We start from the raw sequence: 57,671 nt of genomic DNA, 5'->3' as shown, positions 1-57,671 counted from the left end.
GTGGCACCGATTTTGATCGCACTGCTGGGTGTGTTCTTTATCTAATAAATGTTTGTCATTTTCCCATGTATATGTTATAATGTAATGCATATTTCATTGCGTTTAATGCTTTAAATGAATGAAGACCTATACAGTGAGGAGACGAGAAAGTTTATGTCTGAGGAGAAGAAAACCTCCATAAAAGCCGAAGTGTTCAGCTGGGTCAAGGTGATTGTTTCAGCGATTATAATTGCTCTGCTTGTGGACTTTTTTATTATAGCGAATGCGGTTGTACCTACCGGATCGATGGAAACAACGATCCCTGCCGGATCCAGGATCATGGGACTTCGATTGTATTACGATTTTAATGAACCGGAGAGAGGCGATATCGTTATTTTCAAATACCCGGATGATGAGAGTGTTGATTATCTGAAGCGTATTATCGGCCTGCCGGGAGAAACAGTAGAAATAATCAGTGGTAAGGTCTATATTAATGGTGAATTGCTGGATGAGCCTTATCTGAGTGAGGAGCCGACAGGTGATTTCGGGCCTTATCAGGTGCCGGAGGACAGTTATTTCATGTTGGGAGATAATAGGGCTGTTTCGAAGGATTCCAGGTACTGGCACAATACCTATGTGAAGAAGGATAAGATCATAGCGAAGGCCTTTGTGATGTATTGGCCGTCATTGAAGTGGCTGGGTTAATTGAATATGTGATGAAAGAAGGGCTGCTTTTTGAAAAGCAGCCCTTCTTTCATAATATAAAAAATGCCCGAATCAACAATTCTGATGATCCGGGCATTGCATTCCTACGATAATAAAGATTAGTCTAATTTGATGCCTGCAAGTAAGGAAGCAAGGCTTGTTGCTGCCTGACCTTCTTCTTTGTAATTGAAAGCAGGTTCTCTGCTGTCGATTACTTCTGTGTCTGCATCCTGAGCGGCTTTCATGCTGAGGCTGATCTTGCCGTCTTTCTTGCCGATAACCTTCACTTTCACTTCATCGCCGACTTTGACAACTTCGTTTGGTGATTCAATGTGTTTGTTAGCCATCTGTGAGATATGAACAAGACCGGATAAATCATCAGCAAATCCTACGAAAGCACCGAAAGAAGTGATTCTTTCAACTTTACCATCGTAGATATCACCAACATTCACTGCATCAATCTTAGCAGCTCTTGCTTCTGCAGCTTTATCCTGTTCAACAGCTTTGCCTGAGAGAACAAGGCGTTTTTCTTCAGGTTCAACTGTGATGACCTTAACTTCGATAGATTTATCAACCCATTCGTTTAAGTCTTCTACGTAAGCGATGGATAATAAAGAAGCAGGAATAAATCCGCGAACACCCTTTACGTAGGAAATAACACCGGCGTTAACAGCAGCATTAATCTTAACTGTTAAAACTTCGCCGCTTTCCTGCATAGCCTTTAATTCTTCCCATACGGCCGGATCAACTGGTTTGCGGGGCTTTCTGGCTGGCTTCTTAGGCGCTTCTGTGGATGTTACTTCTAATTCTTTTTCTTCTGTACTCATGTTAAAATCTCCTTTAATTAAACTGCCAAAGACAGCAGTATTATTGATAGCTTGATCGCTTCTATTCTTCAGGATCAGCAGCTTCTTCAGCAGATGCTTCTTCTTCCTCAGCAGCTTCTTTGGCTTCTTCGGATGCATCCTCTGTATCAGCAGTATCCTCTGCCTTATTCAGATTCACATATTCACGGGAAGATTCAGCAGGTGTTTCCTCCTCATCATCAAAATCGTCAAAATCATCATCGAAATCATCGTCAAAGTCATCATCGAGATCTTCCTGATGCAGTTTATTCTTGATAAAGTAAACAACTGCGCCGATACCGGCTGCCAGAGCAGCGACAGCTGCCACTACCTTGAATGTCTTTTTTAACTTCATGAACAGTCATCCTTTCTAAAAAAAACAAGTAGACAATCGTCTAATCTGAGTATATGATTTATAATACCACAAATGTGTGAAAATAAAAATAAAATTTTTATATTTTTTATAAAAACAATGCTTGCATTTTGTGAAAAGTTGATGTAGTATACACTAGTGAAAGACAAATGTGTTTCCAATGCGGACATTTTTGAGAGAGAATGAATACGAATAGGAGTCAATTGTTATGAGTGAGAAGTTAAGAGTTGGAATTTTAGGTGCAACAGGTATGGTCGGACAGCGTTTTATCAGTCTACTGGAGAATCACCCATGGTTTGAGGTGACAGCAGTTGCTGCAAGTCCGCGTTCAGCAGGCAAGGCTTATGAAGATGCTGTTGGTGACAGATGGAAGATGGATACACCAATGCCGGAAACTGTTAAGAAGCTTGTTGTCAGAAATGTGTTGGAAGTTGAAGAAATGTGCAAGGATGTGGATTTTGTATTCAGTGCAGTTGATATGTCCAAGGATGAAATTAAGAAGATTGAAGAAGCCTATGCAAAATGTGAGACACCTGTTGTTTCCAACAACAGTGCCCATAGATGGACACCGGATGTACCGATGGTCGTTCCGGAGATCAATCCGGAGCATTTTGAAGTTATTAAGGATCAGAAGAAACGTCTTGGAACAACAAGAGGTTTTATTGCCGTTAAACCGAACTGTTCCATTCAGAGTTATGCACCTGTTTTGACAGCATGGAAAGAATTTGAACCGACAGAAGTTGTTGTTACAACCTATCAGGCTATTTCCGGTGCAGGTAAGACTTTCAAAGACTGGCCGGAGATGGTGGGCAACATTATTCCTTACATTGGCGGTGAAGAAGAGAAGTCCGAGATGGAGCCGTTAAGACTCTGGGGACATATTGAGAATGGTGAGATTGTGAAGGCAGAGAGTCCGATCATCACATCCCAGTGTATCCGTGTCCCTGTATTGAATGGTCATACAGCAGCTGTATTTGTGAAATTTGCCAAGAAGCCGACAAAGGAACAGCTGATCGAGAAACTTGTGAACTTCTCCGGTGAACCTCAGAAACTGGAACTTCCGAGTGCACCAAAGCAGTTCATCCAGTATCTTGAAGAAGATAATCGTCCTCAGGTTACATTGGATGTTGATTACGAACATGGCATGGGCATCTCTGTGGGTCGTCTTCGTGAAGACAAAGTTTACGATTATAAGTTTGTTGGTCTGTCTCATAATACAGTCCGAGGCGCCGCAGGCGGTGCGGTTCTGTGTGCTGAATACCTGACTGCAAAGGGATTTATTGCTGCAAAATAATATAAAACATTCACAACATATAAATATGTACTATCAAAAACAACGAAGGCTGCGGTATTTTTCGCGAGTCTTCGTTGTTTGGTTTTATGGGGAAGACAGTATCTGTTATATGGTTGTTTTGGCAATGAAATGTCATAGTTTCTTAATAAAAAGAATCTATACTTTTTTGAAATCTGTGATATGATAGTAATACTAAAAATGAATGTATCAAGCGGGGGATCTAACGATGAATAAGAAGAAAAGTTTAAAAGCAGCAGGGATCATCGCTGTGGTGATCATTGTGTTGGCAGCCGGATTCGGCGGTTGGTATTTTATGGCAGGAAGTAATGCTTATCAGGATGTTTTTTATCCGGGAACGACGTTGAATAAGATGGATATTGAAGGGCTGACGGTTGATCAGGCGAGAGAGAAACTGGAAGATTCTGTGAAAGATTATTCCCTGACGATTTCTTTCAAGAATGCACAGTGCAGGATCAGCGGACAGGATATTCAGATGGCCTGCAATGACAAAGCCGATATTCAGGCATTGAAGGATCAGCAGAATAAGGTTAGATACAACAAGACAGACAAGGATGCACTGGCACTGACGGTGAAGGATCTTTTTACATATGATAGTGAGGCATTGACGAATCAATTGAAACAATGTGATGCGCTGGATGAAGAGAAGATGATTGAGCCGGAGAATGCGATGCTTGTTTATGATAAAGAGAAGAACAGCTTTTCATTGAGAAATGGAGAGCAGGGAACGAAGATGATTTTTTCTGAAGTTCTGGCAGCAGCAGAGGAAGCTCTGGAAGAGAATCTTTCGGAACTTGATGCAGAGGATGCCGGACTTTATCAGACGGCGGCACTGACGGAGGAATCACCGAAGGCGGCAGATGTATTGAAAGAGGCCGATGATTATCTGAAACTTCATCTGGAATATACTTTTTCAAAGGATGGTAAGGATAAGAAGGAAATCATTGACAGCAAGCTGGTCAGTGAATGGCTTTATGTGGATGATAATGGAGATGTTCAGACAGACCATGATCAGATCCAGGCATGGGTGAATGACATGGCAGATGAATATAATTCAGATAAAGTAAGCATGCAGTTTACAACTACCTCAGGAAGTGAGATATCCCTGAAGGTACCTGTGGGTGGTGAAGCTATTGATACCTCTGCATTATTTAAAGATGTGGTGAAATGCCTGGAGGATAAAGTTTCAGGGGATAGAAAGGTTCCTCATACAGAGAAAGCTTCCGGCATCAGCCAAAATTTCGGCGGCAATTATGTAGAAGTCAATCTGACTGATCAGAAACTGTATCTGTACAAAAAAGGTGAGCTGATCATGTCCTCCAATATTGTATCAGGCAGTGTCAGCAAGTCACATATGACGCCGACAGGGGTTTATCAGGTATACAGCATGGAGAAGAATACCGTGCTCAGAGGAGCGGATTATGCCTCACCGGTATCTTTCTGGATGCCTTTTAATGGTGGTGTCGGTTTCCATGATGCCACATGGAGAAGCAGTTTCGGCGGCACTATTTATCAGTACAATGGTTCCCATGGCTGCATCAACATGCCGTATGATAAAGCAAAGACGCTTTATGAGAATATCAATACAGGTTATTATGTTGTTGTCTATGGCGGTGTCACTTATGTGCCGGGACAGACAACGGACAGAGGTTCATCTTCAGGCAGCAGCTCTTCGGGTCACAAGAAGAATGACAGAGACGACCGGAAGGATGACACGAAGAAGGAAACGAAGAAGGAAAGCGATAAAGAGACAAAGAAAGAGACGAAGGAAACAGAGAAACATACAGAGACAAAGAAACCGGAGACAACTGCGCCGGAGACGAAGAAACCTGAAACAAGTGCACCTGAAACTTCTCAGACAGAAACGAAGGCTCCTGAGACCAGTGCGCCGGATACAAAAGCACCTGAGACGAATCCGCCTGAAACAAGTGCACCGGAACCGCAACCAGAGCCGGAAGCCCCGGAGGAAGGGCTGGTGGATGCTCAGTCTGTATCCGGCATATAACAGATGAAAGATTTCTCCGGCTTCCGAAATAAAGTGCGGGAGTCCGGGATAAGAGAGGAAGAACATATATGGAGAATAATCAACCGGTACACAAAAGGCGGGTGCGCTATAAGGGCACACATCCGAGAAATTACAATGAAAAGTACAAGGAGCTGAATCCTGAGAAGTATGGTGAGACCATTGAGAGAGTGATCCAGAAGGGTGGTACGCCGGCGGGGATGCATATATCCATCATGGTGCAGGAAATTCTTGATTTCCTGCAGATCCAGCCGGGACAGAGAGGTCTGGATGCGACACTGGGCTATGGCGGACACACATCTGCCATGCTCAAATGCCTCAAGGGAGAAGGTCATCTGACGGCCCTGGATGTGGATGCCATTGAGATGGCCAAGACAGAGGAACGTCTGAGAAATCAAGGTTTCGGACCGGATATTCTCACGATCCGCCGGATTAATTTCGCCAATATTGATGAAGTGGCAGCACAGGATGGCAAGTTTGATTTTATTCTGGCTGATCTGGGTGTGTCTTCAATGCAGATTGACAATCCTGAAAGAGGGTTTTCCTACAAATATGACGGACCATTGGATCTCAGACTGGACCAGACAAAGGGAGAGCCGGCATCTGAAAGACTGAAACATGTTACAAAGGATGAGCTTGAAGGAATGCTGATCGAGAATTCAGACGAACCTTTTGCTGCTGAGATCGCAGCAGTGGTGATGCAGGAACTGAAGAAGGGACATTCGGTGGATACGACAGTCAGATTGCGTGAACTGATTGAAAAGGCATTGGTGAAGGTGCCGGCAGCGGAGCGCAAGGAAGCTGTGAAGAAATCCTGTGCCAGGACATTTCAGGCACTTAGGATTGATGTGAACAGTGAGTTTGAGGTTTTGGAAGCGTTTCTCCAGAAATTGCCGGATGTGCTGAATCCGGGAGGCAGAGCAGCTGTGCTGACCTTCCATTCCGGTGAGGATAGATTGGTGAAGAAATCTTTCAAAGAGAATGTAAGAGTCGGTATATACAGTGATGCGGCAAAGGATGTTATCCGTCCATCAGCAGAAGAGTGCAGACGCAACAGCCGTGCCCATTCCACGAAGCTGAGATGGGCTGTCAGAGGACTTTAAACCCGGAAAAGGCCGGCCGCCATAGAGCGGATGACCGAAGGATATTCGAATCCGGCGATTGGTCTCAGGTTAAAAAATAGAAAGAGAAGGCGAAGGGCAATGGGAAGATTCACAATGGAAAATGATCGTTTGGCGGTGACAATTGACGATCTGGGTGCAGAGCTTGTCAGCGTGTATGACAAAAAGTATAAGCGTGAGATCATCTGGCAGGGAGATCCGACCTGGTGGAAACGTCAGGCACCGATTCTTTTCCCCAATGTGGGTAAGTATTATGGCGGCGAGTACCTGTATCAGGGCAGACATTATGTTCAGGATCAGCATGGTTTTGCCAGAGATTATGAGCTGGAACGGATGGAAGAGAGTGGGAATTCTGTAACTCACCGTTTTGTATCAAATGAAGAAACAAGAAAAGGTTATCCTTTTGACTTTGAATTGCTGATCACACACCGGCTGACGGGAGCTGAGGTGGAGATCCAGTGGCAGATAAAAAATACCGGTGATCATGAAATGTACTTTACCATCGGTGGACATCCGGGATTTAATGTTCCGGTTCTTCCCGGAACAGCTTACAGTGATTATGCATTGAAATTTGCAGATGATCAGAATGAACTGAAATATATCCATATCGATATGGCGACAGGCACCGGACTTCCGGACAAGGTTTACACAATGCCGCTGACGGAGCACAAATATCCGTTGAGTAAGGCGTTATTTGATCTGGATGCACTTGTATTTGACGGCGGCCAGATCCAAAAAGCCGGTATTGAGATGCCTGATGGGACGGACTATGTCACTGTTTTGTGTGATGATTTTCCGAATTTCGGCATCTGGGCAGCACCGGGAGCACCTTTTGTGTGTCTGGAGCCATGGTGCGGACGATGTGATAATTTCGGGTATGAAGGTGAATTGAAAGATAAACCGGGAATCAATCATTTGAAAGAGGAAGAAGTCTTTAAAAAAGTGTATACAATTGCTATTGGTGGTTGAAAACTGATCTGAAAAAAAGAGAATCGGTGGATAACCTATGGAATCCATGAAAGAGATTAGTGAAAGAAAAGGGGCTGTTACTGAAGGTAACAGCCTCTTTTGTCAGCGGAGACGATGGGATTCGAACCCATGTGCCGGTTGCCCGACAACTTGATTTCGAGTCAAGCTCGTTATGGCCACTTCGATACGTCTCCAATGCCTATCTATTATACTATGCTTTTGATAGAATTTCAAACATTTTTTTGCCATTTTTGAAAGAAGTGAAAGAAAAGATTATGCAATTCTTCAGAAATTCTTTACAAATCCTTAAGGATACAATGCAATAATAGGTGTCGAGAAGAAAGAGAACTTCTCAAATATAAAGAAAAGGAGATTTTTGAGATGATGAATAAAGGAGCATTTAAAGGCATTTTAAGAAAGGGTCTTGCATTTGGTATGGTTGGCGCTATGGCATTAAGTATTGCAGCATGCGGCGGTAAGAGCGCAGCATCCTCAACAACACCTGCGACAGAAGCTCCTGCAGCAACAGAGGCTCCAGCAGCAACAGAGGCCCCAGCAGCAACAGAAGCAGCACCTGCAACTACAGAGAGCACTGCAGCCGGTACAGTAACAGAAAGTTCTGCAGCCGGTACAACAGCAACAGAAGCCCCTGCTGCAACAGAATCTGCAAAATAAAACGATACATATTCCAAGTGAATAGAACTAAAAAAATAGGCTGTGCCGGTTGTGCACAGCCTGTTTTATTGTTATCATAATATAGCAGATGTGCAGAAGAACAGTTAAAAGCATAGGATGAAAATCAAGAAAACGGCGGCTGGTGATGCACAATCAAGTTTTGAAAATCATAAAACAGGAAGGGGATTTCCAATGGAAAGTACCTTAAGCGATAAATCATTAAAAAAACATATAACACTCGGCATTCTGGCCCATGTGGATGCAGGCAAAACGACACTGTCAGAGAGTATTCTTTATCTGACGGGCAGCATCAGAAAGCTCGGCAGAGTGGACAACAAAGATGCGTTTCTGGATACATATAGTCTTGAGCGGGAGAGAGGCATTACTATTTTTTCCAAGCAGGCAGAACTTGAGATGAAGGACGGAAAGTATACACTTCTTGATACGCCGGGACATGTAGATTTTTCGGCGGAGATGGAACGAACACTGCAGGTGCTTGATTATGCTGTGCTTGTTATCAGCGGGGCGGATGGTGTACAGGGCCATACCCAGACTTTATGGCCTCTCCTGTCACGATATAAAGTGCCGACATTTATTTTTATTAACAAGATGGATCAGAATGGAACGGATCAAGAGGCGCTGATGGCTGAAATCCATCAGCGTCTGGGAGATAATTGTATTGATTTTTCAGAAGAATCAGATAAACGCAATGAGAACCTGGCTATGTGTGATGAAACGGTGTTGGAATCCTATCTGGAGAAAGGAACAGTGACGGATGAACAAATACGAAAAATGATCTCAGAACGAAAAGTTTTTCCGTGCTTTTTTGGTTCAGCACTGAAACTGACCGGTGTTCAGGAACTGCTGGATGGAATTGAAAAGTGGACTGTCAATTCACAATATCCGGATAACTTTGGTGCCCGCGTCTTTAAGATTGCAAGAGATGCTCAAGGCGGCCGATTGACTTATATGAAAATAACGGGCGGAAGTCTGAAAGTGAAGGCATTGCTGAAGGGACAGATGCACAGAACCCAGGAGGATGAAAGTGAATCGGGAAATACTGCCGCATATGGAAGCAATGACGCATCATCAGACAGCTGGGAAGAAAAAGTGAATCAAATCCGTATTTATAACGGTACAAAATATGAAACTGTGGATGAGGCGCCTGCGGGAACCATCTGTGCAGTGACAGGTTTGACGAAGACAAGAGCAGGGGATGGACTTGGTGCTGAAGCAGAACAGATGTTGCCGCTTTTGGAGCCGGTACTGACCTATCGGATCGAGCTGCCGGAGGGCAGTGATTTGCATAAAGTACTGAATCAGCTCAGACAGCTGGAAGAAGAAGAGCCGGAATTGCATATTGTCTGGGATGATATTTCAGGGCAGATCCTTGTGCAACTCATGGGTGAGATACAGACAGAGATTTTGCAGCAGCTGATCCGGGAACGGTTTAACCTGGAGGTGAAATTTGGTGCAGGCCGAATTGTATACAAAGAGACAATTGCAGCACCGGTGGAGGGAGTAGGGCATTTTGAACCTCTCAGACATTATGCAGAGGTACATCTTCTGATGGAGCCTTTGGAACCGGGCAGCGGTCTTATATTTGATACAGTCTGCAGTGAAAATATGCTGGATCGCAACTGGCAGCGGCTGATTTTGACACATCTGGAAGAAAAAGTTCACAGAGGTGTGCTGACAGGGTCACCGATCACGGATATGAGGATTACGCTGATCGCAGGCAGGGCACATCAAAAACATACAGAGGGCGGAGATTTCAGGCAGGCAACCTACAGAGCAGTGCGTCAGGGACTTCAGAAAGCAGAAAGCGTTCTTCTGGAGCCTTATTACCGCTTCAGGCTGGAACTGCCCCAGCGTCTGGTGGGACATGCCATGACAGATATTGAGAAAATGAGCGGAAAGTTTGAGCTGGGTGAAAACGAAGGCGACACGGCAGTGCTGACCGGTATGGCACCGGTTTCTGAGATGCGTGAATATCAGAAAGATGTCGCTGCTTACACCGGCGGTACCGGACGCCTCTTCTGCACAATGGCGGGTTACTTTCCGTGTCATAATACAGAGGAAGTACTGGAAGAAACATTTTATGATCCGGAGCGGGATCTGACCAATCCAACGGGTTCAGTTTTCTGTGCACATGGGGCAGGCTTTGTGGTGCCATGGTACGAGGTAGAGGAATATATGCATCTGGAGGGGGCTGGTCTGGATGGAGAGCATTCAGGCACTGAGGATAAGGATGCAGTGCTGGCAGCAGAGGCACAGGTACCCGGAAGCCGCAGCATAGCACCCTCACTTGCTGATGACAAGGAACTTGAGGCTATTTTTGTTCGGACTTACGGTGAAATTAAACGAAGAAAACCGCAGAAAGAGCGGACATTCAGAGGTTCGGATGAAATTAATCCGGGAACAGCAGGTTCGGCTGCGGGAATGAATAGCACATTGTCGGATACAGCCGGGAAAGGCAGCTGGCGCGGTGAAAAGCGACAGAAGGAGAACCGACGCCAGGAGACTGCTCAGGAAAGTTACCTGTTAGTGGATGGGTATAATATTATCTTTGCATGGGAAGATCTTCATGAATTATCTGAACACAGTATGGATGCGGCACGCAATAAATTGATGGAGACATTATCCAACTATCAGGGCTATACAAGTCAGAGAGTGATCCTTGTTTTTGATGCCTATAAAGTGGAAGGTTTTTCGGGAGAAGTCACCAGATGGCATAATATTGATGTGGTTTTTACAAAAGAAGCGGAAACGGCCGATCAGTATATAGAAAAGACGGCCCATGCCATCGGCAGAAAGTATAAAGTCACCGTGGCAACTTCAGATGGCCTTGAACAGGTCATTATCCGAAGTCAGGGATGTCTGCTTATGTCGGCCAGGGAACTGCGTGAAGAAATTGAGCGGATCAAGGTTGAGATCCGCCGTGAACATCTGGATAAAAATCAGGAGAGAGGTAATTATCTGCTGAATTACCTCCCGAAAGAAGAGGCCGAGAGGATGGAGGCCATCCGTCAGGGCCTGATACCCTCTGATGACGAGGATGCGGCGGACAACAGGCGCCGCTGATAGATCAGATACCATGTGACAAGGACGATGCCTTTTAGAATACTGGAGATACTGATGCTCCACCAGATACCGGAAAGGCCAAGTGGTGTCTTTGTAAGAATAAGAAGTAAAGGAATACGCATACATGTCAGCAGGATGCTTTTGGAGGAAGGCGGCAAAGTGTTGCCGAGCCCCCCGAAGGCACCTGCTGTTGTGATTTCTGCACACATAAAGAGCTGAGAAAAGCCCATAATCCGGAGATAATCAATGCCGATAGGAAGAACAGCATCATCATTCAGGAAAATCTTAAAAACCGGTCCCGGCAGGAAAACGAGCAGCAGTGTGCAAAGTGAGCCCCATACAAAAACAATTTTCATAATTGATCGATAGCCGGCTTTCACGCGGTCTAATTGCCCGGCACCATAGTTTTGTGAGATAAAAGCGTTGATAGCGGCCATGAAACCATCTGCGGCCATCCAGGACAGAGATTCCACCTGAGTGCCGACTTTCTGGGCTGCTACAGCACCGTCTCCGTAACCGGCCACAAAACGTGCAATAAGCATAGAACAGCAGGAAAAAAGCATGTCCTGAAGGGAAAGCGGCAGGCCGATGCGGATAATCTGTGTATAATATTTGAAAGGTCTGGGTTTTGTCAGCTGCAGCCCGTGATAAAGCGGATGCCGTTTTCTGATAGCAAAAAGGAACAGAATAAATACAAACATCTGAGCAAAAACGGTGGCCACGGCGGCACCTGCCACGCCGAGAGCGGGAAAAGGACCAACACCGAAAATCAGCAGTGGGTCAGCAAAAACATTGCTGACAAGACCGCATGTATTCATAATAAATGGTGTCCGGCTGTCACCGCAGACATTGAAAGAAGCCGTAAAAATCTGGTTCATGAAAGTAAAAATAACCAGTCCGCATGTAATACGGAGATAAAGAACCGCATCCTGTATAACTTCCGGACTGCTCAGCTGGAAAAAGCCGATCAGCGAATGAGCCAGAACATTGATACCAATACTGAAAACAAGGGCGAATAAAATACCAAGCTGAAGGGCGGCACCGAGATAGCGTCGTGCTTCAGCATCATCACGGGCGCCGAGACAATGTCCGATCTTCACTTGGCCGCCCATCTTGGCCATGGTCACCAGACCATTGGAAAACCAGGTAAACATACCGGCTACACCCACACCGGCCACGGCACCGCTGCCGAGACGGCCGATCCAGATCATATCGATAAAATTGTAGGCCATCTGTATAAAATAAGTCATGACAATGGGAAGCGCCAGTACACAAAGCGAGCGCATGATCCTGCCATGCAAAAGATCAATTGTTTTTGTCATAAAACCTCCCAAATTTTGAGACTGCAATACTGCTGGCAAAAACATAGTTTTCGAATAATATTCAGAAGTTTAGATATTTTGCCAGCAGTATTGCAGATATCGCAGTTTATTGAATTTTTAGAGAATACAAAGTAATATCTCTTAAACGATATCAGTGATTCTCTCAGTTTTTAGTCATCGAATACTATAGTAACATATTTGGAAAATAGTGTAAACTGAGAAAAACAAAGCGTAAAAAATACACATGGCAGGAAATTCGGCTAAAGGGTCGCTTTACAAGGAAAGGTTGGCGCGGTATAATGTGCAGGAGGTAGACTAACCATATTTAAATAAGTGGTATCGCAATTAAATTGGTGAGTTTATGATAATTCAGTTGAAGTTTAAATTTTATGCAGATATCAGGAATGCGCAAAACCGCCGATTTTGATTCTGTATTGATTTGCTTTAGTAATAGGATTTTAATAGTGGTATTAGTATAATGTGCCGGGCAGATGCGAATTTCTCCTTTGTTTCTCAGTAAACCTGGAAGAGTAAACTTGGAAGAAAGTCGCTGGTGCCGGCCGACAGAAAGGAATTTATAATGAAAATCGTAGTATTAGCAGGTGGAATTAGTACGGAACGTGATGTTTCTCTTGTATCAGGTATGGGTATTTATAAGGCATTAAAGAGCAAAGGTCATCAGGTAATGCTTCTGGATGTTTTTCTGGGTTATGAGCATGATGACTGGAAGGATGTCTTTGAGAAGAATGTGGACTGGGCAGCTTCTGTTGGTGCCATCAAGGATCAGAATCCGGACATTGATGCGGTGAAGGCACTTAGACCGGATTGGAAGAAGAACTTCTTCGGCCCTCATGTCATCGAAATCTGTCAGCACGCAGATGTTGTGTTTATGGCACTGCATGGTGAGAATGGTGAAAATGGCAAGATTCAGGCATGTTTTGATCTGAATGGTATCCGCTATACAGGTACAGATTATGTCAGCTCAGCTATTTGCATGAATAAAGCCATTTCAAAGGATCTCTTTGTGACAGGCGGTGTACCGACACCTGTGGGCCTCCGTCTGAAGAAGGGCCAGACACCGGATGTAAAGGTGCCTTACCCTTGTGTTGTGAAGGCTTGCTGCGGTGGTTCCAGTGTCGGTGTTGTGATGGCCAATAATGATGAAGAATATGCGAAAGCCCTTGAAGAGGCTTTTAAATATGATGATGAAGTTGTCATAGAACAGTATATTAAGGGACGTGAGTTTTCTGTGGGCGTTGTGGACGGCAAAGCTTATCCGATTATTGAGATTGCACCGCTTCACGGTTTTTATGATTATAAGAACAAATATCAGGCAGGCTCTACGATTGAAACTTGTCCGGCAGAACTCAGTGAAGAGAAGACACTGGCTATGCAGGCGGCAGCTGAGCTGGCTTTCAAAGTGCTGCGTCTGAAGAATTATGCCCGTATGGACTTTATGATGGATGAAAAAGGTGACTTCTATTGTCTGGAAGCCAATACACTTCCGGGAATGACACCGACTTCACTGCTGCCTCAGGAGGCAAAGGTACTGGGAATTGAGTATGAGGATCTTTGTCAGCTGTTGATTGACATTTCCATGAGAGATGAATAGCAGGAAGGAAGTGGTATATATTTATGAAAAACATGACTTTAGAGAATATTGCAGCTGCCTGCGGCGGCGAGATTTATTGTATGCGTGAAGAACTGGCGCAGGAGACAGCCAAGGGCATTGTGATCGATTCAAGACAGATTGAGCCGGGATATATTTTTGTGGCAACAAAGGGTGAACGTGTGGATGGCCATCAATTTATTCCGGATGTTTTTGCAAAAGGAGCAATGGCAGTGATCTGTGAAGTATTGCCGAAAGAAGATCTGGGACCGTGTATTCTTGTGAAAGACAGTTTTATGGCTTTAAAGCAGGCGGCAGCCTTTTATCGTCAGCAGCTGAATATCCGTGTGGTGGGTATCACAGGCAGTGTGGGCAAAACCAGCACAAAGGAGTTTGTGGCTTCCGTTCTTTCAGAGAAGTACAAGGTACATAAGACTGCCGGCAACTATAATAATGAAGTCGGTCTGCCGCTGACCATCTTCGGTATTCAGGAGGATGATCAGATCGCAGTCCTTGAGATGGGCATCAACACTTTTGGCGAGATGCACCGTCTCAGTGAGGTGGCGAAACCGGACATCTGTGTCATGACGAATATCGGTCAGTGCCATCTGGAAAATCTTATCGACAGAGACGGTATTCTTCGGGCTAAGTCAGAGATTTTTGATTTTATGAATCCGAAGGGGACAGTTGTTGTCAATGGTGATGATGATAAGCTGGCAACCATTCATGAAGTTTACGGCAAAGCACCGGTGACCTTCGGCATGAACAAGCAGAATGCAATATGGGCAGATCATATTGAAAACCGTGGATTGCTGGGCAGCTGTGCAGATATTCATATGGGTGATGATGTTGTCCATGCGATTATTCCTCTGCCGGGTGAACATATGATTTACAATGCCATGGCAGCAGCGGCAGTTGCTCTCCAGTTTGGTATGTCAAAAGAGGAGATTGCAGCAGGCATCAGTCATGTTGAGGCAGTTGCGGGCCGCAGCCATCTCGTTGAGGCCGGAGACAAGGTGATCATTGATGACTGCTACAATGCCAATCCTGTTTCCATGAAAGCGGCAATTGATCTTCTGGCAACAGCACCGGGACGCAAAGTAGCTATTCTCGGTGATATGTTCGAACTGGGTGAGAATGAGAAGGCGATGCACGGTGAAGTTGGAGCATACGCAGCAGAAAAAGGTATTGATCTGATCCTTTGTGTTGGAGAACTTTCTGAATCTATGTATCAGGAGGCTGTAGGGAGTGGCGGCAATGCAAAATATTATGAGACAAGGGAAGCTTTGGAAGCAGTGCTTAATGAAATACTTCAGCAGGGTGATACAGTTCTTGTCAAAGCATCCCACAGTATGGCCTTTGAAAATCTGGTGAAATGCATTCAGGTAAATCAGTAAGACTTGTGATAATTGTTTAAAAAGGTGTACAAAAGGCTTATAAAATTGTTAATTTTTTAATTATCGCTGAATGCATTGCAATCTGCCAAAAAAGTGATAAATTATATATATGAGATTGTCAAAAGACAAAAGTTTAGGAGGAATATATATCATGAGCAAGAATATGCAGGGCTTCGGTATGATGATTCAGAAACTGAAAGAATCTCCGAAGAGAATCGTTTTTACAGAAGGTACAGATGAAAGAATTCTTGAAGCAGCTTCACGTCTGCTGGCTTCCAATTTCCTTACACCAATCCTGGTAGGTAACGAAGAAGCTGTACAGGCTGCTGCAGAAAAATATGGATATAATATCAGAGGCGCACAGATCGTTGATCCTGAGAACTATGACAGAATGGACGAGATGATCAATATGTTCTGTGAACTTCGTAAGGGCAAGAACGTTCAGCCTGAAGAAGCACGTAAGACTTTACAGGCAGGCAACTATTTCGGTACAATGCTTGTAAAGATGGGTGTTGCTGATGCTCTTCTTGGTGGTGCTACATACTCAACAGCTGATACCGTTCGCCCGGCTCTTCAGCTGATCAAGACAAAACCAGGCAACAAGATCGTATCTTCATGCTTCATCATGGTTCGTCCATCTGCTACAGGTGAGAACGAAGTTCTGGCTATGGCAGACTGTGCGATCAACATCAAACCTACAGCAGAAGAACTGGTAGAAATCGCTATCGAATGTGCAGAATGCGGACGTATTTTCGGTATCGATCCTAAGGTTGCTTTCCTGAGCTACTCTACACTGGGTTCAGGTAAAGGTGAAGATGTAGACAAGATGCGTACAGCAGCAGCTATGGCTAAGGAACAGGCTCCAACTCTTCCAATTGAAGGTGAATTACAGTTTGATGCCGCTGTTTCTCCGCGTGTTGCACGTACAAAATGCCCTAACAACCCGGTTGCAGGTCACGCCAACGTCTTCGTATTCCCTGACATCAACGCAGGTAATATCGGTTACAAGATCGCTCAGCGTCTTGGTAACTTTGATGCTTACGGCCCAATTCTGTTAGGCCTGAATGCACCAATCAACGACCTGTCTCGTGGATGCAATGCTGAAGAAGTTTACTCTATGGCTATCATCACAGCTGCATTAGCTGACTAATCATTAGCTGTCCTAAACAGTCAGGATAAGAGAATAGAACGATAAATGATCAAAGAGAGGATGCCCTTTGCGGATATCCTCTCTTTTTATCTTTTGTAAACAGGATTCCTCTTGATATTTGATGATAGATTTCGAGTTAGACTGTTTACATTTTATATTTGATTTTATTCAGAGGAAAAATTAGTTGAAAAAAGGGGATATTCTTCATATAATATAAACATAAAGTTGTATTATTATGGAAAATCAACAGACGTTCGGAGAGGAAGACTGATGAACGCTTCTCTCCGAATTTTCATGTGAGCAGGGGTAAATGATAAAATATAGGAATTCACAAAATATGTCTGCGAAGCAGATATGAATTCTGCATCAAGACTTGCAGATAAGCGTGTCTTGAATAATAAAGAAACGGAGATAAGGGGTATGGATGAGAATACAGTTGCAGTGGGGAAAGATATAGATCTGGAGACAGTGATCCTTCAGAATGTGGATCTGGCAGAGAGCATCGGGGCTTTCAGAGAAGTGGCAGAGCAGTTTCAGCAGCTGATGATGATGTACAGCTGTGCTATCCGGGAGGTGCGGACGAAGCTGGAAGTGCTCAATGATGAGTTTCAGGTTCAGCGGAGCCATAACCCGATTTCGTATATTAAGTACCGTGTGAAGAAACCGGCAAGTATTTTGGAGAAGCTGAAGCGAAGAGGGTATCCGGTAACTTTGCAATCAGTGGAGGATAATCTTCACGATGTGGCAGGTATCCGTGTTATCTGCAGCTATGTACAGGATATTTATATGGTGGCGGATATGCTGACTTCACAGAATGATATTACACTTCTGGAGGTGAAGGACTATATTGCTAATCCGAAGCCGAATGGTTACAGAAGTCTTCATCTGGTGGTACAGATTCCGGTTTTCTTCTCAGATGGGTGCAAGCCACTGAAGGTAGAAGTTCAGATCCGAACCATTGCCATGGATTTCTGGGCCAGTCTGGAACATCAGCTCAAGTACAAGACAGAGGGGGATGTGCCGGATGAAATTGCGGCAGAACTGAAGGATTGTTCCGACGTCATTGCCAATACAGATCAGAGGATGCAGAAGATTTACAATACATTAAAGACGAACAAGGCAGAAAACAAGCAGGAATAATGGCTTTACGGTAAAATTGACAAAATTAGCTAAGAAATAGCTAAAAGTTGAATTGACAGGTACTTTTGGCATGGATATAATAATGGTAAGTATAAAAGTGTGAAAAAAGTGTGAAAAAGAGGATGAGAGAATGGCTCTTAGACGAGAGAGGATGCGTCTTGGTGATATCCTTATCAAGCAGCATATTATAACAGAAGATCAATTGAAGAAAGCACTGGAACTTCAGAAGGGAACAGGCAAGAAGATTGGCGAGGTACTTGTGGACAGCGGCATGATCACAGAAGAGATGATCGTCCGTGCACTTCAGATGCAGCTTGGACTGAAGGTTGTCCGTCTGTCCGGAGTTGTGATACCGAAGGAAGTGCGTAATCTTGTCAATGTGTCACTGCTGAAGAAGTATCAATGTATTCCGTTTGAACTGGATCCGTACAATGCCAATATTCTGCATCTTGCGATGGCTGATCCTATGGATATGGCAGCCATTGATGATATATCCATTGTAACGAATCTGCAGGTGGAACCGTATATCGCAACAACCAGAGAGGTACTGACAGCCATTGACCGGTGCTATGGCGCTTCAGAGACCATGGATGCGGCGCGTCGATTTACAAGAGAACGTGCCCAGCTGCGGGGAGGGATTGAAGAAGAGACAGAGACGGATGTCAGCGATGCTCCGATTGTTCAGCTGGTGCGGTCTTTGATTGAACAGGCCATTCGTCAGCGTGCCAGTGATATTCATATAGAAGCACTGCAGGAGAAGGTACGTGTCCGATACCGTATCGATGGTGCGCTTTATGAGAAGATGGTCTATGACAATAGTTTGCTTCCGGCTATTTCCACCCGTATCAAGATTATGGGCGGTATGGATATCTCTGAGAAGAGAAAGCCTCAAGATGGCCGTATGACGATTATGGTGGACAGACAGGAGTATGATATCCGTATTTCTTCTATTCCAACGGTTCATGGCGAGAAGCTGGTGCTTCGTATTTCCTCCAAGCTGAATCTGACTCGTGAGAAGAAGGAACTGGGACTCAGTGATGACGAGCTGCATCGTTTTGACCATATGATGGCACATCCTTTTGGTATTATATTTGTCACGGGACCTACCGGAAGCGGCAAGTCTACAACACTGTATACAGCACTTAGCGAGATGAACAGGGAAGCTGTGAATATTGTCACTGTTGAGGATCCTGTGGAGGCGGATATCGAAGGCATCAACCAGATTCAGGTGAATCCGAAGGTAGCTCTGACATTCGCATCAGCCCTTCGTTCGATTCTTCGTCAGGATCCGGATATCATTATGATCGGTGAGATCCGAGACCAGGAGACGGCTTCCATTGCTGTTCAGGCTTCCATCACCGGCCATCTGGTTGTTTCTACCATGCATACGAACAATGCTGTAGGTACTTTGAGCCGTATGGCAGACATGGGTGTGGAGAATTACCTTATCGCCGATTCTATGATCGGCGTTATTGCCCAGCGACTGGTTCGTAAGCTTTGTCCGCATTGCCGCAAAGTCTATATGGCTTCTGAAGAAGAGAAGCGGATTCTCAGGAAGCCTCCTGAAGAAGATGTGGAGATCTTTAAGCCGGCAGGTTGCAATTTCTGTAATCAGACCGGTTTCTTTGGTCGGATTGCTGTTTTTGAGATTATGGAAGTGAATGAGGAGATTCGTTCTTTGATTGCGAAGAACGCTTCAACAGAACAGTTGGCTGATGCGGCGAAGAGAAGCGGTATGCGAACCCTTCGCGAGAATGGCATCCGCTATGTGCTTGAGGGCATCACATCTGTAGATGAAATGCTGAAGGCATCCTATGAATAAATAATGATTGAACAATCAACAACTGTGAATAATAGTTAATTGATAACTGTGAACAGACAGCTGTGAGCAGGTATTTGAATAAGCATTATATGCTGGATAGGAAGGCTTATGTATACTTTAGATAAAGTTTTAAAGGACTCTGTGGCAGCCCATGCATCAGATATCCATTTTACTGTAGGATGTTCACCATTCTTCAGGATAGATGGTATGCTGATCCCTCAGGAAGGCGAGAAGCTGATGCCGAAGGATATGGAAGAATTGCTTCTTCCGATTCTTGACCAGCGTCACAGAAAAGAACTGGAGGAAAACGGACAAACGGACCTGGCATATGCCATCCGCGGCGTTGGACGTTTTCGTGTGAGCATTTTTAAACAGCGCGGAACACTGGCATCTGTTATGCGATGTCTGCCGTTTAGTATACCGGAAGCCAAAAGCCTCGGTATTCCGGAGGAGGTACAGGCACTGACTCAGAAACGGCGGGGGCTCGTTCTGGTAACAGGACCGACGGGAAGCGGCAAGTCTACGACACTGGCATCTTTGGTGGATATTATCAACCGCACGTATCCGTATCATATTATTACATTGGAGGATCCGATTGAATATCTTCACAGACACCAGAAGTCCATTGTGAATCAGAGAGAGATCGGCAGTGATTCAAGTGACTACACCCAGGCACTGCGCGCAGCCCTTCGAGAAGACCCGGATGTGATCCTTGTGGGAGAGATGCGAGATCTTGAGACGATTTCCACGGCGCTGACGGCAGCTGAGACAGGCCATCTGGTGTTGTCTACATTGCATACCATCGGTGCAGCCAAGACCATCGATCGAATCATCGATGTGTTCCCTCCAAACCAGCAGCAGCAGATCCGTATCCAGTTGGCATCCGTACTGGAATGCATTGTTTCTCAGCAGCTGATCTGCAAAGAGGACGGTCATGGCCGAGTGGCGGCTCTTGAGGTGCTTTTTGCCAATAATGCGGTGCGCAATCTGATTCGTGAGAATAAGACCTATCAGATCCCTTCCATCATACAGACAGGCAAGCGCCGGGGCATGCAGACCATGGATGATGCCATCTATGATCTGTTCCTGAGAGGTGATATCAGCGCAGAATCTGCGGTATCCTATGCTCAGGATCCTGTGATGATGAACAACAAAGTGGATTTTAAGATGTTATAAGAGAGGACTTGAATTATGCCGGGATTTTCCTATGTTGCTGTTGATGCGGCGGGCAAAGAAGTCAAGGGCAGCATGGAGGCTGACGACAAGGAGAGAGTCGCTGAACAGCTGCGTAAAGACGGGCTTTTGCCGATGTCTATCCGTGAACAGGGCATCATGAACAAAAATATCGATTTTTCTGTGGGCAGAAAAGTAAAGTCCAGAGATTTGTGTGTATTCTGCCGACAGTTTGTCAGCATCACCGAGGCCGGTGTGCCTATGAAGGAGGCACTGCAGATGCTGTCGGAGCAGACAGAGAATAAATGGCTTAAGAGTGCCATTTCGGAAGTATTGGTGAATGTTGAGAAAGGTAATACACTGGCGGATTCCCTGCTGGCTTTTCCGGATATCTTCCCATTGATGATGGTCAACATGGTCAAAGCCGGTGAATCTTCGGGTAACCTTGAGATGGCTTTCTCCAGAATGGCGGTTCACTTTGAAAAGGAAGCAAAACTGAAGGCAACCATCCGCAAAGCAACGATTTATCCGATCATTCTGGTCTGTGCAGCCATCGGCGTTGCGGCAGTTATGCTGCTTTTCGTTATCCCGATCTTCATCGATATGTTTGCAGATCTGGATGTAGAGATGCCGGCATTGACCATGGCAGTCATGAATACCAGTAAATGGACGGCCAGCCACTGGTATGTGATCCTGATTGTTGTGGCTCTGATTGTATTTGCTTATCGAACCGCTTACAAAACCGATACAGGGCGTAGTGCCATTGATGACTTTAAGATGCGTGTGCCCCTCTTTGGCAAGCTGACAGTGAAGACAGCCTGTGCACAATTTGCCAGAACCATGAGTACACTGCTGGCAGCAGGACTGCCCATGACAGCCTGTCTGGATATCATTGCAGGTATCATGAAAAATGTGCATTATGCCAACGCCTTTATGAAGGCCAAGGAAGAAGTTATGAAAGGTATTCCACTTTCCGAACCGCTTCGAAGCGAAGGCATCTTTCCACCGATGGTGTATCATATGACCGGTATCGGTGAAGAAACAGGTAACATCGAGGACATGCTGGAGAAACTGGCAGACTATTACGATGAAGAAGTCGAGATGACCACTCCTATGACTGTAAGTTATATCTGGATTTGAATTTTGACGGTAATTTATCTGAAAAAGAAGAGCAGAGCAAATATATTGTCATTGAGGATTCCAAAGGAAATGTCATGACACAGACAACAGATGGGGACAGAAGCTTTTATGAGCTTGCTGAAGGGGAAACCTATACACTCACAAGAAAGATTCCGGAGGACTACTACAAGCTCATTACGTGGAAGCTGGAGGTTACAAGCAATCGCAATAGTTATGTCCATACATCACAGACCGGCTATGCAAAACAGAAAAATGAAAGTGGCCAAAAGCAGGTCATTAAGGTACTGCAGATATTGCCGTCTACTGAGATAAAACCATCGGCGAAAGGTACGTGGAATTTGAAAAATGACAGTACTTTTAAGTCGATGATTCAAAATATTGAGGATTTTGATATTCAAATTGATCAAATCTGGGCAACAGATATTAATAATAAGGATGGCAAATATAATACAAAGGAAAAACTGGCAGAGAGATTACAGGATGTACAGATGGTCATTATGGGCTTTGATGATGATTATCCTGATATATCCAATAAAAATGGACAGGTGGAGGCAATTCTTGATTATGTAAAAAAAGGAAAGAGTATTATCTTTACACATGATACGACCTCATATATGAATTATGATTTTTATAACATGCATAAGACAATGGCAGTCAAGGATGCAAGTGAGTATGATAATGAGGGAAAAAATGCTCTGCCGCATATTTTTTATAACCAGGGATTGATAGATGCAGGTAAAGGCACCTGGGGCTATTCTCTGAACCAGCTTTTGCGTGCATTTGTCGGCATGGACCGATATTCTGTCACATCACAGGATACAATTGGCGAGTCGGGTACAACCGTTTCAGCTTTGCTGAAGAAGGGGGAGGGACTGACAGATGGGTATAAGGTCAGCTTTGAAGAGCTTCAGAAACTGGCTGGTGATATTGCTTATACAACCGGTGGAAACAGACAGGCAAGCTATGCACAGGTACAGGCATATACCAATAATCTGATTTCTGTTAAGAGAATTTCACTTGGAACAAGTGATGACCTGACTACAACAGCTTCAAAGGTGAATGATGGTGCCATTACCCAATATCCGTATCGTATGGGAGATACGATTTCCATTGCGAAGACACATTGGCAGTGGAATCAGCTGGCAATGGAGCAGGACAAGGATATCAATGGCCGCAGTGACGGCAAATCCGATGTGGTGGTATGGTATTGCCTGGCCAACAATACATTGTATAATCAATCACCGAATGATGTGAGAAACAATTATTATTTCTACAGCAGAGGCAATGTCATTTATACCGGTGTGGGCCATAGTACAGTATCGAATGAAGAAGAAATTAAGCTCTTTATCAACGCCATGGTCGCAGCTGCCAATGTTACTGCGGTTGATCCGGAAGTTAATTTTGTAGAAGAACTTAACCCCACTGCAGATATTGAAAAAACCCGCTACTATTCGACGGATCAGTCTGCATGGACAGATGGTGAAGCCAATGTTCTTGAGAAAACTATGGACTTCTATGTGAATGTCAAGGACTACAACATGGTCAGCGCTGATCTGAATCAGAAAGATGTGGAGAAGCAGGAGATGACACTGCAGTTTTACATTGACAGCGAGAATGGAGAGGAGATTCAAGATGCACCTGTGGATACGAGGCTTGCCGATATTACAAAAAATATTGGAACACTGACAGATTATAATGGCGATACAATAAATGTAAGTGATGACGGTCTCTTCCACCTGAAGGAGAATAATGCCTTTAAGTTGACAGTGCCTGAGCCGGAGCAGTATCTGAGAACTGCAGGATCAGCGACTTCTGGTGAAGGAAATGGCTACAGGAAAGACTGCAGACTCTATGTCAAGGTGACAAGTACCGTTTACCTTTACGGCGAGCCGAAGACCAGTACCAAGTGGGCCGGCATTGACCTGAAACATCGTCAGTTATTTGAACTGAACTAAAAGGCGGATTGAAGATAAAAATAAAATTTATGTGATAAAAATGAAAATATGCTATTGACATTGAAATGATAAGGTGTTAAACTATATAAAGTTGTGTGATAGACACAACATCCGTTACGAAGAAAGCAGAGTACTCACTCTCACCTTAGCATTTCAGATGACTTGGGTTCATATTTAAGTATTTTACACATTACGTGTCTTAAATGGTGAGTAGATTTCTGCTCACCATTTTTCAGTTTAATGTTATGAATAGAAGTCATGAGACATGGAGGTGTCAATTATTAGCGAGTTAATGATTAATGAGCAGATCAGAGATCGAGAGATCCGACTGATTGGGGAAGACGGCGAACAGTTAGGTATCATGTCAGCCAGAGATGCAATGAAATTAGCCAGAGAGGCGAATCTGGATCTGGTGAAGATCGCTCCGACGGCCAAACCACCTGTATGCAAGATTATCGATTACGGCAAGTACAGATATGAGCAGGCGCGCAAAGAGAAGGAAGCACGCAAGAAGCAGAAGACCATCGAAGTGAAAGAGGTCCGCTTATCACCGAATATTGATACGAATGACCTGAACACCAAGGTGAATCAGGCAAGGAAGTTTGTATCAAGCGGCAATAAGGTCAAAGTTGCTGTTCGTTTCAGAGGACGAGAACTGGCCCATACAGCAGTCGGCAAGACGATTCTGGAAGATTTTGCTCAGAAGTTATCAGATATTGCGGTAATTGATAAGCCTGCCAAGCTGGAAGGTAAGAGCATGGTTATGTTTTTAGTTGAAAAACGTAATTAGACCATTTTCATATTAAGGAGGACATTAAAATGCCAAAGGTAAAAACAAGTAGAGCAGCTGCAAAGCGTTTCAAAAAAACAGGTACTGGTCAGTTAAAGAGAATGAAAGCTTATAAGAGCCACATCTTAACAAAGAAATCTGCAAAGAGAAAGAGAAATCTCAGACATGCAGCTATGACAGATTCAACTAACGCAAAGGTAATGAAGAAGATTTTACCTTACCTGTAATAGAAACGGAGGAACGACAAAATGGCAAGAATTAAAGGCGGCTTAAACGCTAAGAAGAAACATAACAGAGTTTTAAAACTGGCTAAAGGTTACAGAGGTGCCAGATCTAAACAGTATAGAGTAGCAAAACAGTCCGTAATGAGAGCTTTAACAAGTTCTTACGCAGGCAGAAAACAGAGAAAGCGTCAGTTCAGACAGCTTTGGATCGCAAGAATCAATGCAGCTGCAAGAATGAACGGTTTATCTTACAGCAAACTGATGCACGGCCTTAAGCTTGCAGGTGTTGAAGTTAACAGAAAGATGCTTTCTGAAATGGCTATCAGCGATGCAGCAGCTTTCACAGCTTTATGTGAAACAGCTAAGGCTAAACTTGCTTAATCAGAATTGATGAATAGTGAAGAGCATTCCGATTGATTTCGGGGTGCTCTTTTTGCGTAATAGTAGAAATATCAGATAAAACTCCCCGGAGGAATGCTGTTTTGCATCTTCTCCGGGGAGTTTAAAGTTAATTATATCGCGTAGATTAAATATCTGCTAATCCGAAATATTAGTTTTCGTAACCGTGTTCTTCACCAACACCTGTTGGATTGCACTTAGCCATTGCAAGGTACATAGCATCACGAGCTTCGATAGCCTTGTCAGCCTTGTCACCGCTGTAATCATAGAAGCCTTTGCCTGTCTTAACACCGTAGTTGCCAGCCTGGTAAATTGCTTCGAATTCACCTGATGGATACTTAGCGTCTGAAAGGTCTTCCCAAAGGTATGTAGCGATATGATGATGAACATCAAGACCACCCTGGTCAACAACTTCGCAAGGTCCAAGGCAGGCATAACGGAAACCAAGACCGTACTTCATAGCACCATCAACGTCTTTGTAGTCACCGATACCCTGTTCAACGATGTAAACAGCTTCACGAAGGATAGCAGCCTGAATTCTGTTGCCGATGAAGCCAAGAGCATCTTTCTTAACGTAGATAGGTTTCTTGCCAATCTTTAAGGACAGCTGGTAAACTGTATCTGCGATTTCCTGCTTTGTCTCATCGTTGTTGATAACTTCGATCAGAGGAACGATGTGAGGTGGGTTGAACCAATGCATACCGCAGGCTCTTGTCTTATCTTTGCAGTTAGCGAAGATCTTGTTAATAGAAAGACCGGATGTGTTAGTAGCAAGGATACAGTCAGGGGATACAACAGCTTCTGCCTTTACCCAGAAATCCTGTTTAACGTCAAGTCTTTCAAGAACGGATTCAACGATGATATCGCAGTCTTTAAGATCATTGATATCGCCTGTAAAGCTGAGTTTTGTCTTGATTTCAGCAGACTGTTCTGCTGTGATATCACCAGCTTCAACTAAGCTTGCCTGGTTGATCTCTACAAGGTGTTTACCTCTTTCAAGACCTGCTTCAAATGCATCATAAATGATAACTGTGTAACCATACTGTGCGAAAATCTGAGCCATGGAAGCGCCCATTGTACCTGCACCAGCAATACCAACTACTTTAATTTCGTCGAGTGTCATAATTAAGTCTCCCTTCACATATTTAATATATGTTTTCCAACTCTTATTATAGTAAATTGTGACAATATTGTCAAATATAGATTCGGGATGGTGCAAATTTTTATGGAATATGTTATACTGTTTTTACATAAACAAGGACATTGAGGAGCATCTTGAATGAGGCGTGAAGGCATGAGGATGCCCTTGGGTTGACATTGGAGGACAAGAATATGTATAAGGTAGAGATTCGTGTTCAGGCGAAGGGAAAGAAGGAGAAGAAGGAGACATTTCTCATCGGGGATATTGATTCATCTGAGTATCATGATGAGATGAATGCTGTATCAGATTATCTGTATGGTCTGGATATTCCTTTTGATGTGGATGCAGATGGTGATATGCTGATCGATGATATTCTCATCAGTCTCTCAGAGGAAGAAGATTTCGAGCAGTCTTTTACGGCAGGTAAGACTACTTATCTGATTCAGGGTAAGAGAGAAGATTAAGAGATTACTGATCGAATAAGAATAAAAAGCATCCTGCCATCAGGATCATTCTCCCGATGGCAGGATGCTTTTCGCGATTAAGGTTTGCAGGCTGCATGATCTGTGAGCCTTATAATAAGATTCCCGGCAGATCAAAGCTGCAGAGCTTTTCTCACAGAAGGAATAATCAGACCGGCCACCAGACCAATGAGAAAACCTGTGATGATACCGGCAATCATCAGCACCGGCAGATAGAAGAGCAGGTTCAGATTCTTGACCACGAAGACGGCAACGAGAATCTGGCCGATGTTGTGGCTGATACCGCCTGCAACGCTGACGCCCATGGTGGACAGGCCTTTGATCTTCCGGCAGAGCACCATCACGACGAAGCTCAGAAGACCGCCGGCAATACTGTAGAGCAGTGCGGCCATATTGCCGAAGGTGAAGGAGACAAGCAGAATTCGTACAACAGAGATGATCAGTGCCTGTTTGGCGTCTAACAGGTAAAGGGCAACCACCACCACAAGGTTGGCAAGACCAAGCTTGATGCCGGGAATACCAAAATTAAATGGGATCAGGACTTCAACATAGCTGAAGATCATAGCCAGAGCAACGAGAAGCGCTGAAATCGTTAATTTCTTTGTCATAATAATCTCCTTATTTTATTGTGTGATAACATCTACGTCAGATACTTCTCCGCCGGTAATTTCAACTACCAGTTCATGGGGTAGGCAGATAATGGTCTCATGGCTGGAATGGATCGCTGCATGCTGAACGCAGTACTGATCCGGGCAGTCAGCGTCTTCCATATGAACGCTGCCGTTTTCAATGACTACCTTGTTGTAGCCTTTGTCATCGCTGATCTCTATTTCTCGGGATTGATTCAGCGGATAAGTACCATAAACTTCGCCACATACCGTAATCGTAACGGAAGCACCTGACTGGTGCTGCAGAAGTCGGGTTACAGCCAGTCCCACCAGGGCAATAACCAACAGCACGCCAATCAGAATAAAATCTTTCTTTTTAGGCATGGGAAATCTCCAATTCTTATTCAGGGTGCCTTTGCACGCCCTGATATTTTATTTTTCAACATATTCCATTATAGTGGATGGCAAAAGATATGTCAAAGACAAGTATTTGGTACTATTGAGAAATAGATGCTAATAACAGTGGAAGAACAGAAGACAGGCAGTTAGGAGGCAGTGTATATAGTAGAGCAAAAAATATTTTGTAAAAACGATATACAATTTAAAAAATTTAAAAAAATATGAAAAATATTGTTGACATAATGGTTCACAGATGGTATGATATTACCTGTGAGCGGCGCAAGCAGTTCATAACAATTTAAAACGCAGTTGTGGCGGAATTGGCATACGCGCTAGACTAAGGATCTAGTCTGGGTTAACTGGGTACGGGTTCAAGTCCCGTCAACTGCATGAAAGTCCTTGAAATTTCAAGGACTTTTTTTGTGCAATAGGAAATTCCTTTGGAATTCCCTATTACATAAAAAGGCACTGCGCGCCAGAAAGAGAATTTTTATTATGTTGATAAAACGGATATGCTCGCAGAACTTTTGGAAGACTGGGGAAAGAGGAAGAACTGAAGGCAGAAGATTTCTTCTGGCCGCACGGGAATTGTTATTGAATTAAAATATGCAGAGAATGGAGATATGGCAGCGGCTTGTCAGAAGGCTTTGAATCAGATTGAAGAGAAAAAATATACAGCCAGATTGAAAGAAGATGGTATGCGTAGCATTATTCAATATGGCATAGCATGTTACAAAAAAGATTGTGAAGTCAAGATGCACTAAGATAACAAGAAGAGCAGTATTTAATTGTGCTGCTCTTCTTACTAAAAGGTGTGGAAATTAACTTTGCAATTGAGCCTGGTGGAAAATTTTGGATTAAAATTAAAAAAAGCTTTGACAAATATTCGGATATATGTTATATTATTTAGGCAATAGCAAACGCAGTTGTGGCGGAATTGGCATACGCGCTAGACTAAGGATCTAGTCTGGGTTAACTGGGTACGGGTTCAAGTCCCGTCAACTGCATAGAAGCGGTTTCCATATGGAAGCCGCTTTTTTCTTTTGTATTTTATTTTCCTGTTAGAAGATCTGAGATGCAAATTTTGAGGTCACTGTAAATTGTAACGGGAATTTCTTTATCAAATGAATATTGCGTGGAATTTTCATTTCCTTCAAATGAGTATACCTGTACAGTTTTGGTGACTGGGTTTACAATCCAATATTCTCGAACACCAGCAGAACGATATTTCAAAAGTTTTGTTAAATAATCCATGCGTTGGCTGCTTGGTGATACAATTTCGATGATGAAATCAGGTGCTCCATTGCAGCCTTTATGATCGATTTTGTCCACATCACAAATAACTGAAATATCCGGTTCTACATAATTCTGTGTATCTTTATTCAGGAATACAGCGAATGGAGCGGGATAAACTTCACAGGATCCGCCTTTAGCACGAATGTAATTTCGAATTGTAGCTGAAAGTTCCATCACCAATTTTTGATGAAATGGGCTTGGTGGAGCCATATCATAAATCTGTCCGTCAATGAGTTCAGCCCTTTTTCCTTCCGGAAGAGCAAAAATATCTTCGATTGTATAAGAATTGTTTTTGGGTAATGGCATGTGAACACATCCTTTCAAAATTATAATGTGTGTGGGAAAACGAGAAATATTATTCATCTATTTATAAGGATAGTAACACACTATTTTCATAAATACAAGAGCATGATCGGGTACAGATTGGCCGCTTCCTCATATTAATATCGTAGGGGAGGGAGGTCCATGTTTAAGAATTGTGTATTTAAAAATTCTGTGGATACAAGGAAATGGATGGTCAATGCAAGTATCCGGGCTGTGAAGACGATGGCCCAGACAGCGGTTGCAGTCATGGGAACGAGCACGGTTTTGTCTGCTATTGACTGGCGGATGGTTTTATCTTCGGCGGTTGTGGCGGGGATTGTCAGTTTACTCACTTCGGTGGCAGGGCTGCCGGAAGCACCGTGCGAAGGAATATCGTCGGAAGAGGCAAAAAAATAGTTTCCTATAAGGGGATTTAACCTTGATTACGGGACGAGAATAGGATATTATATTATAAGCTGAGTAAATAAGCGAAAATCACCGAAATTCCGTGAATAGATGGGAGCAGGTGAAGTATCCGCATAAAAAGATAACGGCCGCTTCGGCGGCCATAGTGAATAAAGGAGAGACAAAGTTATGGCTAAAACAGTAAGAACAAGATTTGCGCCAAGTCCTACAGGAAGAATGCATGTGGGCAATTTAAGAACAGCTTTATATGCGTATCTGATTGCAAAACATGAGGACGGACAGTTTTTATTAAGAATAGAAGATACAGACCAGGAGAGAGAGATGGAAGGTGCGGTAGATATCATTTATCGTACACTGGCCAGCACAGGTCTGATCCATGATGAAGGTCCGGATAAGGACGGCGGCGTAGGTCCTTATGTGCAGAGTGAGAGACAGGCTCAGGGTATTTATCTTGAGTATGCGAAGAAACTGATCGACAAGGGTGAAGCTTATTATTGTTTCTGCGATGAAGAGCGTCTTGCAACATTGCACACAACAGTGAATGGCAAGGAGATTTTCCATTATGATAAGCATTGTCTGCATCTGAGCAAGGAAGAAGTTGAAGCGAAGCTGGCAGCAGGTGTACCTTATGTTATCAGACAGAACAACCCTGTTGAGGGTACAACAACTTTCCATGATGAGATTTATGGTGATATCACCGTGCCGAATGCAGAGTTGGATGATATGATCCTGATCAAATCCGATGGCTTCCCTACATACAACTTTGCCAATGTTGTGGATGACCATCTGATGGGCATTACACATGTTGTCAGAGGTAATGAATACCTTTCTTCCTCACCGAAGTATAATCGTCTGTACGATGCATTCGGATGGGAAGTGCCTGTATATGTACACTGCCCGCTGATCACTAATGAAGAGCACAAGAAGCTCAGCAAGAGAAGTGGTCATGCTTCTTATGAAGATCTTATTGATCAGGGATTTTTGACAGAAGCGGTTATCAATTTTGTGGCACTTCTAGGATGGAGTCCTGAGGACAACAATGAATTCTTTACACTGGAAGAACTGGTGAAAGCATTTGATTATCATCATATGAGCAAGACACCTGCTGTTTTTGATATGACAAAACTTCGCTGGATGAATGGTGAGTATCTAAAGAAGATGGATTTCGACAGGTTCTATGAGATGGCACTGCCTCATATGAAGGAAGTTGTTTCAAAGGATGTAAACTTTGAGAAGCTTGCAGCTATGATCAAGACACGTATCGAGATCTGGGCAGATATCAAGGATCAGATTGATTTTATCGAACAGGTACCTGATTATGATATCAGCATGTACGTACACAAGAAGAATAAGACAAATCTTGAGAATTCTCTGGAAGTGCTGAGGGAAGTTCAGCTTTTACTGGAGAAACAGGAAGATTACAGCAACGATGCATTGTTTGAACTGCTGGGTCAGTATGCAAAGGATAAAGAGAAGAAGGTAGGTTTTGTTATGTGGCCGATCCGTGTGGCTTTATCCGGCAAGCAGATGACACCTGGCGGTGCAACTGAACTGATGGAAGTTCTTGGCAAGGAAGAATCTCTTGCAAGAATTCAGACAGCCATTGACAGATTAAGCCAGGAAGCATAGGAGGCTTTATGAATTTAAATAAGTCTCAGCTTCAGGCAGTCTGCCATGATAAGGGGCCGATGATGGTACTTGCCGGACCTGGGTCTGGCAAGACCATGGTCATCACCCATCGCGTGAAATGGCTGATTGAGCATGCCGGTGTTCATCCGGCAGGCATCCTGGTTGTGACATTTACAAAAGCTGCCGCAGATGAAATGCGGCAGCGTTTTGTTTCTCTGATGGATGGCAGGCCGATGCCTGTAAGTTTCGGTACTTTTCATGCGATTTTCTTTTCTGTATTGAAACATGCTTACAACTATACGGCGTCCAATATTATCCGTGAAGAACAGAAGCAGCAGCTGATCCGTGAGATCATCGAAGATATGCCGGTGGAACCGGACAATGTCAGCGAGTTTGTGAATGATGTGCTCAGTGAGATTGGGCTTGTTAAAGGCAGCATGATGGAGATTGAGCATTATTATGCCACCAGCTGTGCCACCTCTGTTTTCAGGGATATTTATAAGCAGTATGTTCAGAGGATGGAGAACAGCAGACTCATCGACTTCGAGGATATGCTGGTTTATACCTGGGAACTTTTTACCCAGAGAAAGGATATCCTTGCAGCCTGGCAGCACAAGTTTCAGTATATTCTGATCGACGAATTTCAGGATATCAATCTGCTGCAGTACAAACTGATCCGGATGCTGGCATTGCCTCAGAACAATATATTTATCGTGGGGGATGATGACCAGTCTATTTATGGGTTCAGGGGGGCCAGACCGGAGATCATGCTGAATTTTGAGAAGGATTTTCCGGAAGTGAAGAAGGTCTTTCTTTCTGTCAATTACCGCAGTCAGGCAGCCATTGTCCGTGGGGCGGGATGTGTGATCAAGAACAACAGGCAGCGTTTTGACAAGCAGATCCGGGCAGCACGGCCGGAGGAAGAACCCATTGATATCCGTGTGTTTCAAAGCCCGGCTGATGAGAATGCGGCGGTTATCCGTGAAATTCGCGATTATCATGGACAGGGAATTCCTTATCATGAGATGGCGGTGCTGTTTCGCACCAATACTCAGGCCAGAATGCTGCTGGAGAAGATGATGGAGTATAATATTCCATTCAAAATGCAGGATGCCATGCCGAATATCTATCAGCACTGGGTGACTCAGGATATGATGGCTTACATACAGATTGCCTTGGGAAGTACAGCCAGAAGTCACTATCTGAGGATTATCAACCGACCGAACCGTTATGTGAGCAGGCAGATGCTTGATGAGCGGCAGGTGGCTTTTGATGTACTGATGGAGCGGTATGAAGATAAGCCCTGGATGCAGGAAAGATTGTCAAAATTTGCCTATGATGTCCATATGCTGACGCAGATGCAGCCATTTGCAGCTATCAATTATATCCGCCACGGCATTGGTTATGATGAATTTCTTGAGAAGTATGCAGAGGAACGCAAATTAGACGGACAGGATCTTCTGGAACTTCTGGACGAACTTCAGGATAGTGCCAGAAATTATACAACCTATGAGGAATGGTTCGGTCATATTGAAGAATATACAGAGCAGCTGCGCAAGCAGGCCAGAAAGCAGCGTGAAGAGAAGACAGATGGTGTGGCACTGGCGACCATGCATCATTCCAAAGGATTGGAATATCAGGTTGTGTTTATTGTGGATGCCAACGAGACGGTGACGCCCCATCATAAGGCACTTCTGGATGCGGATATTGAAGAAGAGCGTCGGATGTTTTATGTGGCGATGACCCGTGCCAAGTCCAGACTGCATATCTTCTTCCTGAAGGAACGTTATGGCCGTCCGATGGTGATGTCACGTTTTGTTGGGGAGATTCTTGTGGACCGGGATGCAGTGAAACCTGGGACTCATGTGATTCATCAGACATATGGTGCCGGTGTGATCAAAGAAGTGACGGACAAAGCAATCATCATCAAGTTCGACAAAGTACGCCAGGAAAAGAAGCTGGATATACAGTTCTGTCTGGCAAATCAATTGCTAAAAATACAGTCTTAGTATTGAAAAAATACAGGAAGTATGATATAAAATTAGGGAACGGATTGTTTGATTTTGTAACTGTTTGTGGGCGGCTGCACATCCAATCGCATTTGCCGGCAGTTATACATTTTTTATGAAACGAGGTAAATAAATGGGACAACCAAAAGACTCTGAGTTTAAAGACAGAGATACAATGACACTTGATCTGGATGACGGCGGAAAGCTGGAATGTATCGTTTTGAATGTTTTTCCGGTGAATAACAGAGAGTATATCGCACTTCTGCCTATGAATGACGAAGGACATGTGGAAGAAGATGCACAGATCTTCCTGTATCGTTTTGAAGAATTGGGCGATGATGAGGTGAATCTGGAGACAATCGAAGATGATGATGAGTTTGAACTTGTATCAGATTATTTCGATGAGATGCTCGATGAACAGGAGTTCAATGAGTTATTCAACGGCGCAGAGTAAGTCGCAGAGAATAAAACAACACACATAGATAAAGCTGCAGCTTTACGGTATGACCGCAGAGCAGCAGCTTTTTTCGATTTCAGTGTTTGATTAGCTCATCATTCAATGATTTGTCAGGTTTCATTTCCTCACTGAGTAGTTATTTATCCTCGTTCAGACTTTCAATAAAATACTTCGCAGCTTCGGATATCGGCAGCTTGTCGTTATATCCGACAACCAGCTGACGGGATGGGAAAACTTCAGACATGGTCAGTTTGAAAAGGTCAGGGTCGTCATCAGGCAGGCAGAAGTCAGGAATAAACGCAATGCCAAGGCCGATACGGGCAAGGTCAATCAGCAGATCGTTACTGCTGAGTTCGACTTCGGGTACCAGATCCAACTGGCGCTGTTGGCAGATGTTGTGAAGAAATTCGCTGGTCATACTGCTCTTGTCCAGCATCAGAATCGGATACTGCAGCAGTTCTTCAAAGTTCAGAGGATGATTCTTCAGATGTTCAAAGTTCCTGTTGGCAATGAAAACATCCTTGAAATCCTTGACCTTGCGGATATTGCCTACGGTATTCATTCGAGGATTCGGATAGTTGGTAACAATTAAGTCAACCTGACCGTTTTCAAGAAAATCCACGCACTTGCCGGAGGTACCGTTCGTGACTTTGATATGGACATTCGGGAAATGCTCATGGAAAGCCTGAAGATAAGGAACCAGATAATATCGGCAGATGGTATCGCTGGCACCGATACGAAGCTGTCCGCCATTTAATGCATTGGCATCCAGGATCTGGTTCTCACCGCGCATGATCAGATTCACGGCAGGTTCGATGTGCTTGAAGAGAACTTCACCTTCCGGAGTTAATTTGACACGCTTGGTGCTTCGAATAAAGAGATGTTGGTTCAGCTTCTTCTCCAGAGCTTTGATCGACTGACTGACTGCGGACTGTGAGATGAACAGGCGCTTGGAAGCGTCAGAAAAGCTGAGTGTCTTGGCAACATAATAGAAAACTTTATAAAGTTCGTAATTGATATCCATAGTTCCTCCGGTTAACAGCAGTTATAAATAAAAACTGTTTTATTTATTAGTAAGAATAATTAAAATATATCATAAAATGCGTAGAAAGTAAATGATAACTGTGAAGTGAAAAAAGTAATGGTGGCTTAAGAAAAAAACGGTGATGAAAAACGTGAAGAGGGAGGCGTCAGTACATGCAGGAATTATTGGATAATAAAGCGTTGATTAATGACATGCTGGCACGATATGGCGTACGGTTTGGAATATATAAGAATGGAAATTTTAAAGAACAGCTTTTTCCCTTTGATGCTATTCCACGTGTCATACCGGCGGATCAATTTGCTACTATTGAAAAAGGCCTTATTCAGAGAGTGAAGGCACTGAATTACTTTTTGCAGGATGTCTATGGTGAGAAAAAAATTATCAAAGATGGTATGGTAGATGATAATAGTAGAAACAGTTGTGTCATCGGCACTTATTAGTTATCGATCCTTATGAAGGAGATGTCACCATGCAGATCGTGGCACCTACGGACGGTATCGTCTTCTTTGCCCACAATGAACCGCTGGTACTGGAAAACACGGTGGTGTTTAAGGTGATACGGCGATTGCATAAATAAGGCTACAGTTTTAAAGCACCTTTCGGACACTCGTCCACGCACTGCATACAGAGAATACATTCGGAACGGTTTTTATGCTGCTCGGTTATGTTGAGAATCTCAACATTCATCGGGCAGTTTTTTTCGCATTTTTTGCAGCTGATACATTTGTCCGGGTCCAGTTTGATATGGAAAAGGGCAAAACGGCTGGCCGGCTTCAAAAAGACGGTGACAGGACAGATATATTTGCAGAAAGCCCGGTTGTCTTTGCAGATAAAAGCCAGTGCAATGCCAACAACATAGTATATAAGATTGCCGATGAGAAAACTGTACCACATAATTTGTTCAATGTTTTGGACATGAAGCAGAAAAAGGCTGCTGACAAAAAGCAGGGAACCGACAAAAACAATATAGCGGATGAATCCCCATTTTCTGCGGGAAGATGCGGGTGTTTTAAAAGGCAGTAAATCAAGGATCATAGCTGTCCAACAAGCATAGCCGCACCAGCCCCGTCCGAAGATAAATGGTCCAAAGATTTTGGCCACGGCATAGTGAATGGTGGCAGCTTCAAAAACACCCAGGAACAGATAATACCAAAAACCTTCAATCTGCATGTTTTCATGCTGAAGAAAGCCGAGATAGCCCAGCATATAAAGCCCAACGGCAAACTGAATGACATGGCGGGCATATTGCTGTTTGCGGGCAAAGAGAAAAAGTCCGATGGCAATGGATGTGCCTATGTATGAAAAATTAAAAAGATAAAAGATATTGTCCAGTGTCTGCCAGAGAATGATGGCAATACTTTCAAAAACCAGCCACATAATGATTGGAATAGAATATTTTTTCAGCATAAGAACCTCCTGAGGGAATATGAAAGAGAATGAAAGACGCTTCACGTCTTTAACGGGTTACCCGGATAGTGGTATTAATGATTGTAAAAAAAATCTAAATAAAAAAGCTTTCTATAAAAGAATTGTAGCATAGAAAGCTTTTTGGGGATATAAAAATTTTCTCAGACTTCTCTTTTTTTTGCCGGTTCCGGCTCAAAGGCATAGACATCGTTAATATTATCCAGTTCTACATCATTCAGGGGTCCGGTGTAAACAACGCCGGTGCATTCCGTGTCGGAAGCACTTGTTTTCAGATAATCCAGGTGATCACATTTTGCATTATGCCTGGTAATGGATTTTTTTGCCATAATTATTACATCTCCTTATAAAATGATGAGTGCTCTTTATAGATAGGATAAGCAGTATGTTTGTTTTTATGCAGATTTGATCATTAGCTGAAGTCATAAATGAATTTAAATATATTAATTTTATTAATAAAAATATTTGTGATATAGTAAAAAGGTAAATTAAGATACCATGCCGAATTAAGGGAGGTCATTATGAGCAGCGTTAGAAGAATATATGTGGAGAAGAAACCGGCTTATGCCGTAGCAGCCAAGGATTTGTTTGAGAATATCCGTGATTACCTTGGTATCCGCACAGTAACTGGTGTTCGTGTACTCATTCGTTATGACATTGAAAATATTTCCGACAAAACTTATGAGGAGGCTAAGATTACGATTTTTTCAGAGCCTCCGGTTGATGTATTATATGAAGAAGCATTTCCGATGCAGGAAGGAGAAACTGCTTTTTCTGTTGAGGCACTGCCTGGACAGTTTGATCAGAGAGCCGATTCTGCTGAACAGTGCGTCAAGCTTTTGAATGAAAATGAAGAACCGGTGATCCGTTCCGCAACAACCTATGTGATTGCCGGCGCATGTTCTGAGGAGGAACTGGCGCATATCAAAGATTTCTGTATCAACCCTGTAGATTCCAGAGAGAACAATGCAGATAAGCCTGAAACACTGGTGACAGAATATGAAGAACCGGCAGATGTGAAGATTTTTGATGGCTTCAGAACCATGCCGGAAGCAGAATTAAAGGCACTGTATGATTCTCTGGGACTGGCCATGACATTCAAGGATTTCCAGTTTATTCAGGAACATTTTGCGGCAGAAGAGAGTCGTGATCCGTCTATGACAGAGATTCGAGTGCTGGATACATACTGGTCTGATCATTGCCGTCATACCACATTCCAGACTGAATTGAAGAATGTCACATTTGAGGATGGTGATTATAAGGCACCGATGCAGGCTGCTTATGATATGTATCAGGCCCATCGTGCAGAAATCTTTGCAGGACGCAAGGATAAATATGTTTCCCTGATGGATATTGCCCTGATGGCTATGAGAAAACTGAAGAAAGACGGCAAGTTAGATGATCAGGAAGAAACAGACGAGATCAATGCCTGCAGTATTATTGTTCCTGTTGAGATTGACGGAAAGACAGAAGAGTGGCTCATTAACTTTAAGAATGAGACACATAATCATCCAACAGAAATCGAGCCTTTCGGTGGTGCAGCTACCTGCCTCGGCGGTGCGATCCGTGACCCACTGTCAGGACGTACTTATGTTTATCAGGCCATGCGTGTGACAGGTGCGGCTGATCCGACAGTACCGATGGAAAAGACGCTGGAAGGCAAGCTGCCTCAGAGAAAACTGGTAACAGGTGCAGCCAGCGGCTACAGTTCCTATGGTAACCAGATTGGTCTGGCTACAGGTCTTGTCAATGAGATCTATCATCCGGACTATGTGGCAAAACGTATGGAAATCGGTGCGGTGATGGCAGCAGCTCCTAGAAGCAATGTTATCAGAGAGACTTCTGATCCGGGAGATATTATTATTCTCCTGGGTGGACGTACAGGCCGTGATGGCTGCGGCGGTGCAACAGGCTCATCAAAGGCTCATAACTCCCAGTCCATCGACACCTGCGGTGCGGAAGTTCAGAAAGGTAATGCGCCGACAGAGAGAAAGCTTCAGCGTCTGTTCAGACGTCCGGAAGTTTCACGCCTGATTAAGAAATGCAACGACTTTGGTGCCGGCGGTGTATCCGTTGCTATCGGCGAGCTGGCAGCAGGTCTTCAGATCCAGTTAGACAAAGTACCGAAGAAATATGCCGGCCTTGACGGAACAGAACTGGCAATTTCAGAATCCCAGGAGCGTATGGCGGTTGTCATTGATCCGAAGGATGTGGACAAATTTATGGCTTATGCCGAAGAAGAAAATCTTGAGGCAACCTGCGTGGCTGAGGTAACAGAAGACCCACGTCTTGTGATGCACTGGAGAGGCAAGGAAATCGTGAATATTTCCAGAGCTTTTCTTGATACAAACGGTGCTCATCAGGAAACAGATGTTATCGTAGGCACAGCTTCAAAGGCAGACAGCTATTTTGAAGAAAAGGCAGATGTGGCTGATGTGAAAGCAGCATGGCTGAAAGATCTGGCAGATTTAAATGTTTGCTCACAGAAAGGTCTTGTGGAAATGTTTGATGCTTCCATTGGCGCAGGCAGCGTATTTATGCCATTCGGCGGCAAATATCAGCTGACACCGACACAGTCCATGGTAGCAAAACTCCCTGTATTAAAGGGCAAAACAGATACAGTCACTATGATGAGCTATGGTTTTAACCCATATCTTTCCAATTGGAGCCCATATCACGGTGCTGCTTATGCGGTTGTAGAATCTGTTGCTAAGATTGTGGCAGCAGGCGGTGATTTCAGTAAGATTCGTTTCACATTCCAGGAATACTTCAAACGTATGACTGAGGATGCAAAGGGCTGGGGCGAGCCAATGAGCGCTCTCCTTGGTGCATACACAGCACAGATCGGTTTCGGACTGCCATCCATCGGCGGTAAGGACTCCATGTCCGGTTCCTTCAATGATATCCATGTACCGGCAACCCTTGTTTCCTTTGCAGTGGATGTGGCAAAACAGCAGGATATTATTACACCGGAATTCAAGAAGAGCGGCAATAAGATTGTGAAGTTTGATATTGCAAGAGATGCTTATGATATGCCGGATTACGAACAGGCAAAAGCTCTTTACACAGCGATTCATCAGCTGATTCAGGATAAAGTTGTCATCTCCGCTTATACACTCGGTTTTGGCGGCGTTGCAGCAGCTGTATCCAAGATGGCTTTCGGCAACAAGCTGGGCGCTAAGATTGACAGCACTGTGAAAGCAGAAGATTTGTTTAAGACAGGTGAATATGGATGCATGATCGCAGAAGTACCGGCGGATGCTCTTGATAAAGTCAATGTGGCTTATACACTGATCGGTGAAGTGACAGATGATACACAGTTCACATACGGTGACACTGTTGTGACAATGGATGAGGCACTGAAAGCATGGACAGGCACCCTTGAAAAAGTCTTCCCAACACGTTCAGGTGTTGAGCAGAAGAAGATTGAGACACCGATTTATAAAGAGGGTAGCATTGTGATCTGCAACCACAAGATTGCACAACCAAAGGTATTTATCCCTGTATTCCCGGGTACAAACTGCGAATACGATTCCATGAAAGCCTTTGAAAAAGCCGGTGCAAAAGTTCAGACACAGGTATTCAGAAACTTAAGTGCAGACGGTATCCGTGAATCTGTCGATGCCTTTGTCAAAGGTATCAGCGATGCACAGATTATTATGTTCCCAGGCGGTTTCTCAGCCGGTGATGAACCGGACGGTTCCGGTAAATTCATTGCTACAGCTTTCAGAAATGAAAAACTGAAAGAAGCGGTTATGAAGCTGCTCAATGAGAGAGATGGTCTGGCTCTTGGTATCTGCAATGGTTTCCAGGCACTGATCAAGCTTGGTCTGGTGCCTTACGGCGAAATTACACCGCAGCAGCCGGATTCCCCGACACTGACAACCAACAACATCGGCCGTCATATTTCAAAGGTGGCTTATACAAAGGTTGTTTCCAACAAATCCCCATGGCTGGCAGGTGCGGTACCTGGTGAAGTCTATGCAATCCCGATTTCCCATGGCGAAGGACGTTTCGTAGCCAGTGATGAATGGATCAAGAAGCTTTTTGCAGCAGGCTGTGTGGCAACCCAGTATGTTGATTTAGACGGCAATCCAACTATGGATGAGGATTTCAACCCGAACGCTTCCTATGCGGCTATTGAGGGTATCACAAGCCCTGACGGACGTATCCTTGGCAAGATGGGACATTCCGAGCGAATCGGTGAAGCCGTTGCAAGAAATATTTACGGCAATCCGGATCAGAAGATCTTTGAATCCGGTGTGGCATATTTTAAATAAAGTGTAAGCAGTTTACTTCAGTTGTAGAATAAGAGGAATCCTGTTTACAAAGGATAACCCCCGTATTGCCTTTAGTTAAAAGGGAATACGGGGATTTTTATATCATTTGGGAGTGAAAAATAATGACAAAGCAGTCTTTAAAATGTCATAAAGCGGCGATTCTTTTGGGCGGCCATTCATCCAGAATGGGCGGACAGCCAAAGTTTCTGCTGAAGGATGGAAAAGGCCAATCTTATCTGAAAAGGCAGATCAAGGCATTGGAAAAAGCAGATAGGATTTATCTGTCAGCAGCCGATGCGGCGCAGTTGGCGCTTATTCAAAATGTGTACAAAGATAAGTATTGTTATGGGCTTATAGACGTTGTCAAAGACTGCGGCCCCTTAGGCGGCCTATACACGGTCTTGCAGCAGTTAAGGGATGAAGATGAATGGATTTTTGTGACAGCCTGCGATGTCCCGGAATTAACAGAAAACATGGTTGGTGGCCTGGTTCAGATGTCTGCGGATGCGTATGAACAGGGATATGACTGTCTGGTTTATCAGGACAGTCGTGGACGAATCCATCCTTTATGTGGTCTGTATCGCCCGTCGCTTTTGCCGGTAATTCAGCAAATGCTGTGGTATAAAGATTATAAAATGATGCATTTGCTGATTCGAAGCCGCTGTTTGATTGTGTCATCGGCAGAGATGGGGATCCCGGATACATATTTTGTCAATATCAATACGCCGGAAGCGTATGAACGGTGGAAAAATACATCTTTGAACATGCCGAAAGAACAGAAAATATTATGCATCTGCGGTATCAAAAATTCCGGCAAGACCACCTATATTGAAAAACTGCTTAAAGAAATAAAAGCCCATGGCAAAAGTGCGGCAGTGATCAAACATGACGGTCACGATTTTGAAGGGGACAGGCCGGGAACAGATACCTACAGATATCATCAAGCCGGTGCTGCGGCGACAGCGATTTTTTCTAAGAACAGATATATGATCAATGCAGATGAAGAAATCGATTTGCAGCAGCTGATCAGCGGATTTTCAGATGCAGATGTTATTCTTGTGGAAGGCATGAAGCAGAGTGAATTGCCGAAGATAGAAATCGTCAGAGAGATAATATCCCGTACATTATCCTGCTGCGGGAAGAACTTGATTGCTGTTGTAACAGATTGTGAAGCGGATTTTGACGGAATAGAAAAATGGCCATTGGAGGATTGCAGCCGTTGTCTGAACTATTTGTTTCAAGGCTGATTGAGTTACTGATAAAAAGATAAGTTATTGACATATGTCGATAACTGTGGTATAAATGACATATGCCATTTATAACGATGAGTTGAATAACTAAAAATGGTGATGCTGATTGCGCGCATCGGTATGACTGTTTGTGTGAGAAAGAGGATGAAGAGATGCCAAGACCAAGAAAGTGCCGAAAGGTATGCTGTCTTCCAAAGGTGTCCGAATTTATACCTTCCTGCGGGGGAGCAGATGAGGCATGCGTTGTGATGACAGTGGATGAATATGAGACGATCCGTCTTATAGATAAAGAGAATTTTTCACAGGAAGAATGCGGAAAATATATGCACATTGCCAGAACGACGGTACAGCAGATCTATGATAATGCCAGAAAGAAACTGGCGGAAGTTGTCGTAGACGGGAAGGTGCTGAAGATTGAGGGCGGGGACTATCGATTATGTGATGGCGCAGAGACAACTTGCGGGTGCGGCGGATGTCCAAAACATCGATGCCGAGCTCAGGTATTGAACAAGGATAAGGGGGATCATTAAAATGAAGATTGCAGTAACATACGATAATGGAGAGATTTTTCAGCATTTTGGTCATACAGAACAGTTTAAGCTGTATGATATAGAGAATGGAAAGGTTGTTGCTTCAGAAGTTGTAGGAACAAACGGCAGCGGACATGGTGCTTTGGCAGGATTCCTGGCAGAACATCAGGTACAGGTACTGATCTGCGGCGGTATCGGAGGCGGAGCTCAGAATGCCCTGGCTCAGGCAGGTATCAAACTGTTTGGCGGATGCAGCGGCAATGCAGATCAGGCGGTTGAAGCACTTCTGGAAGGTCAGTTGAATTATGATGCAGATGTCAAGTGCAGTCATCATGATCATGAACATGGTGAGGGTGGTCATCAGTGCGGCAATCACGGATGCGGCAGTCATTCATGCCATTAGCATCAGGTATCACATTTGTACATGCGGTCTGTTCTATCATAAGTGAGTTACCAAATATGTCTAAAAAGCGTACACAATGATATATGTGTACGCTTTTTGTACATTTAACGGCAAAAAGCATAAATACAGAAGGAAAGTTAAAGATAAATTGGTGAAATTAATATAATATGTACTAAAAATAGACACATGAGACATTAAAAAGTTATTTTTATGTTATAAATGTATTTATACAAAAACAATTTTTGGCGATAAAATGGGGGACTTAGCATTATTTAGCTTCTATTTTAAATAATTGGCACGGGAGTTGCTTTTTATATAGGCAAGGATAAAAACTAAAAGCTTTTTATATAAGGAGGAAGTGGGCGAAATGGCTAAGACTCAGATTACAACAGCAGCAGAAGCAGCAGCTCTGGTAAAAGATGGTATGACATTAATGGTGGGGGGCTTTATGGCAAACGGTACACCGGAACCGATCATTGATGAATTGGTAAAAAGCAATGTAAAGGATTTGACGGTTATCTGCAATGATGCGGGTTTTGGAAGAAAGAAGGATAAGGTTACAGGCGAATGGAAAGGGGCCGCAAGAGGTGTCGGCAAGCTTGTAGAAAACGGACAGGTAAAAAAACTGATTGCATCTCATGTTGGATTGAATCCGGAATTTGGTGCCAAATATTTTGAAGGTGAAATTGATCTGGAGCTTGTACCGCAGGGAACACTGGCAGAGAGAATCAGATGCGGTGGTTCAGGTCTCGGCGGTTTTTATACACCGACAGGGGTTGGTACAGAAGTGGCAGAGGGCAAAGAAATCAAGGAAATCGATGGTATTGAATATATTCTTGAATTGCCGCTGCATGCAGATGTCGCTTTGATTGGAGGGCATACAGCAGATGCTGCCGGCAATTTACGCTATATCGGGTCCGAACGAAACTTTAACCCGATGATGGCCATGGCAGCAGATACGGTGATTGCCGGTGTATCTGAAATTGTGGATGCAGGACAGATTGGTGCAGATTACGTTGAGACACCTGGAATTTTTGTAGATTATCTTGTAGGAGGAGCAGAATAATGGGAGATATTAAGAATTTTATTGCAGCACGTGTAGCCAAAGAGTTAAAAGATGGAGATGTTGTTAATCTTGGTATCGGACTGCCTACGCTGGTTCCGAACCATCTCCCGGAAGGTGTGGATCTTACATTGCAGTCAGAGAATGGATTTGTAGGTCTTGTACCCCTTGAAGAAGGCAGGGAAAGCCCGCATATTGTCAATGCCGGCGGTGCGATGGCTGGTATTGCAGATGATGGTGCCTTCTTCTCAAGCGCAGATTCATTCGCAATTATTCGCGGCGGTCATGTAGATGTCACAGTCCTTGGTTCTCTTCAAGTGGATGAGAAAGGAAACATTGCTAATTATAAGATACCGGGCAAAATGCTTCCTGGTATGGGCGGTGCCATGGACCTGGTTGTGGGGGCAAAGAAAGTTATTGTGGCTATGGAACATACCAATAAAGGCAAACACAAGATCCTTAAAGAATGTACATTGCCTTTGACCGCAAAGGGACAGGTAGATTTGATCGTGACTGAGATGGGAGTGATGAAGGTCACACATGAAGGACTGGCACTGGTTGAATATAATCCGGAGTATACGATTGAAGAAATTCAGGCTGCAACGGAAGCAGAACTGATTATTGCAGATGATTTAAGGGAAATGGCTGTGTAGAAAAAGAAGCTTCGTAAGATGGTTGTGGTGTGAGAAAATATCCATCTTATGAGGCTTCTTTTGTAAGCAAAAATGATAACGGATTATGGTTCAGGCTTTTCGAGGGTAGATGCACAGTGCGGACACTTGACAGCATCAATATGTATCTCAGACTTACAGTATGGACAAACCTTGGTTGTCGGAGCTGCCGCAGGTGCAGGTTTCTTCAGCTTGTTGATCACTTTCATAAACAGGAAAACAACAAAAGCCAGGATCAGAAATTGAATGACGTTTTGAATAAAACTGCCATAGGCAAATTAAATTCTTTTAACATTTTTAACCCTCGATTCTCTTAAAAATTCTATAGCGGCATCTGATATATCAATGTTCAGATGCATTATGCTCAGATTCTGCTTCCGGCAGATGGATATCAATATCGGCAATACGATGTTTGTCCATCTTCATAACCGTGAAACGGATACCGTTGATATCGATATATTCACCTTCTGTAGGAATATGCCCGAGTTCATGGATCATATGCCCGGCGATGGAGTCATAATCCTCGGATTCAAGGTGAAGTCCAAGAAGCTTGTCGATGTCATCGAGTTTGGTTGTACCATCAACGGTATATTCATGGTCATTCACCTTGCGGATATCGTCTGTCTCTTCTTCGTCATATTCATCACGGATTTCGCCGACGATTTCTTCAAGCAGGTCCTCAAGTGTAATGAGTCCGGCAACGGCACCGTATTCATCAAGTACCATGGCCATACTGATGGAATTCTTCTGCATATCCACCATCAGATCAGAAATTCTCTTGAATTCATAGGTGAAATATGGCCGACGAAGAATCTTGCGAATTGAGAAATTGTCAGGAATATCATTATAACAGAAAACATCCTTCAGATTCAAAACACCGATGACATGATCCTTGTCACCTTCATAAACCGGCACACGGGAGTACTTATCACGTCTGAAAACAGAGAGTACTTCTTCATAATTGCTCTCTACATCCATAAATTCTATATCGATACGTGGTACCATCACATCGCTGGCAACAGAATCGCCGAAATCTACAACGTTGGTGATCATCTCTTTCTCTTCGGATTCAATGACACCGTCTTCGTGACTGACGTCAATAACGGTCAGAAGCTCATTCTCCGTCATAGCCTTCGTCTTGGCGTTGGGATTGATGCCCATCAGGCGCATAACTCCATAAGAAAGGTGGTTGATTACGAAGATAGCAGGGGTCAGAATACGGGTCAGCCAGTAGATGATTGCGGCATCGCCCAATGCTATCTTCTCTGCGTTGATGGTTGCTGCGGACTTAGGTGTGATCTCACCGAAAATTAAGATCAAAATTGTCAGGATACCGGTTGCAAGGCCGACAAAGGTTGCAGTGTTGGTACCGGCACCGAGCTGGGCTGCTATCTTGGTAGCCAGCATTGTTGATAATGAGGACGCACTCAGATTGACAATATTATTGCCAATAAGGATGGCACTCAGCATCTTGGATGGATTATCCGTCAGTTCCTTGACAAGAATGGCACGCTTGTCCCCTTCCTCGGCAAGGCCTCGGATACGAATCTTGTTGACACAGGTTAATGCAGTTTCTGCAGATGAAAAAAAGGCTGATAAAGCCAGTAAAATAACTAGAATAAGAAGCTGCATCGCGTCACTGGAATCCAAAAAATCATCTCCTCTATATGTTCATATATGGATTAATTTTATATGATGGGGGTGTCAATGTCAAGGTGAATGCGTATTTCATATGTGAAGGAATGTGAATTTTTTTGTAAATGATATTGATTCTTGTTTAGGATAGGTGTACAATAATGTAGATGTTACGAAACGACAGTTATAGCGGATGGTACCGCTGCCATATATGTGTGGAGGGTTTCATATTGAGAAAAAAATCTCATTTATCATTAGCAGGATACATAGTAGATGTTGTGGATGCAGATATGATCGACCATCCTCTGGCTTTCAGATTCGGAAGTCTGGAACCGGACCTTGTGCCAACCTTTATTACAACCAAACACAGAATAGATCTGACATTCCACAAACTGGAGAAGAAGATTAACAAAGTGATTGATGAATATGACAAGAATAAAGGAATGACCATTGGTCTGTCAAAGGATCTGGGGATTATTACCCACTATATTGCGGATTACTTTACATTCCCGCATAACATTGAATATCCTGGAACAATGACAGAGCATATTCATTATGAAGCACAGTTGAAGGTGGATTTTAGAGAATTTGTGCAGAAGATGAAAGAAAAGCATGCACATTTCCAGGAAGTGAATATGCAGTCCGCAGATGAGATTTGTACATTCATCAGAAAATGTCATGAAGAATATCTGCATGCAGTCAAATCTGTAGAAAATGACTGCCGATATATCCTTCAGATCTGTGCCCAGGTCGTAGGCGCTATCCTGCATCTGCTGCAGCAGAACAGCATGCCGTTGGGATGCTATATGTAAAATACTTTGACAAAAGGAACGAAATTGGTATTCAAGCGAGTATGAATATCAATTTCGTTCCTTTTGTGTTATCATTAAGTCGTTTTTAATTAGTTGTTGACACCATGGTGTGCTGTCGGACTATCAGCCTTCAGCGGCAGAAATGTATAGCCATGTGCCAGTCCCCACTGGATAATCTGTTCAACACCATTGACGCTGAATCCTTTGATATCGTGCTGAAGAACGATGGAAATGTCGTGCTGCTGAATGCCGGAGATGACATTTTGAACGACAACAGAGGTATCGGTTGTCTCACCGGCGTCTCCGCTGGCAACATTCCAGTCAAAATACTGGAAGCCCATATCTGTAAGATCCTGAGTCAGTTTGGTCATGATACCGGAGCAATAGTTCTTGCTGACTGTGTTGGAGCTTCCGCCCGGAAAACGAACAAGGGTCGTATGAATGCCAGTAGCGTTTTCAATGGTTTCCTGCTGTTTGCGAAGATCAGCAAAGTAGGCATCTTCGCTGGAATAAATCGTGGCGTAATCATGGGTTGCACTGTGAATACCGATGGAATGACCGGCATCAGCTTCGGCTTTCAGTAAATCCGGATGTCCGGACCCGACAGTAAAGAACGTAACCTTCACGTTGTATTTATCAAGAATATCCAGAAGCTTTGAAGTATATTCACCGGGACCGTCATCAAAGGTCAGATAAACGATTTTGCCTGTTGGATTAACAGTATCAGACTGTCTGACTGGTTCAACAGTGACGGTTCGTGTGTCAGATGCTTCATTGCCGTAGTTATCTTTGACGGTATAGGTCAGTGTATAAGTTCCGGCACTGTAGGTGTTGACAGAACCTTCAACGGTAACCTTGGATGTCAGATCACCGTCTACATTGTCTGCAGCTGTATATCCCGGATCCTTATAATCAGAACCGGCTTGGATCGTCATTTCGCTGTCACCTTTTAATGTCAGTGTCGGCGGAATCGGGTCGTCATAGAAAATCTTTCGGGTTATCGTTGTTTCATTGCCTGAGCTGTCGGAAACTTTATAAATGACATTGCCGTCTTTTTCCTCACTGGTTACTTCCTTAGTCAGATCGCCATCTACATTGTCTGTTGCGGAGTAGCCTTCTTCTTCATATGGGTGCCCGGGAAGTGTGTAATGGTCAGGATCCGTCACAAGTTTGATTTCCGGAGGAATGGTATCAACTACATGAACGGTTTTTGTGGCTTCACCCTTCCAGAAAAGGAAAGAAGCATGGTAAGTGATAGTGTAGTTCCCGAGTTTTGATGTATCAACAGAACCTTCGGAGGTGACTGCTGCCGGGAAACCGTTTTTTAACAGGTATCTGCCTTTCAGTGCAGCGGTTGCAGCCGTGTCATCGTAAGCTTCGCCGTATTCAGTCTTGATATCATTTTCTTTACCGCAATCAATTTCAATATGCCATTTGTCGATGGAGAAAACAAAAATACTTCCGGAAGCAGCCAGAATAAATAGAATCAATATTGTCAAAAATAATCTTTTGTTTTTCATAAGAATAATCTTTTGTAAGCCTCCCCAAAAAATAGATAATAAGTAAAAAGAGCAGCAAAGAAAAAATATTCTCTGCTGCTCTTAGCATATCATATAAAGCCTGTTAAAGGTTTTAAAAAATCCTTAAGAATTGCTGACAAGTGCATATGTTTCTGCGGTTGCAGCATTAATCGTCAGCTTCAGCTTCCATATTGAGAATCTGACGTTTTCTGGCCATCTCATCATTTTCAAGATATTCATCGTAAGTACATTGTTTGTCAATAAGACCACCTGGTGTCAGTTCCATGATACGGTTGGCAACGGTCTGTACAAACTGGTGGTCCTGGGAAGTGAATAACAGGACGCCCGGATATTTGATCAGGCTGTTGTTCAGAGCTGTGATGGATTCCATGTCCAAATGGTTGGTTGGTTCGTCCATCAGCATGGTGTTGGCACCGGACATCATCATCTTGGAAAGCATACAGCGGACACGCTCGCCACCGGAGAGAACGTTGACCTTCTTCAGACCGTCATCGCCTGAGAAGAGCATACGGCCGAGGAAACCGCGGACAAATGTCACATCCTTTTCAGGGGAGTACTGCATCAGCCAGTCAACGATACTGTCTTCGCTTGTAAATTCAGCAGTGTTGTCCTTCGGGAAGTAAGTCTGTGTTGTGGTAACACCCCACTTATAAGAACCCTCATCCGGTTCCATTTCACCGGCCAGAATCTTGAAAAGAGCGGTTGTGGCGTTAACATTCGGGCCGACAAAAGCTACTTTATCATCATGGCCCAGGGTGAAGGAGATATTGTCAAGGAGCTTCACGCCGTCAATGGTCTTGGAAATGCCTTCAACATGGAGGACTTCGTTGCCAATTTCACGGTTTGGCTTGAAGTCGATATATGGATACTTACGGCTGGAAGGACGAATCTCATCCAGCTGGATTTTCTCAAGGGCACGTTTTCTGGAAGTGGCCTGTTTGGATTTGGAAGCGTTGGCGGAGAAACGCTGGATGAATTCCTGCAGTTCCTTAATCTTTTCTTCCTTCTTCTTGTTGGCTTCCTTCATCTGTTTGATCATCAGCTGACTGGATTCATACCAGAAATCGTAGTTGCCGGAGTAAAGCTGGATCTTGGCATAATCAATATCAGCGATATGCGTACAGACTTTGTTCAGGAAATAACGGTCATGGGAGACAACGATAACGGTATTGTTGAAGTTGATCAGAAACTCTTCAAGCCATGCGATAGCATCCAGATCCAAATGGTTGGTCGGCTCGTCTAAGAGCAGAATGTCCGGATTGCCAAACAGGGCTTTGGCAAGAAGAACCTTGATCTTCTGACCGCCGTCCAGCTCGCGCATATAAGCGTAGTGGAGATCTGTTTCGATACCGAGACCGTTTAACAGAGTTGCAGCATCGCTTTCAGCTTCCCAGCCGTTTAAGTCGGCGAATTCACCTTCAAGTTCGCTGGCACGGACACCGTCTTCGTCTGTAAAATCTTCTTTGGCATAAATAGCGTCTTTTTCCTTCATGATCTCATAGAGACGTTTGTTGCCCAGGATAACAGTGTCTAATACCTGATAATCATCATATTTATAATGGTCCTGTTCCAGTACGGATAAACGCTGGCCAGGTGTGATTGCGATATCGCCCTTGCTCGGTTCGATGACACCAGAGAGAATTTTCAGGAAAGTAGACTTCCCGGCACCGTTGGCGCCAATCAGACCATAGCAGTTGCCTTCGGTAAACTTAATATTCACATCTTCAAAGAGTGCGCGTTTGCCAATGCGCAGAGTAACATTATTTGCACTAATCATAGATAAACCTTTCTGTTTGTGTACATATCATTCAGCAGTTACGCCAATTTTTAATAATTTAGACTGCAATCCCTATTGTACCGTATTTTAGCTAATTTGCAAGCCTTTTCAATGGAAAATACAATTGACGGTTATGTAAATTTCATTTATCATTATTAAAGATAAAAAAGATAGAGGTATTTTTTTATGAATATAATGAATATTGAACATATAAGCAAAATTTTTGGTGAGAAGACGATTTTTGATGATGCCTCCATCGGCATTCAGGAAGGCGACAAGATCGGTATTGTGGGCATCAATGGCACCGGCAAATCCACACTGCTTCGAATGATCGCAGGCGATGAAGTGCCGGATTCCGGCAATATTATCCGGCAGAATCAGCTGAAGCTGGCATGGCTGCCTCAGGAGCCGAAGTTTCCGGAAGGAGCGACCATTCTTTCTTATGCAGGCGATGATGAGACAGGATGGAAGGTTCAGAGCAACTTAAGTCAGCTGGGAATTATGGATTACAGTACGCCTATTGAGCAACTCTCCGGCGGCCAGAAGCGTAAAGTGGCTCTGGCCAAGGTGCTGGCACAGGATTTTGATGTGCTGCTTTTGGATGAGCCCACCAACCATTTGGACAGTGCCATGATCCGGTGGCTGGAAGATTACCTGAAGAATTTCAGGGGAACGATTCTCATGGTGACCCATGACCGATATTTCCTTGACCAGGTGACGAACAAGATTCTGGAGATCAGCCAGGGCAAGATCTACAGCTATGAATCCAACTATTCCGGGTTCCTTGAATTAAAGGCGGCCAGAGAAGAGATGGAATTGGCAACGGAGCGCAAGCGCCAGAGTGTCCTTAGAATGGAACTGGAATGGGCCAAGAGAGGATGCCGTGCCAGAACCACCAAACAGCGTGCCAGACTGGAACGGTTAGAGGCGCTGAAGAACGGAACGGCACCGGAGCAGGCACAGGTTGTGGAGATGGATTCCATTGAGACACGTATGGGTAAAAAGACCATTGAACTGCAGCATCTGAGCAAGCGTTATGGTGATAAAGTCATTCTGGATGATTACAGTTATATTTTCCTGAGAAATCAAAAGGTAGGCATCATTGGTCCGAACGGCTGCGGCAAATCCACACTGATGAAGATGCTGGTGGGACAGGTGGAACCGGATTCCGGTGTCATTGAGATTGGGGAGACCATCCGTATGGGCTATTTTGCCCAGGATGAGAAGGAAATGGATGACCGTCAGCGGGTCATTGATTATGTCAAGGACATCGGAGAATATATTATTACCCGCGACGGCAGGATCAGTGCTTCCCAGATGCTGGAGCGATTTCTTTTTACACCGGAAATGCAGTATGCGCCGATCGGCAAATTATCCGGCGGTGAGAAGCGCCGTCTGTATCTGCTTGGTGTTTTATGTCAGAATATCAATGTCCTTCTGTTAGATGAGGCCTCCAACAATCTGGATATTCCGACCATGACAATCCTGGAGGATTATTTGAATTCATTTGTAGGCATTGTGGTGGCTGTTTCCCATGACCGATATTTCCTTGATAATGTGGCGGATCGTATTCTGGAATTTGACGGACAGGGTCACATCCGACAGTATGAGGGCGGTTATACCGATTATCTGGAAGCCCATGAGAAACGTTTCGGCACAGCGCCGGATATGAGTCTGACCAATAAGACAAAGGCTGACAGCGGCGAGAAGAAAAACAGTTCCAAAGACTGGAAGCAGAACAGACCGGTGAAGTTAAAGTTTACATTCAGTGAACAGAAGGAATTTGATACCATCGATGATGACATTGCAGCCCTTGAAGCGAAGATTGAGCAGATTGATGCAGATATGATGAAGTTTGCCACAGATTCAGGAAAACTCAATGACCTGATGAAGGAAAAAGACGCAGCTGAGGCAGCCCTTGAGGAGAAGATGGAGCGCTGGGTGTATCTGAATGATCTGGCAGAGCGGATTGAAGCACAGAAACAGGGAGGAAAATAAATGAACCCTTCGGTGGATTTATCCCGGTATCAGCGGATGGACGGCACAGTACTGAAGCTGATTGCTTGTCTGTCCATGTTCATTGACCATCTGGGGGCAGTATGCTTCAGCGGGATGATGGGATTTCGTATTATCGGACGATTAGCCTTTCCCATCTACTGTTTTTTGCTGGTGGAAGGGGCTGTGCATACCCATGACATGAAGAAATATATTTTGCGTATGGGTATTTTTGCATTGATTTCTGAGGTTCCTTTCGACCTGGCTTTTTATCACCGGTTGGTCTATACGGAGCATCAGAATGTATTTTTTACCCTGGGACTGGGACTTCTGGCTATCTGGTTCCTTGAGCATCCCATTGAGCATCTGGACATTCCGGATGTACTCTATAAATTGCTTGTTATTATTGTAGCGGGGCTGATCGCTGAATTTTTCAATACGGATTATGGTTTTACGGGGATTGCGGTTATCTGTGTTTTTTATTATCTGCGGGAGCAGCCTCAGTTAAAATATCCCATTGCGGCGATCCTTCTGGCTGCTATGGGCGATGTTGAAGTTTATGCGGTGCTGGCACTGATCCCGATCCTGCTTTATAATGGGCGGAGGGGCCGGCAGACGAAAGTCATGCAGTACGGTTTTTATATCTTTTATCCGGCCCATCTGCTTTTGCTGGCTGTGTTATACCATCTTTTCGTCCTGTGAGGGTGAAGAGGATTTTGGCGGAAAATCGCCGATGTAGGGCGGAAGATGGTCATCACGGACTGTCATCCGGTCTGAACCGTCAGTACCGTCGGTGCTGTCAGACTGTGTCATAGTGAGAGATTCAGCCCTTTGAAAATAGTGATTCGGATGAAAAGAAATCTGCGGTTCTATCATAGGAAACCTCCTTGTATGGTTTGGATTTATGGTAGTATGCCGCAGAATTTTGTTTTTATGTCTTGAAAAATAAGTATAGATTTTGGAAAGCGGGGAATTGATAATAAAATATTCAAAATATGTATGTGGTAGAAGCAAACAATATAGTTGTTTTGTATTGATACATGGTGTATAATTTAGTTATAGGATTCCTCTTGCATGGTTTGTGTTGGAGGACGATATGAGAAAGAAATTACAGGACTTAACGATTAAAGATGCTTTCATGTTTGCGGCAGTGATGTCAGATACGGAACAGTGTCGCCATTTGCTGGAACTTGTGTTGGAAATGCCGATTTTGGAAGTAGATGTGATAACTGAAAAAAGCATCAGTTATCATCCGGAATACCATGGCGTACGGTTAGATGTTCTGGCAGAAGAGGCCGGAACAAAGCGCCGATTTAATGTTGAGATGCAGGTGAAAACGGAGCATGCACTGGCTAAGCGGAGCAGATATTATCATGCACAGATGGACATGGATGCATTGTTTGCAGGAGAAGCATATGACAAATTGTCGGATACATATGTCATTTTTATCTGTGATTTTGCTCCGTTTGCCAGTGAATTGTATCGTTACAGTGTACGGAACATGATTTGGGAAACGAAGGAACCGTTGAATGATGGCAGTCAGACTATCATTTTGAGCACAAAAGGGAAAAACAAGTCGGAAGTTTCAATAGAACTGGTGAATTTTCTCGAATATGTGGGTCAAGAGAATGATGAACCAGCATCGGATGATGACTATGTAAGAAGAATACAGGAACAGATAAAGCGCATTAAGCAGAACCGTGACTGGGAGGGAAAGTATATGTTGTTGGAAGAGATGATGCGGGATGAAAGAATGGAGGGCATGCAGGAGGGGCTGAAAAAAGGCATGCAGCAAGGTCAGGAACGAATTAATCAATTGATTATTCTGTTGTCGAAACAAAACCGCAGTGAAGATATTATTAAGGCTGCTTCAGACAAAGAATATCAGGAAAAGCTGTTAAAAGAATTTAATCTGTAGTCGGCAAGTAAGTTAGAGTTGATAAAAAACAAAAGTTACAAAAGAGTATAGCAGTATCATTAGGAAACAGAAGATAAGGGAAGAAAATGAAAATAGAAAATGTAAGCAGTTTACTTAAGTTGCATGACAAGAGGAATCCTGTTTACAAAAGACAAAGCCCATATTTCCGGAGATGTATGTCTGAAATTTCAGATATATTTAGTGGAGATGTGGGCTGAATTTATATTTATTTTATTGATTTTTATTCCGGATAAACCAGTCTGCTGTCATCGATATTGTACAGTACGTTGTCCAGATAGCGCTTAGCCAGATAATTAGCCATTGGCAGGTTCATATCCAGATAATTGCCGCAGTCCTTCGGACTTGCACCTGGCACTTCGTCTTTGAAGTCTCTGATGAATTCAAACATCTCAATCATCAGAGGAACAATCTCTTTGGAAGTCAGATCACCTGCCAGCAGCAGATAAAAGCCTGTGCGGCAGCCCATTGGTCCAAAGTAAATGGTTTTATCACCGTAAACCGGATGGTTGCGCAAAAAAGTAGCAGCCAGATGTTCAATAGTGTGTACTTCGGCTGTGTTCATTACCGGTTCATCGTTAGGGCTGGTCATACGCAGGTCAAAGGTTGTGATGACTTCTCTGCCAATGGTATCCTTACGGGAAACATAAACACCGGGAACAAGCTTTAAATGGTCAATTGTAAAACTGGCAATTTTCTCCATAGTAAAATCCTCCTTAAACAGTGGGCGAAACGCAGAAGTTTTTTGAAGTTATTAATCTTCATCCTTCAAAGAAAGCACACTCGCGTTGCCTAAACCTGGCAGCAGTACATAAGGCACTAAAAGACAGTGCCTTATGTACTGGCCGGGTTAGAAGCACCTGCTTTGAAGGATGAATGATTGGCAACTATCTAAGAATACAGAGCATTTCGCGTTGAGTATAATTCTAAAAATAAGATAATGTGTTTTATGAATAAAATAATATCAGTATGAGCTTACTACAAATGACGTTAGACGTCAATGTTTTACTTGGGGTTATTGTGGACATCTGGGATGGAATATGGTACACTTACGTTTAGAAAATAGCGGTAAATGTGCCTGTTTTGGATGGATGATTGAATTTTTTAAATAATAAGGAGATTCAGTTTAGAATGGCAGATGGCTTTGAGAGGAGTTTTTAGAATGGCAGATAAATATGTAGCATATGTGGGTTCTTATACAAGAGGTGAGAGTGACGGTATTTACATTCTGGATGCGAATGTGGAATATGCATACTTTAAGGTAAGAGGCTCATTTAAGATCAACAATCCTTCATTTCTGAGATTATCCCATGATGAACAGTACCTGTACAGCAATTGTGATGAAGGCGTGGCTTCTTTTAAGATTCTGCCGGACGGCGGTCTTGAATTGATGAATAAGGCATCGGTGAATGGCCTGAGACCTTGTTATCTGTCTGTGGACAGAGCCAATCGTTATTTGCTGACAGCAGGTTATCATGACGGAAAGTTGACGGTTTTAAGATTAAATGAGGATGGTACGATTCAGGGTGTGACGGATGAAGTCTTTATGAAGGGACTTGGCAGTATTGCCGGAAGAAATTACCGCTGTCATGTGAATTGTGCGATTTTCTCACCGGATGAACGTTTCATTATGGCTGTTGATCTTGGTATGGATCAGGTAAAGGTTTATGAGTTTAATCATGAAACAGGCAAGATTAAGCTTCATGATATTCTGAGATGCGAACTGGAATCCGGACCGAAGCATATGATCTTCACATCGGATGGCCGTTATGCTTATCTGACCCATGAGAATAAATGCTGCGTGACGAAGTATGCCTATGATGCTGAGACTGCTCATTTTACAAAGCTTCAGACAATTTCTACTTTGCCTGAAAAGTATGATAACTATAACAGTGCCATTACATTGAAACTGACACCGGACGACAGATATCTTTTTGTCACCAACTCTGGCAACAACTCTGTAGCCATCTATGAGATTAATGAAGAGGATCAGATGATGAAGACACTTTGTATCCTTCCGGTCAGCGGTGAATATCCGAGGGATCTGGCGATTATGCCGGGAGATCAGATGTTTGTGTCTGTCAATCAGGAAGGCAATTCCATGACATCCTTCAAAGTCAACTATGACAAAGGCTATATTATGATGAGCGGAGCGCCATTGAAGATGCCGTCACCGACATCTATTCAGTTGAAACAGATATTTGAATAGGTAAATTGCGATTTTTAAGAACATATGAGATGATCAAGTCATTTTGTATGTTCTTTTTTGTTACTGGTGTAGTAAGTTTGAAGAGACTTCTTAATCAATCAATTTTAAAGAGTTGGAGCTCCAAAATGATTAAAAGTCTCTTGAGGCTTATTTTTTTACCTTAAAGACCAAAATTGTATTTTGTAAAAAACAATTTCAAAACATGTCCGTATTTTGTTTCGTCAGTACAGAGATTGTGTAAGGAACTTTAAAAAGATGACACGAAATCAAAAAAGATGCAGTAAGGGGGCTGTAAAAAGACCTCTGAGCATTTCGTTTAGTGTAAGAATCTTTTTTACTTCTTACACGAACCTTGAAAACGAAACAGCCTGCCCGTAGTGATACCAGAACTGAATAGGCATTCAGCGTGTCTTTTCTGGTTGATACGTCCCGGAAACATCAGAACCCGGTACAGGAACGGATATGGGATGAGAACAGGAACTTAATAAACGAAGGAGGGAGGACATCTGACTATGACAGAGAAACAGGGATTCATAGAAGCCAACAGCCGGGCATACCACCCAATCTGTGAGTATCTGGAACAACTGGAATGGGACGGACAGGAGCGAATCCGTTATGTACTGCAACGGTATATGGGAGCTGATGCTTCGGATTTTGTCTATGAGGTTGTGAAACATTTCCTGATGGAAGCGTTGAGCAGAATCTATCGTCCGGGTTGTAAGGCAGATGAAATGCTCTGTTTGGTAGGTCAGCAGGGAGCCGGGAAAATTCGAGACAAATGAGATCTGTTCCATTATGGATACACAGATTACCGGCTGGAAGAGGGCAGGAGTTCACAGATTTTCAAGGGAAGGATATGGTAGACAGAGAAGCTGGGTTAGGGAAGGAACAGAAGAGGGTGGCAACGAACCGGACAAAGACGGATTTACGAAGCTGACGAAGGCAGAACAGTTGGAACTGCCATTTGACTTGCCCGACAGAGAGAAAGGCTGATTTTGACACCGGAAGGCTACAAATTTCCCGTAAATTTATCGCTTGTTGACACCTAAAACCCTTATATTTACTCAATGTCATTAACTTTAGCAAAAAGCAGAAATCGTAATTATTATAAATTATGATTCCTGCTTTTTTACTTTTGATAT

Annotated in this window: 50 protein-coding genes, 3 tRNA genes and 3 pseudogenes; 39 read left to right on the top strand and 17 right to left on the bottom strand. The window is 43.7% G+C overall.

Features of this window, described 5'->3' with window-relative positions:
• Nucleotides 1-153: 153 nt before the first annotated feature.
• The gene (lepB, locus tag HED67_RS16065) at nucleotides 154-684 is read left to right on the top strand and encodes a signal peptidase I (protein ID WP_178440417.1); all 531 of its coding nucleotides are present in this window, start codon (nucleotides 154-156) and stop codon (nucleotides 682-684) included.
• A gap of 119 nt (nucleotides 685-803) precedes the next feature.
• On the opposite strand, the gene HED67_RS16060 is transcribed toward lepB, so the two are convergent.
• Entirely contained in the window at nucleotides 804-1,511 is a 708-nt protein-coding gene (locus HED67_RS16060; protein WP_178440419.1) for a S1 RNA-binding domain-containing protein, read from the bottom strand.
• A gap of 61 nt (nucleotides 1,512-1,572) precedes the next feature.
• On the bottom strand, nucleotides 1,573-1,884 hold the full coding sequence (locus tag HED67_RS16055) for a DUF4366 domain-containing protein (protein WP_178440421.1): 312 nt from the start codon (nucleotides 1,882-1,884) through the stop codon (nucleotides 1,573-1,575).
• 226 nt (nucleotides 1,885-2,110) lie between these two features.
• Here HED67_RS16055 and asd point away from each other — a divergent pair, with 226 nt between their 5' ends.
• From asd to HED67_RS16035, 4 genes are all read left to right on the top strand, one after another.
• Nucleotides 2,111-3,196, top strand: coding sequence for an aspartate-semialdehyde dehydrogenase (gene asd, locus HED67_RS16050; protein ID WP_178440423.1), 1,086 nt, complete (start codon nucleotides 2,111-2,113; stop codon nucleotides 3,194-3,196).
• A 226-nt stretch (nucleotides 3,197-3,422) separates the two neighbouring features.
• Entirely contained in the window at nucleotides 3,423-5,219 is a 1,797-nt protein-coding gene (locus tag HED67_RS16045) for a L,D-transpeptidase (protein WP_221718875.1), read from the top strand.
• A gap of 68 nt (nucleotides 5,220-5,287) precedes the next feature.
• Entirely contained in the window at nucleotides 5,288-6,340 is a 1,053-nt protein-coding gene (rsmH, locus tag HED67_RS16040; protein ID WP_221718874.1) for a 16S rRNA (cytosine(1402)-N(4))-methyltransferase RsmH, read from the top strand.
• A gap of 99 nt (nucleotides 6,341-6,439) precedes the next feature.
• The gene (locus HED67_RS16035; protein WP_221718873.1) at nucleotides 6,440-7,327 is read left to right on the top strand and encodes an aldose 1-epimerase family protein; all 888 of its coding nucleotides are present in this window, start codon (nucleotides 6,440-6,442) and stop codon (nucleotides 7,325-7,327) included.
• Between the two features lie 106 nt (nucleotides 7,328-7,433).
• On the opposite strand, the gene HED67_RS16030 is transcribed toward HED67_RS16035, so the two are convergent.
• Nucleotides 7,434-7,521, bottom strand: a tRNA-Ser gene (locus HED67_RS16030).
• Between the two features lie 187 nt (nucleotides 7,522-7,708).
• Between HED67_RS16030 and HED67_RS16025 the strand changes: the two genes are divergently transcribed.
• Both HED67_RS16025 and HED67_RS16020 read left to right on the top strand, forming a co-directional pair.
• Complete coding sequence (locus tag HED67_RS16025; RefSeq protein WP_221718872.1) at nucleotides 7,709-8,002, top strand: hypothetical protein; 294 nt, start codon at nucleotides 7,709-7,711, stop codon at nucleotides 8,000-8,002.
• Nucleotides 8,003-8,194: 192 nt separating this feature from the next.
• Nucleotides 8,195-11,086 (top strand): translation factor GTPase family protein, encoded by a 2,892-nt coding sequence (locus tag HED67_RS16020; protein WP_221718871.1) that lies wholly within the window; start codon nucleotides 8,195-8,197, stop codon nucleotides 11,084-11,086.
• Here the strand turns inward: HED67_RS16020 and HED67_RS16015 are convergent.
• Nucleotides 11,032-12,408: an MATE family efflux transporter gene (locus HED67_RS16015; protein ID WP_221718870.1), complete on the bottom strand. Its 1,377-nt coding sequence runs from the start codon at nucleotides 12,406-12,408 to the stop codon at nucleotides 11,032-11,034. The two genes, HED67_RS16020 and HED67_RS16015, sit on opposite strands and share 55 nt — an antisense overlap.
• A 580-nt stretch (nucleotides 12,409-12,988) precedes the next feature.
• On the opposite strand from HED67_RS16015, the gene HED67_RS16010 reads away from it, so the two are divergent.
• The 11 genes from HED67_RS16010 to rplT all read left to right on the top strand — a co-directional run bounded on the left by HED67_RS16010 (nucleotide 12,989) and on the right by rplT (nucleotide 25,189).
• Nucleotides 12,989-14,020, top strand: a complete 1,032-nt coding sequence (locus HED67_RS16010; protein WP_221718869.1) for a D-alanine--D-alanine ligase family protein — start codon at nucleotides 12,989-12,991, stop codon at nucleotides 14,018-14,020.
• A 23-nt stretch (nucleotides 14,021-14,043) separates the two neighbouring features.
• Nucleotides 14,044-15,414: a UDP-N-acetylmuramoyl-tripeptide--D-alanyl-D-alanine ligase gene (locus HED67_RS16005; protein WP_221718868.1), complete on the top strand. Its 1,371-nt coding sequence runs from the start codon at nucleotides 14,044-14,046 to the stop codon at nucleotides 15,412-15,414.
• A gap of 163 nt (nucleotides 15,415-15,577) precedes the next feature.
• Nucleotides 15,578-16,564 (top strand): phosphate acetyltransferase, encoded by a 987-nt coding sequence (gene pta / locus HED67_RS16000; RefSeq protein ID WP_221718938.1) that lies wholly within the window; start codon nucleotides 15,578-15,580, stop codon nucleotides 16,562-16,564.
• 420 nt (nucleotides 16,565-16,984) lie between these two features.
• Nucleotides 16,985-17,704 carry a GTP pyrophosphokinase gene (locus HED67_RS15995; protein ID WP_221718867.1) on the top strand — a complete coding sequence of 240 codons (720 nt, stop codon included), beginning with the start codon at nucleotides 16,985-16,987 and terminating at the stop codon, nucleotides 17,702-17,704.
• 130 nt (nucleotides 17,705-17,834) lie between these two features.
• Nucleotides 17,835-19,526: a GspE/PulE family protein gene (locus HED67_RS15990; RefSeq protein ID WP_221718866.1), complete on the top strand. Its 1,692-nt coding sequence runs from the start codon at nucleotides 17,835-17,837 to the stop codon at nucleotides 19,524-19,526.
• Nucleotides 19,527-19,634: 108 nt separating this feature from the next.
• Nucleotides 19,635-20,702 carry a type IV pilus twitching motility protein PilT gene (locus HED67_RS15985; protein WP_221718865.1) on the top strand — a complete coding sequence of 356 codons (1,068 nt, stop codon included), beginning with the start codon at nucleotides 19,635-19,637 and terminating at the stop codon, nucleotides 20,700-20,702.
• Nucleotides 20,703-20,717: 15 nt separating this feature from the next.
• Nucleotides 20,718-21,839 (top strand): type II secretion system F family protein, encoded by a 1,122-nt coding sequence (locus HED67_RS15980; RefSeq protein ID WP_221718864.1) that lies wholly within the window; start codon nucleotides 20,718-20,720, stop codon nucleotides 21,837-21,839.
• The gene (locus tag HED67_RS15975; protein ID WP_221718863.1) at nucleotides 21,836-23,794 is read left to right on the top strand and encodes a DUF5057 domain-containing protein; all 1,959 of its coding nucleotides are present in this window, start codon (nucleotides 21,836-21,838) and stop codon (nucleotides 23,792-23,794) included. Before HED67_RS15980 ends, HED67_RS15975 begins: the two co-directional genes overlap by 4 nt.
• A 292-nt stretch (nucleotides 23,795-24,086) precedes the next feature.
• A complete protein-coding gene (gene infC / locus HED67_RS15970; protein WP_178440455.1) occupies nucleotides 24,087-24,584 on the top strand; it encodes a translation initiation factor IF-3 in 498 nt (165 codons plus the stop codon).
• Nucleotides 24,585-24,613: 29 nt separating this feature from the next.
• Nucleotides 24,614-24,811: a 50S ribosomal protein L35 gene (rpmI, locus tag HED67_RS15965; RefSeq protein ID WP_015515381.1), complete on the top strand. Its 198-nt coding sequence runs from the start codon at nucleotides 24,614-24,616 to the stop codon at nucleotides 24,809-24,811.
• A gap of 21 nt (nucleotides 24,812-24,832) precedes the next feature.
• Nucleotides 24,833-25,189, top strand: coding sequence for a 50S ribosomal protein L20 (gene rplT, locus HED67_RS15960; protein ID WP_015515382.1), 357 nt, complete (start codon nucleotides 24,833-24,835; stop codon nucleotides 25,187-25,189).
• Nucleotides 25,190-25,358: 169 nt separating this feature from the next.
• Here rplT and HED67_RS15955 read toward each other — a convergent pair whose 3' ends face one another.
• On the bottom strand, nucleotides 25,359-26,330 hold the full coding sequence (locus tag HED67_RS15955) for a 3-hydroxyacyl-CoA dehydrogenase family protein (protein ID WP_117527308.1): 972 nt from the start codon (nucleotides 26,328-26,330) through the stop codon (nucleotides 25,359-25,361).
• Nucleotides 26,331-26,539: 209 nt separating this feature from the next.
• On the opposite strand from HED67_RS15955, the gene HED67_RS15950 reads away from it, so the two are divergent.
• Nucleotides 26,540-26,812 carry a hypothetical protein gene (locus HED67_RS15950; RefSeq protein ID WP_178437735.1) on the top strand — a complete coding sequence of 91 codons (273 nt, stop codon included), beginning with the start codon at nucleotides 26,540-26,542 and terminating at the stop codon, nucleotides 26,810-26,812.
• 131 nt (nucleotides 26,813-26,943) lie between these two features.
• Here HED67_RS15950 and HED67_RS15945 read toward each other — a convergent pair whose 3' ends face one another.
• Together HED67_RS15945 and HED67_RS15940 are read right to left on the bottom strand one after the other, a co-directional pair.
• Nucleotides 26,944-27,438 carry a Gx transporter family protein gene (locus HED67_RS15945; protein ID WP_221718862.1) on the bottom strand — a complete coding sequence of 165 codons (495 nt, stop codon included), beginning with the start codon at nucleotides 27,436-27,438 and terminating at the stop codon, nucleotides 26,944-26,946.
• 15 nt (nucleotides 27,439-27,453) lie between these two features.
• Complete coding sequence (locus tag HED67_RS15940) at nucleotides 27,454-27,822, bottom strand: NusG domain II-containing protein (RefSeq protein WP_221718861.1); 369 nt, start codon at nucleotides 27,820-27,822, stop codon at nucleotides 27,454-27,456.
• Nucleotides 27,823-28,142: 320 nt separating this feature from the next.
• Between HED67_RS15940 and HED67_RS15935 the strand changes: the two genes are divergently transcribed.
• The 3 genes and pseudogenes from HED67_RS15935 to HED67_RS15925 all read left to right on the top strand — a co-directional run bounded on the left by HED67_RS15935 (nucleotide 28,143) and on the right by HED67_RS15925 (nucleotide 28,844).
• Nucleotides 28,143-28,227, top strand: a tRNA-Leu gene (locus HED67_RS15935).
• A gap of 185 nt (nucleotides 28,228-28,412) precedes the next feature.
• Nucleotides 28,413-28,601: pseudogene (locus HED67_RS15930) on the top strand (PD-(D/E)XK nuclease domain-containing protein); the annotation flags it as partial.
• A 158-nt stretch (nucleotides 28,602-28,759) separates the two neighbouring features.
• Nucleotides 28,760-28,844: transfer RNA gene (locus HED67_RS15925), tRNA-Leu, on the top strand.
• A 43-nt stretch (nucleotides 28,845-28,887) separates the two neighbouring features.
• Here HED67_RS15925 and HED67_RS15920 read toward each other — a convergent pair.
• Nucleotides 28,888-29,439, bottom strand: a complete 552-nt coding sequence (locus HED67_RS15920; RefSeq protein ID WP_215633294.1) for a Uma2 family endonuclease — start codon at nucleotides 29,437-29,439, stop codon at nucleotides 28,888-28,890.
• Nucleotides 29,440-29,598: 159 nt separating this feature from the next.
• Between HED67_RS15920 and HED67_RS15915 the strand changes: the two genes are divergently transcribed.
• The 4 genes from HED67_RS15915 to HED67_RS15900 all read left to right on the top strand — a co-directional run bounded on the left by HED67_RS15915 (nucleotide 29,599) and on the right by HED67_RS15900 (nucleotide 33,954).
• Complete coding sequence (locus HED67_RS15915; RefSeq protein ID WP_221718859.1) at nucleotides 29,599-29,853, top strand: holin; 255 nt, start codon at nucleotides 29,599-29,601, stop codon at nucleotides 29,851-29,853.
• Between the two features lie 177 nt (nucleotides 29,854-30,030).
• Nucleotides 30,031-31,491: a glutamate--tRNA ligase gene (gene gltX, locus HED67_RS15910; protein ID WP_221718858.1), complete on the top strand. Its 1,461-nt coding sequence runs from the start codon at nucleotides 30,031-30,033 to the stop codon at nucleotides 31,489-31,491.
• A gap of 8 nt (nucleotides 31,492-31,499) precedes the next feature.
• Complete coding sequence (locus HED67_RS15905; RefSeq protein WP_221718857.1) at nucleotides 31,500-33,500, top strand: ATP-dependent helicase; 2,001 nt, start codon at nucleotides 31,500-31,502, stop codon at nucleotides 33,498-33,500.
• 133 nt (nucleotides 33,501-33,633) lie between these two features.
• Nucleotides 33,634-33,954 carry a DUF1292 domain-containing protein gene (locus HED67_RS15900; RefSeq protein ID WP_015515390.1) on the top strand — a complete coding sequence of 107 codons (321 nt, stop codon included), beginning with the start codon at nucleotides 33,634-33,636 and terminating at the stop codon, nucleotides 33,952-33,954.
• 139 nt (nucleotides 33,955-34,093) lie between these two features.
• Here the strand turns inward: HED67_RS15900 and HED67_RS15895 are convergent, their stop codons facing one another.
• Nucleotides 34,094-34,981 carry a LysR family transcriptional regulator gene (locus HED67_RS15895; protein WP_015515391.1) on the bottom strand — a complete coding sequence of 296 codons (888 nt, stop codon included), beginning with the start codon at nucleotides 34,979-34,981 and terminating at the stop codon, nucleotides 34,094-34,096.
• A 173-nt stretch (nucleotides 34,982-35,154) separates the two neighbouring features.
• Between HED67_RS15895 and HED67_RS15890 the strand changes: the two genes are divergently transcribed.
• On the top strand, nucleotides 35,155-35,442 hold the full coding sequence (locus HED67_RS15890; protein WP_178439842.1) for a circularly permuted type 2 ATP-grasp protein: 288 nt from the start codon (nucleotides 35,155-35,157) through the stop codon (nucleotides 35,440-35,442).
• A 139-nt stretch (nucleotides 35,443-35,581) separates the two neighbouring features.
• On the opposite strand, the gene HED67_RS15885 is transcribed toward HED67_RS15890, so the two are convergent.
• Together HED67_RS15885 and HED67_RS15880 are read right to left on the bottom strand one after the other, a co-directional pair.
• A complete protein-coding gene (locus HED67_RS15885) occupies nucleotides 35,582-36,409 on the bottom strand; it encodes a 4Fe-4S binding protein (RefSeq protein ID WP_221718856.1) in 828 nt (275 codons plus the stop codon).
• Nucleotides 36,410-36,570: 161 nt separating this feature from the next.
• On the bottom strand, nucleotides 36,571-36,756 hold the full coding sequence (locus tag HED67_RS15880) for a hypothetical protein (protein WP_221718855.1): 186 nt from the start codon (nucleotides 36,754-36,756) through the stop codon (nucleotides 36,571-36,573).
• A gap of 192 nt (nucleotides 36,757-36,948) precedes the next feature.
• On the opposite strand from HED67_RS15880, the gene HED67_RS15875 reads away from it, so the two are divergent.
• The 5 genes and pseudogenes from HED67_RS15875 to HED67_RS15850 all read left to right on the top strand — a co-directional run bounded on the left by HED67_RS15875 (nucleotide 36,949) and on the right by HED67_RS15850 (nucleotide 44,606).
• Nucleotides 36,949-40,707, top strand: a complete 3,759-nt coding sequence (locus HED67_RS15875) for a phosphoribosylformylglycinamidine synthase (protein WP_221718854.1) — start codon at nucleotides 36,949-36,951, stop codon at nucleotides 40,705-40,707.
• A 122-nt stretch (nucleotides 40,708-40,829) separates the two neighbouring features.
• Nucleotides 40,830-41,954: a molybdopterin-guanine dinucleotide biosynthesis protein B gene (gene mobB, locus HED67_RS15870; protein WP_221718853.1), complete on the top strand. Its 1,125-nt coding sequence runs from the start codon at nucleotides 40,830-40,832 to the stop codon at nucleotides 41,952-41,954.
• Between the two features lie 155 nt (nucleotides 41,955-42,109).
• Nucleotides 42,110-42,890: pseudogene (locus HED67_RS17700) on the top strand (DUF134 domain-containing protein).
• A 367-nt stretch (nucleotides 42,891-43,257) separates the two neighbouring features.
• Nucleotides 43,258-43,956 (top strand): CoA transferase subunit A, encoded by a 699-nt coding sequence (locus tag HED67_RS15855; protein ID WP_178439859.1) that lies wholly within the window; start codon nucleotides 43,258-43,260, stop codon nucleotides 43,954-43,956.
• The gene (locus HED67_RS15850; RefSeq protein WP_178439862.1) at nucleotides 43,956-44,606 is read left to right on the top strand and encodes a 3-oxoacid CoA-transferase subunit B; all 651 of its coding nucleotides are present in this window, start codon (nucleotides 43,956-43,958) and stop codon (nucleotides 44,604-44,606) included. The genes HED67_RS15855 and HED67_RS15850 overlap by 1 nt, the downstream gene beginning before the upstream one ends.
• Nucleotides 44,607-44,689: 83 nt before the next feature.
• On the opposite strand, the pseudogene HED67_RS17605 reads toward HED67_RS15850, so the two are convergent.
• Nucleotides 44,690-44,890: pseudogene (locus HED67_RS17605) on the bottom strand (MscL family protein); the annotation flags it as partial.
• Between the two features lie 76 nt (nucleotides 44,891-44,966).
• Nucleotides 44,967-46,274, bottom strand: a complete 1,308-nt coding sequence (locus HED67_RS15840) for an HlyC/CorC family transporter (protein WP_178439865.1) — start codon at nucleotides 46,272-46,274, stop codon at nucleotides 44,967-44,969.
• Between the two features lie 215 nt (nucleotides 46,275-46,489).
• Between HED67_RS15840 and HED67_RS15835 the strand changes: the two genes are divergently transcribed.
• Nucleotides 46,490-47,071 carry a zinc dependent phospholipase C family protein gene (locus HED67_RS15835; RefSeq protein WP_178439868.1) on the top strand — a complete coding sequence of 194 codons (582 nt, stop codon included), beginning with the start codon at nucleotides 46,490-46,492 and terminating at the stop codon, nucleotides 47,069-47,071.
• Between the two features lie 89 nt (nucleotides 47,072-47,160).
• On the opposite strand, the gene HED67_RS15830 is transcribed toward HED67_RS15835, so the two are convergent.
• Nucleotides 47,161-48,591: a polysaccharide deacetylase family protein gene (locus HED67_RS15830; protein ID WP_221718852.1), complete on the bottom strand. Its 1,431-nt coding sequence runs from the start codon at nucleotides 48,589-48,591 to the stop codon at nucleotides 47,161-47,163.
• A gap of 166 nt (nucleotides 48,592-48,757) precedes the next feature.
• A complete protein-coding gene (locus tag HED67_RS15825; RefSeq protein WP_221718851.1) occupies nucleotides 48,758-50,389 on the bottom strand; it encodes an ABC-F family ATP-binding cassette domain-containing protein in 1,632 nt (543 codons plus the stop codon).
• A 186-nt stretch (nucleotides 50,390-50,575) separates the two neighbouring features.
• On the opposite strand from HED67_RS15825, the gene HED67_RS15820 reads away from it, so the two are divergent.
• Nucleotides 50,576-52,387 (top strand): ABC-F family ATP-binding cassette domain-containing protein, encoded by a 1,812-nt coding sequence (locus HED67_RS15820; protein WP_178439879.1) that lies wholly within the window; start codon nucleotides 50,576-50,578, stop codon nucleotides 52,385-52,387.
• A complete protein-coding gene (locus HED67_RS15815; RefSeq protein ID WP_221718850.1) occupies nucleotides 52,388-53,086 on the top strand; it encodes a TraX family protein in 699 nt (232 codons plus the stop codon).
• On the opposite strand, the gene HED67_RS15810 is transcribed toward HED67_RS15815, so the two are convergent.
• Nucleotides 53,063-53,260, bottom strand: a complete 198-nt coding sequence (locus HED67_RS15810; RefSeq protein ID WP_178439885.1) for a hypothetical protein — start codon at nucleotides 53,258-53,260, stop codon at nucleotides 53,063-53,065. The two genes, HED67_RS15815 and HED67_RS15810, sit on opposite strands and share 24 nt — an antisense overlap.
• 220 nt (nucleotides 53,261-53,480) lie before the next feature.
• Between HED67_RS15810 and HED67_RS15805 the strand changes: the two genes are divergently transcribed.
• On the top strand, nucleotides 53,481-54,302 hold the full coding sequence (locus tag HED67_RS15805) for an Rpn family recombination-promoting nuclease/putative transposase (RefSeq protein ID WP_221718849.1): 822 nt from the start codon (nucleotides 53,481-53,483) through the stop codon (nucleotides 54,300-54,302).
• Between the two features lie 241 nt (nucleotides 54,303-54,543).
• On the opposite strand, the gene HED67_RS15800 is transcribed toward HED67_RS15805, so the two are convergent.
• The gene (locus HED67_RS15800; protein ID WP_178439888.1) at nucleotides 54,544-55,023 is read right to left on the bottom strand and encodes an S-ribosylhomocysteine lyase; all 480 of its coding nucleotides are present in this window, start codon (nucleotides 55,021-55,023) and stop codon (nucleotides 54,544-54,546) included.
• Nucleotides 55,024-55,482: 459 nt separating this feature from the next.
• On the opposite strand from HED67_RS15800, the gene HED67_RS15795 reads away from it, so the two are divergent.
• The 3 genes from HED67_RS15795 (at nucleotide 55,483) to HED67_RS15785 (ending at nucleotide 57,522) form a co-directional block, all read left to right on the top strand.
• Nucleotides 55,483-56,529 (top strand): lactonase family protein, encoded by a 1,047-nt coding sequence (locus HED67_RS15795; protein WP_221718848.1) that lies wholly within the window; start codon nucleotides 55,483-55,485, stop codon nucleotides 56,527-56,529.
• A gap of 512 nt (nucleotides 56,530-57,041) precedes the next feature.
• Nucleotides 57,042-57,311, top strand: coding sequence for a virulence-associated E family protein (locus HED67_RS15790; RefSeq protein ID WP_221718847.1), 270 nt, complete (start codon nucleotides 57,042-57,044; stop codon nucleotides 57,309-57,311).
• A 13-nt stretch (nucleotides 57,312-57,324) separates the two neighbouring features.
• Nucleotides 57,325-57,522, top strand: a complete 198-nt coding sequence (locus HED67_RS15785) for a hypothetical protein (protein ID WP_221718846.1) — start codon at nucleotides 57,325-57,327, stop codon at nucleotides 57,520-57,522.
• Nucleotides 57,523-57,671: the final 149 nt, after the last annotated feature.

Origin of the sequence: Pseudocoprococcus catus, from assembly GCF_019734885.1 — a bacterium.
Lineage (GTDB): Bacteria > Bacillota > Clostridia > Lachnospirales > Lachnospiraceae > Coprococcus_A > Coprococcus_A catus.
This window is presented reverse-complemented; position numbering and strand designations above follow the sequence as displayed.

Coding starts and splice junctions, on each gene's coding strand:
- lepB (WP_178440417.1), top strand. CDS start 154: ATGTCTGAGGAGAAGAAAACCTCCATAAAAGCCGAAGTGTTCAGCTGG.
- HED67_RS16060 (WP_178440419.1), bottom strand. CDS start 1,511: ATGAGTACAGAAGAAAAAGAATTAGAAGTAACATCCACAGAAGCGCCT.
- HED67_RS16055 (WP_178440421.1), bottom strand. CDS start 1,884: ATGAAGTTAAAAAAGACATTCAAGGTAGTGGCAGCTGTCGCTGCTCTG.
- asd (WP_178440423.1), top strand. CDS start 2,111: ATGAGTGAGAAGTTAAGAGTTGGAATTTTAGGTGCAACAGGTATGGTC.
- HED67_RS16045 (WP_221718875.1), top strand. CDS start 3,423: ATGAATAAGAAGAAAAGTTTAAAAGCAGCAGGGATCATCGCTGTGGTG.
- rsmH (WP_221718874.1), top strand. CDS start 5,288: ATGGAGAATAATCAACCGGTACACAAAAGGCGGGTGCGCTATAAGGGC.
- HED67_RS16035 (WP_221718873.1), top strand. CDS start 6,440: ATGGGAAGATTCACAATGGAAAATGATCGTTTGGCGGTGACAATTGAC.
- HED67_RS16025 (WP_221718872.1), top strand. CDS start 7,709: ATGATGAATAAAGGAGCATTTAAAGGCATTTTAAGAAAGGGTCTTGCA.
- HED67_RS16020 (WP_221718871.1), top strand. CDS start 8,195: ATGGAAAGTACCTTAAGCGATAAATCATTAAAAAAACATATAACACTC.
- HED67_RS16015 (WP_221718870.1), bottom strand. CDS start 12,408: ATGACAAAAACAATTGATCTTTTGCATGGCAGGATCATGCGCTCGCTT.
- HED67_RS16010 (WP_221718869.1), top strand. CDS start 12,989: ATGAAAATCGTAGTATTAGCAGGTGGAATTAGTACGGAACGTGATGTT.
- HED67_RS16005 (WP_221718868.1), top strand. CDS start 14,044: ATGAAAAACATGACTTTAGAGAATATTGCAGCTGCCTGCGGCGGCGAG.
- pta (WP_221718938.1), top strand. CDS start 15,578: ATGCAGGGCTTCGGTATGATGATTCAGAAACTGAAAGAATCTCCGAAG.
- HED67_RS15995 (WP_221718867.1), top strand. CDS start 16,985: ATGGATGAGAATACAGTTGCAGTGGGGAAAGATATAGATCTGGAGACA.
- HED67_RS15990 (WP_221718866.1), top strand. CDS start 17,835: ATGGCTCTTAGACGAGAGAGGATGCGTCTTGGTGATATCCTTATCAAG.
- HED67_RS15985 (WP_221718865.1), top strand. CDS start 19,635: ATGTATACTTTAGATAAAGTTTTAAAGGACTCTGTGGCAGCCCATGCA.
- HED67_RS15980 (WP_221718864.1), top strand. CDS start 20,718: ATGCCGGGATTTTCCTATGTTGCTGTTGATGCGGCGGGCAAAGAAGTC.
- infC (WP_178440455.1), top strand. CDS start 24,087: ATGATTAATGAGCAGATCAGAGATCGAGAGATCCGACTGATTGGGGAA.
- rpmI (WP_015515381.1), top strand. CDS start 24,614: ATGCCAAAGGTAAAAACAAGTAGAGCAGCTGCAAAGCGTTTCAAAAAA.
- rplT (WP_015515382.1), top strand. CDS start 24,833: ATGGCAAGAATTAAAGGCGGCTTAAACGCTAAGAAGAAACATAACAGA.
- HED67_RS15955 (WP_117527308.1), bottom strand. CDS start 26,330: ATGACACTCGACGAAATTAAAGTAGTTGGTATTGCTGGTGCAGGTACA.
- HED67_RS15950 (WP_178437735.1), top strand. CDS start 26,540: ATGTATAAGGTAGAGATTCGTGTTCAGGCGAAGGGAAAGAAGGAGAAG.
- HED67_RS15945 (WP_221718862.1), bottom strand. CDS start 27,438: ATGACAAAGAAATTAACGATTTCAGCGCTTCTCGTTGCTCTGGCTATG.
- HED67_RS15940 (WP_221718861.1), bottom strand. CDS start 27,822: ATGCCTAAAAAGAAAGATTTTATTCTGATTGGCGTGCTGTTGGTTATT.
- HED67_RS15920 (WP_215633294.1), bottom strand. CDS start 29,439: ATGCCATTACCCAAAAACAATTCTTATACAATCGAAGATATTTTTGCT.
- HED67_RS15915 (WP_221718859.1), top strand. CDS start 29,599: ATGTTTAAGAATTGTGTATTTAAAAATTCTGTGGATACAAGGAAATGG.
- gltX (WP_221718858.1), top strand. CDS start 30,031: ATGGCTAAAACAGTAAGAACAAGATTTGCGCCAAGTCCTACAGGAAGA.
- HED67_RS15905 (WP_221718857.1), top strand. CDS start 31,500: ATGAATTTAAATAAGTCTCAGCTTCAGGCAGTCTGCCATGATAAGGGG.
- HED67_RS15900 (WP_015515390.1), top strand. CDS start 33,634: ATGGGACAACCAAAAGACTCTGAGTTTAAAGACAGAGATACAATGACA.
- HED67_RS15895 (WP_015515391.1), bottom strand. CDS start 34,981: ATGGATATCAATTACGAACTTTATAAAGTTTTCTATTATGTTGCCAAG.
- HED67_RS15890 (WP_178439842.1), top strand. CDS start 35,155: ATGCAGGAATTATTGGATAATAAAGCGTTGATTAATGACATGCTGGCA.
- HED67_RS15885 (WP_221718856.1), bottom strand. CDS start 36,409: ATGCTGAAAAAATATTCTATTCCAATCATTATGTGGCTGGTTTTTGAA.
- HED67_RS15880 (WP_221718855.1), bottom strand. CDS start 36,756: ATGGCAAAAAAATCCATTACCAGGCATAATGCAAAATGTGATCACCTG.
- HED67_RS15875 (WP_221718854.1), top strand. CDS start 36,949: ATGAGCAGCGTTAGAAGAATATATGTGGAGAAGAAACCGGCTTATGCC.
- mobB (WP_221718853.1), top strand. CDS start 40,830: ATGACAAAGCAGTCTTTAAAATGTCATAAAGCGGCGATTCTTTTGGGC.
- HED67_RS15855 (WP_178439859.1), top strand. CDS start 43,258: ATGGCTAAGACTCAGATTACAACAGCAGCAGAAGCAGCAGCTCTGGTA.
- HED67_RS15850 (WP_178439862.1), top strand. CDS start 43,956: ATGGGAGATATTAAGAATTTTATTGCAGCACGTGTAGCCAAAGAGTTA.
- HED67_RS15830 (WP_221718852.1), bottom strand. CDS start 48,591: ATGAAAAACAAAAGATTATTTTTGACAATATTGATTCTATTTATTCTG.
- HED67_RS15825 (WP_221718851.1), bottom strand. CDS start 50,389: ATGATTAGTGCAAATAATGTTACTCTGCGCATTGGCAAACGCGCACTC.
- HED67_RS15820 (WP_178439879.1), top strand. CDS start 50,576: ATGAATATAATGAATATTGAACATATAAGCAAAATTTTTGGTGAGAAG.
- HED67_RS15815 (WP_221718850.1), top strand. CDS start 52,388: ATGAACCCTTCGGTGGATTTATCCCGGTATCAGCGGATGGACGGCACA.
- HED67_RS15810 (WP_178439885.1), bottom strand. CDS start 53,260: ATGATAGAACCGCAGATTTCTTTTCATCCGAATCACTATTTTCAAAGG.
- HED67_RS15805 (WP_221718849.1), top strand. CDS start 53,481: ATGAGAAAGAAATTACAGGACTTAACGATTAAAGATGCTTTCATGTTT.
- HED67_RS15800 (WP_178439888.1), bottom strand. CDS start 55,023: ATGGAGAAAATTGCCAGTTTTACAATTGACCATTTAAAGCTTGTTCCC.
- HED67_RS15795 (WP_221718848.1), top strand. CDS start 55,483: ATGGCAGATAAATATGTAGCATATGTGGGTTCTTATACAAGAGGTGAG.
- HED67_RS15790 (WP_221718847.1), top strand. CDS start 57,042: ATGACAGAGAAACAGGGATTCATAGAAGCCAACAGCCGGGCATACCAC.
- HED67_RS15785 (WP_221718846.1), top strand. CDS start 57,325: ATGGATACACAGATTACCGGCTGGAAGAGGGCAGGAGTTCACAGATTT.